This is a genomic window from Aeromonas sp. R2-2 (assembly GCF_040908355.1).
Classification (GTDB): domain Bacteria; phylum Pseudomonadota; class Gammaproteobacteria; order Enterobacterales; family Aeromonadaceae; genus Aeromonas; species Aeromonas veronii.
The window spans coordinates 1-57,671 of sequence record NZ_JBFODQ010000038.1 but is presented as its reverse complement, the minus strand read 5'-3'; the positions used below and the strand labels follow the sequence as shown (position 1 = coordinate 57,671).

Annotated in this window: 45 protein-coding genes (1 of these 45 running past the window's edge); 22 read left to right on the top strand and 23 right to left on the bottom strand. The window is 60.7% G+C overall.

Annotation, left to right across the window (positions count from 1 at the left end):
• Positions 1-536: the beginning of a RidA family protein gene (locus AB5Z09_RS07505; protein ID WP_368194964.1), read on the bottom strand. It extends 730 nt beyond the left edge of the window; 536 of the gene's 1,266 nt are visible here — the first part of the coding sequence; it begins with the start codon at positions 534-536; the stop codon falls past the left edge of the window.
• Between the two features lie 1,166 nt (positions 537-1,702).
• Between AB5Z09_RS07505 and AB5Z09_RS07500 the strand changes: the two genes are divergently transcribed.
• Positions 1,703-2,575, top strand: a complete 873-nt coding sequence (locus tag AB5Z09_RS07500; protein ID WP_368194963.1) for a hypothetical protein — start codon at positions 1,703-1,705, stop codon at positions 2,573-2,575.
• A 22-nt stretch (positions 2,576-2,597) separates the two neighbouring features.
• On the opposite strand, the gene AB5Z09_RS07495 is transcribed toward AB5Z09_RS07500, so the two are convergent.
• Both AB5Z09_RS07495 and AB5Z09_RS07490 read right to left on the bottom strand, forming a co-directional pair.
• Positions 2,598-3,719, bottom strand: coding sequence for an anhydro-N-acetylmuramic acid kinase (locus AB5Z09_RS07495; protein ID WP_368194961.1), 1,122 nt, complete (start codon positions 3,717-3,719; stop codon positions 2,598-2,600).
• Positions 3,720-4,031: 312 nt separating this feature from the next.
• Positions 4,032-5,357, bottom strand: coding sequence for a peptidoglycan DD-metalloendopeptidase family protein (locus tag AB5Z09_RS07490; RefSeq protein ID WP_139493629.1), 1,326 nt, complete (start codon positions 5,355-5,357; stop codon positions 4,032-4,034).
• A 109-nt stretch (positions 5,358-5,466) separates the two neighbouring features.
• Between AB5Z09_RS07490 and tyrS the strand changes: the two genes are divergently transcribed.
• Positions 5,467-6,666, top strand: a complete 1,200-nt coding sequence (gene tyrS, locus AB5Z09_RS07485; RefSeq protein WP_005347884.1) for a tyrosine--tRNA ligase — start codon at positions 5,467-5,469, stop codon at positions 6,664-6,666.
• Positions 6,667-6,708: 42 nt separating this feature from the next.
• Here the strand turns inward: tyrS and AB5Z09_RS07480 are convergent, their stop codons facing one another.
• Entirely contained in the window at positions 6,709-7,644 is a 936-nt protein-coding gene (locus tag AB5Z09_RS07480) for a LysR family transcriptional regulator (protein WP_043818935.1), read from the bottom strand.
• A 108-nt stretch (positions 7,645-7,752) separates the two neighbouring features.
• Between AB5Z09_RS07480 and budA the strand changes: the two genes are divergently transcribed.
• Complete coding sequence (gene budA, locus AB5Z09_RS07475) at positions 7,753-8,547, top strand: acetolactate decarboxylase (protein WP_335818605.1); 795 nt, start codon at positions 7,753-7,755, stop codon at positions 8,545-8,547.
• A gap of 18 nt (positions 8,548-8,565) precedes the next feature.
• A complete protein-coding gene (alsS, locus tag AB5Z09_RS07470) occupies positions 8,566-10,236 on the top strand; it encodes an acetolactate synthase AlsS (RefSeq protein ID WP_368194960.1) in 1,671 nt (556 codons plus the stop codon).
• 115 nt (positions 10,237-10,351) lie between these two features.
• On the opposite strand, the gene AB5Z09_RS07465 is transcribed toward alsS, so the two are convergent.
• Together AB5Z09_RS07465 and AB5Z09_RS07460 are read right to left on the bottom strand one after the other, a co-directional pair.
• Complete coding sequence (locus AB5Z09_RS07465; RefSeq protein WP_368194959.1) at positions 10,352-11,764, bottom strand: MATE family efflux transporter; 1,413 nt, start codon at positions 11,762-11,764, stop codon at positions 10,352-10,354.
• 73 nt (positions 11,765-11,837) lie between these two features.
• Positions 11,838-12,776 carry a LysR family transcriptional regulator gene (locus AB5Z09_RS07460; protein WP_088869934.1) on the bottom strand — a complete coding sequence of 313 codons (939 nt, stop codon included), beginning with the start codon at positions 12,774-12,776 and terminating at the stop codon, positions 11,838-11,840.
• Between the two features lie 498 nt (positions 12,777-13,274).
• On the opposite strand from AB5Z09_RS07460, the gene AB5Z09_RS07455 reads away from it, so the two are divergent.
• A complete protein-coding gene (locus tag AB5Z09_RS07455) occupies positions 13,275-14,567 on the top strand; it encodes an HAAAP family serine/threonine permease (protein ID WP_005338498.1) in 1,293 nt (430 codons plus the stop codon).
• Positions 14,568-14,658: 91 nt separating this feature from the next.
• Here the strand turns inward: AB5Z09_RS07455 and AB5Z09_RS07450 are convergent, their stop codons facing one another.
• Together AB5Z09_RS07450 and AB5Z09_RS07445 are read right to left on the bottom strand one after the other, a co-directional pair.
• Complete coding sequence (locus AB5Z09_RS07450) at positions 14,659-15,378, bottom strand: ABC transporter substrate-binding protein (protein ID WP_064337068.1); 720 nt, start codon at positions 15,376-15,378, stop codon at positions 14,659-14,661.
• 91 nt (positions 15,379-15,469) lie between these two features.
• On the bottom strand, positions 15,470-16,492 hold the full coding sequence (locus AB5Z09_RS07445; protein WP_120414995.1) for an MBL fold metallo-hydrolase: 1,023 nt from the start codon (positions 16,490-16,492) through the stop codon (positions 15,470-15,472).
• A gap of 152 nt (positions 16,493-16,644) precedes the next feature.
• On the opposite strand from AB5Z09_RS07445, the gene AB5Z09_RS07440 reads away from it, so the two are divergent.
• The 6 genes from AB5Z09_RS07440 to pdxY all read left to right on the top strand — a co-directional run bounded on the left by AB5Z09_RS07440 (position 16,645) and on the right by pdxY (position 26,101).
• Positions 16,645-17,544 (top strand): LysR family transcriptional regulator, encoded by a 900-nt coding sequence (locus AB5Z09_RS07440; RefSeq protein ID WP_120414996.1) that lies wholly within the window; start codon positions 16,645-16,647, stop codon positions 17,542-17,544.
• Positions 17,545-17,632: 88 nt separating this feature from the next.
• Positions 17,633-18,913 carry an L-methionine/branched-chain amino acid transporter gene (gene yjeH, locus AB5Z09_RS07435; protein ID WP_120414997.1) on the top strand — a complete coding sequence of 427 codons (1,281 nt, stop codon included), beginning with the start codon at positions 17,633-17,635 and terminating at the stop codon, positions 18,911-18,913.
• A 392-nt stretch (positions 18,914-19,305) separates the two neighbouring features.
• The gene (gene cadC, locus AB5Z09_RS07430) at positions 19,306-20,853 is read left to right on the top strand and encodes a lysine decarboxylation/transport transcriptional activator CadC (protein ID WP_120414998.1); all 1,548 of its coding nucleotides are present in this window, start codon (positions 19,306-19,308) and stop codon (positions 20,851-20,853) included.
• A gap of 749 nt (positions 20,854-21,602) precedes the next feature.
• Positions 21,603-22,937, top strand: coding sequence for a cadaverine/lysine antiporter (gene cadB, locus AB5Z09_RS07425; protein ID WP_005347861.1), 1,335 nt, complete (start codon positions 21,603-21,605; stop codon positions 22,935-22,937).
• Between the two features lie 77 nt (positions 22,938-23,014).
• Positions 23,015-25,147, top strand: a complete 2,133-nt coding sequence (locus tag AB5Z09_RS07420; RefSeq protein WP_236347354.1) for a lysine decarboxylase CadA — start codon at positions 23,015-23,017, stop codon at positions 25,145-25,147.
• Positions 25,148-25,240: 93 nt separating this feature from the next.
• Positions 25,241-26,101 (top strand): pyridoxal kinase PdxY, encoded by an 861-nt coding sequence (gene pdxY / locus AB5Z09_RS07415; protein WP_362784469.1) that lies wholly within the window; start codon positions 25,241-25,243, stop codon positions 26,099-26,101.
• Positions 26,102-26,177: 76 nt separating this feature from the next.
• Here pdxY and AB5Z09_RS07410 read toward each other — a convergent pair whose 3' ends face one another.
• On the bottom strand, positions 26,178-26,621 hold the full coding sequence (locus tag AB5Z09_RS07410; protein WP_005338483.1) for a PliI family lysozyme inhibitor of I-type lysozyme: 444 nt from the start codon (positions 26,619-26,621) through the stop codon (positions 26,178-26,180).
• A gap of 58 nt (positions 26,622-26,679) precedes the next feature.
• A complete protein-coding gene (locus AB5Z09_RS07405) occupies positions 26,680-28,713 on the bottom strand; it encodes a M13 family metallopeptidase (RefSeq protein ID WP_368194958.1) in 2,034 nt (677 codons plus the stop codon).
• Between the two features lie 220 nt (positions 28,714-28,933).
• Between AB5Z09_RS07405 and tilS the strand changes: the two genes are divergently transcribed.
• Positions 28,934-30,292 carry a tRNA lysidine(34) synthetase TilS gene (tilS, locus tag AB5Z09_RS07400; RefSeq protein ID WP_368194957.1) on the top strand — a complete coding sequence of 453 codons (1,359 nt, stop codon included), beginning with the start codon at positions 28,934-28,936 and terminating at the stop codon, positions 30,290-30,292.
• Positions 30,293-30,381: 89 nt separating this feature from the next.
• Here the strand turns inward: tilS and AB5Z09_RS07395 are convergent, their stop codons facing one another.
• Complete coding sequence (locus tag AB5Z09_RS07395; protein WP_005347848.1) at positions 30,382-31,284, bottom strand: GGDEF domain-containing protein; 903 nt, start codon at positions 31,282-31,284, stop codon at positions 30,382-30,384.
• Positions 31,285-31,402: 118 nt separating this feature from the next.
• Between AB5Z09_RS07395 and AB5Z09_RS07390 the strand changes: the two genes are divergently transcribed.
• Positions 31,403-33,355, top strand: coding sequence for a monovalent cation:proton antiporter family protein (locus AB5Z09_RS07390; protein ID WP_005358805.1), 1,953 nt, complete (start codon positions 31,403-31,405; stop codon positions 33,353-33,355).
• 28 nt (positions 33,356-33,383) lie between these two features.
• Here the strand turns inward: AB5Z09_RS07390 and AB5Z09_RS07385 are convergent, their stop codons facing one another.
• From AB5Z09_RS07385 to AB5Z09_RS07370, 4 genes are all read right to left on the bottom strand, one after another.
• The gene (locus tag AB5Z09_RS07385) at positions 33,384-34,529 is read right to left on the bottom strand and encodes a patatin-like phospholipase family protein (protein ID WP_124929983.1); all 1,146 of its coding nucleotides are present in this window, start codon (positions 34,527-34,529) and stop codon (positions 33,384-33,386) included.
• A 111-nt stretch (positions 34,530-34,640) separates the two neighbouring features.
• Positions 34,641-35,519 carry an alpha/beta hydrolase gene (locus tag AB5Z09_RS07380; protein ID WP_368194956.1) on the bottom strand — a complete coding sequence of 293 codons (879 nt, stop codon included), beginning with the start codon at positions 35,517-35,519 and terminating at the stop codon, positions 34,641-34,643.
• Between the two features lie 82 nt (positions 35,520-35,601).
• On the bottom strand, positions 35,602-36,198 hold the full coding sequence (locus AB5Z09_RS07375; RefSeq protein WP_368194955.1) for a TetR/AcrR family transcriptional regulator: 597 nt from the start codon (positions 36,196-36,198) through the stop codon (positions 35,602-35,604).
• Between the two features lie 113 nt (positions 36,199-36,311).
• Positions 36,312-36,956, bottom strand: coding sequence for a response regulator transcription factor (locus AB5Z09_RS07370; RefSeq protein ID WP_005338467.1), 645 nt, complete (start codon positions 36,954-36,956; stop codon positions 36,312-36,314).
• Between the two features lie 171 nt (positions 36,957-37,127).
• Between AB5Z09_RS07370 and AB5Z09_RS07365 the strand changes: the two genes are divergently transcribed.
• Positions 37,128-37,754, top strand: a complete 627-nt coding sequence (locus AB5Z09_RS07365; protein ID WP_368194954.1) for a glutathione S-transferase — start codon at positions 37,128-37,130, stop codon at positions 37,752-37,754.
• Positions 37,755-37,829: 75 nt separating this feature from the next.
• On the opposite strand, the gene AB5Z09_RS07360 is transcribed toward AB5Z09_RS07365, so the two are convergent.
• From AB5Z09_RS07360 to AB5Z09_RS07340, 5 genes are all read right to left on the bottom strand, one after another.
• Positions 37,830-39,941: an alpha-amylase gene (locus AB5Z09_RS07360; RefSeq protein WP_368194953.1), complete on the bottom strand. Its 2,112-nt coding sequence runs from the start codon at positions 39,939-39,941 to the stop codon at positions 37,830-37,832.
• Between the two features lie 228 nt (positions 39,942-40,169).
• Positions 40,170-41,336: a hypothetical protein gene (locus AB5Z09_RS07355; RefSeq protein ID WP_265784131.1), complete on the bottom strand. Its 1,167-nt coding sequence runs from the start codon at positions 41,334-41,336 to the stop codon at positions 40,170-40,172.
• Positions 41,336-41,707, bottom strand: a complete 372-nt coding sequence (locus tag AB5Z09_RS07350) for a GtrA family protein (protein ID WP_005338463.1) — start codon at positions 41,705-41,707, stop codon at positions 41,336-41,338. Before AB5Z09_RS07350 ends, AB5Z09_RS07355 begins: the two co-directional genes overlap by 1 nt.
• Positions 41,704-42,723: a glycosyltransferase family 2 protein gene (locus tag AB5Z09_RS07345; RefSeq protein ID WP_058056731.1), complete on the bottom strand. Its 1,020-nt coding sequence runs from the start codon at positions 42,721-42,723 to the stop codon at positions 41,704-41,706. Before AB5Z09_RS07345 ends, AB5Z09_RS07350 begins: the two co-directional genes overlap by 4 nt.
• 55 nt (positions 42,724-42,778) lie before the next feature.
• Positions 42,779-43,324 (bottom strand): hypothetical protein, encoded by a 546-nt coding sequence (locus AB5Z09_RS07340; RefSeq protein WP_041202288.1) that lies wholly within the window; start codon positions 43,322-43,324, stop codon positions 42,779-42,781.
• A gap of 316 nt (positions 43,325-43,640) precedes the next feature.
• Here AB5Z09_RS07340 and AB5Z09_RS07335 point away from each other — a divergent pair, with 316 nt between their 5' ends.
• The 4 genes from AB5Z09_RS07335 (at position 43,641) to AB5Z09_RS07320 (ending at position 46,991) form a co-directional block, all read left to right on the top strand.
• A complete protein-coding gene (locus AB5Z09_RS07335; protein WP_368194952.1) occupies positions 43,641-44,405 on the top strand; it encodes a substrate-binding periplasmic protein in 765 nt (254 codons plus the stop codon).
• A gap of 92 nt (positions 44,406-44,497) precedes the next feature.
• A complete protein-coding gene (locus tag AB5Z09_RS07330; protein WP_005358830.1) occupies positions 44,498-45,982 on the top strand; it encodes a murein L,D-transpeptidase in 1,485 nt (494 codons plus the stop codon).
• Between the two features lie 164 nt (positions 45,983-46,146).
• Entirely contained in the window at positions 46,147-46,692 is a 546-nt protein-coding gene (locus AB5Z09_RS07325; RefSeq protein WP_005338458.1) for a DUF882 domain-containing protein, read from the top strand.
• A gap of 47 nt (positions 46,693-46,739) precedes the next feature.
• Positions 46,740-46,991 (top strand): hypothetical protein, encoded by a 252-nt coding sequence (locus AB5Z09_RS07320; protein ID WP_005338457.1) that lies wholly within the window; start codon positions 46,740-46,742, stop codon positions 46,989-46,991.
• 85 nt (positions 46,992-47,076) lie between these two features.
• On the opposite strand, the gene AB5Z09_RS07315 is transcribed toward AB5Z09_RS07320, so the two are convergent.
• Both AB5Z09_RS07315 and cysZ read right to left on the bottom strand, forming a co-directional pair.
• Complete coding sequence (locus AB5Z09_RS07315; protein WP_005338456.1) at positions 47,077-47,691, bottom strand: trimeric intracellular cation channel family protein; 615 nt, start codon at positions 47,689-47,691, stop codon at positions 47,077-47,079.
• 146 nt (positions 47,692-47,837) lie between these two features.
• A complete protein-coding gene (cysZ, locus tag AB5Z09_RS07310; protein ID WP_005338455.1) occupies positions 47,838-48,602 on the bottom strand; it encodes a sulfate transporter CysZ in 765 nt (254 codons plus the stop codon).
• A 214-nt stretch (positions 48,603-48,816) separates the two neighbouring features.
• Between cysZ and AB5Z09_RS07305 the strand changes: the two genes are divergently transcribed.
• The 3 genes from AB5Z09_RS07305 to ligA all read left to right on the top strand — a co-directional run bounded on the left by AB5Z09_RS07305 (position 48,817) and on the right by ligA (position 55,482).
• The gene (locus AB5Z09_RS07305) at positions 48,817-52,191 is read left to right on the top strand and encodes an AAA family ATPase (protein WP_368194951.1); all 3,375 of its coding nucleotides are present in this window, start codon (positions 48,817-48,819) and stop codon (positions 52,189-52,191) included.
• A gap of 15 nt (positions 52,192-52,206) precedes the next feature.
• Positions 52,207-53,376, top strand: a complete 1,170-nt coding sequence (zipA, locus tag AB5Z09_RS07300; protein WP_040066671.1) for a cell division protein ZipA — start codon at positions 52,207-52,209, stop codon at positions 53,374-53,376.
• Positions 53,377-53,475: 99 nt separating this feature from the next.
• Positions 53,476-55,482, top strand: a complete 2,007-nt coding sequence (gene ligA / locus AB5Z09_RS07295) for an NAD-dependent DNA ligase LigA (RefSeq protein ID WP_368194950.1) — start codon at positions 53,476-53,478, stop codon at positions 55,480-55,482.
• Positions 55,483-55,564: 82 nt separating this feature from the next.
• On the opposite strand, the gene AB5Z09_RS07290 is transcribed toward ligA, so the two are convergent.
• Positions 55,565-56,539 carry an ABC transporter substrate-binding protein gene (locus tag AB5Z09_RS07290; protein WP_368194949.1) on the bottom strand — a complete coding sequence of 325 codons (975 nt, stop codon included), beginning with the start codon at positions 56,537-56,539 and terminating at the stop codon, positions 55,565-55,567.
• 167 nt (positions 56,540-56,706) lie between these two features.
• Between AB5Z09_RS07290 and AB5Z09_RS07285 the strand changes: the two genes are divergently transcribed.
• The gene (locus AB5Z09_RS07285) at positions 56,707-57,669 is read left to right on the top strand and encodes an IS1595 family transposase (protein ID WP_368194921.1); all 963 of its coding nucleotides are present in this window, start codon (positions 56,707-56,709) and stop codon (positions 57,667-57,669) included.
• Positions 57,670-57,671: the final 2 nt, after the last annotated feature.

The following is a 57,671-nucleotide window of genomic DNA, read 5'->3' as shown; positions in this document are numbered from 1 at the left end:
GCGGCCTCGACCGGCAGCTGGGCGCCGATATTGTTGTAGTGGGAGAAGGCCACGGTATGGGTGGAGAGCGGATTGTGCGGCGCCTTGTCACTGTTGCGGGCGAGCTTCACCAGCGGGCAAGGATCTTGCGGGAAGGTGCCTTCGCCGTTGGAGATGATGGCATCGATCTGCACCAGCGCACCCAGCGGCAGGGCGGCGACGGCGAGCGTGGTACGGGTCGGCAGATAGCCCGGGAAGAATTCGCGATAGACGGCGTTGACCGCCTCAAGATCCGCCATCTCTTTCAGGAAGATGGTCGCTTTGACCATATCGTCCATCACATGGCCGATGCTCTCGATGATCGCCTTGAGGTTGCTCAGGCACTGTCTGGCCTGCGCGGTGACATCGCCACTCACCATCTTGCCGGTGGCGGGATCGACCGGCAGCTGGGCCGAGATATTGTTGTAATGAGAAAACGCCACCGTTTGGGTGCAGGGGCCCAGATCCTGGGGTGCATGGGGGGTATTTCTTGCCGACTTGATGATGGTGCCACTCATAGATATGCCTCTTTTTAATATTTGTTGTTCATTCAGGTACAGGTTTACCCCATCTTGTTGTGCGCCATGGCCACTGCGCCAACGGCGGCATCCCTGGTTATTATTTGTGATCCACTCAATTACTGAGAGGAATAAGGGAGGAGAAGACAGGGTAGATATTTCAGACGCTGCGATTCTATGAGTGGCTATCAGGGGTTGCAAACCGCTGATTGCATTTCTATGAGATGGCTCAATGGGTGCAAATTTAATCATATTGCTATTCAATTCACACGAAATCGCAGCCAATTCGTGCGCAAATGGTGCCGAACCGGCGGACAGCCTTGCCCTGACTGGGTTTGCTCTTCCCCTCTTCGGGATATTGGCATGTGAATAAAGGGTTAATATTATGCGCCGATGTGCAAATAATCCATATTATGGTGCATGGATATCTGTTTTCAGCTCTTTGAAGGGGCTATGAAAATTCCCGTTAATATGCATATCCACCTTATTAAAGATACCTCTGGAATATAATTCACGGCTTTTGCATTCCTCTCTGCTAATGCTGATTCCGGCATATTCGATGACACCTTGCTGGCAGCCGGGATCTGTTATTAACGCCATAAAATTCTATGCCATGAATTTGCACGGCGGATCTGCCCCTGCTGCACAGGAGTGGGGAGTATGGCGTTGGCGTGACGCTGTGCGGGAGCTGTGACGTTGGATGAGAGGTGGTGCTGGATAAGGAAGGGGGAGGGGGGCAATCCGCTTCTCTTCACGCCGGTTGCATCCCCCGATGGGTGGGGTTGCCCCGCGTCATCGCTTTTTCCACCTTTTTGCGGCTTTGTCTGATCTCCCTCTTATCTGTGGCTGGTTGTGATGATTGGGGTGGTTTTCAGAGCTCGGGAACAGCTCAGGTGATTTCGCAGTAATAAATTTCAATGTATTGTTTTTAAAATGAAATGCGTCAAAAAATGGATTTATCGACCGCTTCTTATGGTTTCTTGATGAAACTGTTAATTAGTGGCGTGATTGCGAGTCAGGTCGCTTTTTTAACTCGCTATTAATCGTATGATTAATAAGGTAATCAAGGAGCCCTGACGGAGAGCATCGATGCACCGGCAGGCCATTGCCCAGGATTGGCAAGCGAGATCGCGTCGCGATCATCATTACCTGACTGTGGAGGATTTATGCTGGGTTTCGTTCTGGGCGATATGTATTGTCAAACATCTGGGCAGCGGTTACCTCCTCGCCTGGGAAAGAGCTTTCCCATTCCTGCCGATTACCGACTGCGCGGCCGGGTATCCGCCGCCATCATGACCATCGAGAGCCTGCTCGATACCCCTTATCCGCAAAAGCAGTTTCGTGATCTGGTCTTTGGCGCCTTTATCGAGCGCCAGCGTCGGCTGTTTGGCGAACATGTGATTGTGGCCCGCATGGAAGGGGAGGAGGAGCTGGAGCTGTCGATTGATCTCTCGTTTGTCAGCACCGCCGTACCTGTGGGCCTGCTGGCTATCTCTGAAGAGCTGGCCCTCGCCACGGCGCCGCGTCCCAAGAAGAGCCATCCCTACTACGAGGCGTTGTGCAAGGCGATCGACTGCATGGTGATGCTGATGTTTTATGGCAAGGTGATCCGCCAGCGTAATACGGTGTTGGAAAATATCGGCCATCAGTTTGGTTATCAGCCCGCGGCGACCCTGACGGCGCGTGTTGGCAAGGGTGGGGAGGATGATTACGACGCCTTCATGGTCAATATCATGACCTGTATTGCCCACTCCAACTCGCTCAAGGAGGCGCTGGAGAACGCCAGCCGGATGGGAATTCAGGAGCCCGCTTTCTTCTGCATCGTCGGTGCGATTGCCAGCACCCTGTGGGGCGTGCCCAGACTGTGGGCGTATCAGGCTTCACAGCTGATCCATCGTTCCCACCATCACTACATCCAGAATCTGCTTCGCTGTGAAACCCGTGCCGGGCGGCGCCATATCAATCTGGAGCCGCCAAAGCCCCCGCTGTTTGCACCGATCCGGCAACAGGTTGTGCGTCTGTTCAAGGGGGCACACTGATCCGCAGCCCCCTTGTCATCACTCAGGCGGGATAAAGCGCCCCCAGCACAGCCGGACGGCTGGCACCGGTGACGGCGGGCAGGTTGCCCGGCTTGCGGTGGACAAAGCACATGGCCAGCCAGGCAAAGGCTGCGCCTTCCACCCAGTCTGGGGCAAGGCCCAGCTCGGCGGTGCTGGCGATGCGCCATGCGGGCAGCAGGCTGGCCAGCTCCTTCAGCAAGGGGGCGTTATGGGCGCCGCCGCCGCAGACAAACAGCTCGGCTTTCGGCTGGCTGGCACCGACTGATTCGGGCCGGGCGGGCAGTTGGCGGGCGATGCTGTGGCAGGTGAGCGCCTGCAGAGTGCGCTGCACATCCACGGGGGCGTATGAAGTGTCTGCCAGCTCCCCATCGAGCCAATCGAGGGTAAACATCTCCCGTCCGGTGCTCTTGGGGGCGGGGGCGGTGAAGTAGGGGTGGGCCAGCAGTTTTTCCAGCAGGGCCGAGATGGGCTTGCCGCTGGCGGCCCATTTGCCACCGGCGTCATAGTTGCCGCCGTGGGGCTGATGGCGGCGATACCAGCCATCGAGCAGGGTGTTGGCCGGGCCGGTATCAAAACCATAGACACCGCCCGGATTGCCCGGCAGCACCGAGATATTGGCGATGCCGCCGAGGTTCAGTACCACCCGCAGGGCGCCGGGTTTGGCAAACAGCGCCTGATGGAAGGCGGGTACCAGCGGTGCCCCCTGACCGCCGAGGGCCATATCCATGGTGCGAAAATCGGCGATAACGTCGATGCCGGTCAGGGCGGCCAGCAGGGCGGCATTGCCGATCTGCAGGGTAAACCCGAGCTGGGGACGGTGGCGGATGGTTTGGCCGTGGCTGCCGATGGCGCGAATATCTTTGGGCTCAAGCTTCGCCTTGGCCAGCAACGCGTGGGTGGCGGCGGCAAACTCTTGCGCCACCAGATTATCGGCCACCCCCATGCGGTCGATTTCGTTGTCGCCCGGGGTGCAGAGGGCATGCAGCGTGCGGGCGGTCTCTTGTGGCCAGGGGTGACAAAGCGCCGCTTCGACCCGCAGTTCATCCCCGGCGATCATCACCAGCACGGCATCAATGCCGTCCATGCTGGTTCCCGACATCAGACCGATATAGCGTTCAGCCATGTGTCTCCTTACATTGCTGCTTGAAAATGCGGTGTGCAGAGAGGGTGAAGAGGGGAACGGCTTTCATCCCATGCCACATGGCGTGGTCTTTGACATCAGACCGATATAACGCTCAACCATGGAGCATCCTCAATGCGGACCGGAAAAAGAGTGAGAGAGACAGGATAGATAAGCCCTTGCTTCCGTGCCACATGCCGCTCCCGGTGTTCCATCTCATCTTATGCCTGAAAGCGGACTCATTTCAATCTGATTGCCTGGCGCGAGCTCAATAAAATGGGCTGGCAGGGCCTTCACTCTGCCAGCCCTGATGGCTTAGTTGCCGCGACTATCCCGCTTGTTCTGGGCCAGCTGCAGCTCGGGATTGTCGAGCTTGGCCAGTTGCGGCATCGCCAGCTTTTTGAAGTTGGCCAGCTCGCGTCCGCTCAGGGTCTCTGCCTGCGGCAGGGTGAGGGTGCGCGGGTTCTTGTGAATGCCGCCCACCACGAATTCGTAGTGCAGGTGCGGGCCGGTGACGCGACCTGTGCCACCCAGAGTGCCGATGGTCTGTCCCTGCTTTACCCGCTGCCCCTTGTTGACGGTGCGCTTGGAGAGGTGCAGGTACTTGGTCACATAGTTGCCGGCATGTTTGATAAAGACGTAGTTGCCGTTGAACTGGTTGTAACCGGCGGCCACCACGCTGCCGGAGCCTGCCGCCATGATGGGAGTGCCCACCGGCGCCACATAGTCGATGCCATTGTGGGGGCGGATCTTGCCGGTCACCGGATGGAGGCGGCGCGGGTTGAAGTTGGAGCTGATGTATTTGAAGTTGACCGGCGCGCGCAGGAAGCTCTTGCGCATCGCCTTCCCTTCCGGGGTGTAGTAGTTGCCATCTTCATTGAGCACGGCGCGGTAGGCGGTGCCCTGGTTGACGAACTCCGCCGCCAGAATATCGCCGGAGGCGACCCGCTCGTCGTCGCGGAACTTGTCTTCATAGACCACCCGGAAGCTGTCCCCCGGCTGCAAGTCCTGGGCAAAGTCGATGTCCCAGCCGAAGATGGCGGCCAAGTCCATGATCTGATCTTCGGTCATCCCCGCATCCACCGCGGCGCCCCAGAAGCTGGAGCGGATCTCGCCCTTGCTCACCTGTTCGCGGGTGTCGAGGGCGATTTTGACGTTGCGGGCGACAAAGGTCTCCTCCTTGCGGCTCACCTTGAGCGCCTGCTCCAGACTGTGGGGGTAATATAGGCTGTGCAGCTCGCCGTTCTCGGTGAGCTTGAAGGTGAGCTCCTGCCCAGGTTGCAGCATGCGCAGGGGATCGCTGCCCTCGAGCTGATCGATCAGGTGCAGGTCCGTGGTGCTCAGGCCAATGCGCTGGAAGATCACCCCCATGTTGTCGCCACGGCGCACCTTCACCTGCTTGGTGATGTAACGCGGCTTGGGCGGGGTAACGGGCTGGGCGGCTTCGGCCGGCAGCTCGTCGTTCAGTGTGTTGTCGTTGGCCGGTTCCCGCAGGGCAATCTCGTTGCCGTTTTCATCGACCCGTGTTGCCACCGCCTGTTCGCTTGGCCAGGCAGCCAGCATCATGATCATGATGCTCAAGATCAGCACCATCTTGCGGTGCCAGTGGGGGAGTGCGTTGAAGGCGTGCCAAATAACCATGAGAAGCAGATGAAGTCGGGCAGAATGGACGGATTTTACAGCCTTTCCAATTGGCCCGCCATTCCAGTAATATGTTTGGCCCTGTGGAATCGTGATGGAGAGTCAAAAAATGTCCCAGCTCGAGGTGGCGCTAGCCGAGATCAAGCGCGGAGCGGAAGAAATTCTGGTTGAAGAAGAACTTGTCGCCAAGTTGAAGGAAGGGCGCCCGCTGCGCATCAAGTTGGGCATGGACCCGACCGCCCCCGACATTCACCTGGGTCATACCGTGATCCTCAACAAGCTGAAGACCTTCCAGGATCTGGGCCATGAAGTGATCCTGCTGATCGGTGACTTCACTGCCATGGTGGGAGATCCCTCCGGCAAGAACGCCACCCGTCCGCCGCTCTCCGAAGAGGCCATCAAGCACAACGCCCTCACCTATGCCGAGCAGGCGTTCAAGATCCTCGACCCGGCCAAGACCCGCATCGAGTACAACTCGACCTGGCTGAGCGAGCTGGGTGCGACCGGCATGATCAAGCTGGCGGCCAAGCAGACCGTGGCCCGCATGATGGAGCGCGACGACTTTAAAAAGCGCTACACCGGCGGCCAATCCATCGCGATTCACGAATTCCTCTATCCGCTGCTGCAAGGCTATGACTCGGTCGCGCTGAAGGCGGACGTCGAGCTCGGCGGTACCGACCAGAAGTTCAACCTGCTGATGGGCCGCGAGCTGCAAAAAGATGCCGGCATGGCGACCCAGTGCGTGCTGATGATGCCGCTGCTGGTGGGTCTGGATGGCGTCAAGAAGATGTCCAAGTCCGCAGGCAACTACATCGGCGTTCACGACGCTCCGGGCGAGATGTTCGGCAAGATCATGTCCATCACCGACGATCTGATGTGGAACTACTACGAGCTGCTCTCCTTCCGTCCGCTGGCCGAAATCGAAGAGTTCAAGGCGGGCATCGCTGCCGGTACTCTCAACCCGCGCGACGTGAAGATCTGGCTGGCCAAAGAGATCATCGCCCGTTATCACGACGAAGCGGCGGCTGAAGCGGCCCACGAAGATTTCACCCAGCGCTTCTCCAAGAACGCCATCCCGGACGAAATGCCGGAAATCGAGCTGGCTCTGGAAGGCGAAGGTCTGGCCATTGCCAACCTGCTGAAAGAGGCCGATCTGGTGGCCACCACCTCCGAAGCGCTGCGGATGATCAAGCAGGGTGCGGTCAAGGTGGATGGCGAGAAGCTGGAAGATGGCAAGGCACTGATTGGTGCCGGTACCGCCGTCTATCAGGTCGGCAAGCGCAAGTTTGCCCGGGTGACTGTCAAATAAGCAGTACCGTCAAATAAGCCGTCGCATCAGGCAAGCTGGTCATCAAACCGGTTCAAGCTTGTTCAACAGGGCCTCCTTCGGGAGGCCTTGTCGTATCTGGGCGGCACGGATCTGGGCGATAAAGTGCCGCAGCACGGCACTGCTTGGGTGTGGCCGTGTCGCCAGACTGATGCTGGTCATCATGCCGTTGCCCTCAATGGGGTGATAACTGACCCCGAGCGGGCGCAGCGCCGCCACCGAGCTGGGCACCAGAGTCACGCCAAAGCCCGCCTGCACCATGCCGACGGTAGAGATCACCTGCGGGCATTCGGGCCCCAGTATCGGCTCGAAGCCCGCCTCCCGGCAGAGACCCACTATTCCGTCATAGAGCCCGGGCCCGATGGCGTGGGGAAACAGAATAAAACTCTCGTCCTTCAGGCTGGCCAGTGGCAAGGGGCCCGGCTTGGCCTTGGGATGGCTGGTCGGCAGGGCGATCAGCAGCGGCTCCTGCTCGATAAGGTGATGGGCAAAGCCCTCGCTACCCCGGCAGGGCAGCCGCAAGATGGCGGCGTCCAGCCGATCGTTGCGCAGCGCCTCCACCAGTGCCGGCATGGTGCCCTCCTGCGGGCTGAGGGCCACCTCGGGGTAGCGCTCCCGATAGTCGTGCAGCAGGGTCAGCACCGCGGGGTGGAGCACGGTGGACCCGGCAAAGCCGATCCGCAGCGCCCCCTGCTCGCCCCGGGCAATCCGTTTCACCTTAAGTTTTGCCGCATCGGCCAGCGCCAGGATCTGCGCCGCATCCCGATAGAGGCTTTCGCCCGCCTCGGTCAGCTCGACACTGCGGGTCAAACGGCGCAGCAGCGGGGTGCCCAGGGTCTCTTCCAGCTTGCGGATCTGCTGGCTCAGCGGCGGCTGGGCCATGTTGAGTGATTCGGCTGCGCGGGTGAAATTCTGCTTTTCAACAACGGCCATGAAGTAGCGGAGCGTACGAAGTTCCATATCGATTGAGTCTCAAAGTCATGGGATCAGCGTATTGGTGTTGAAATGTGAACCAAGTCACCATTGGATCCGAACGCTAACAGGATTCACGGTGGAGGTGAAACCCGAATGGAACATATTGCAACATCTGACAGTGCCGGGTGCAGCTGTGCCCTCGAAGTGAGCCAGCAGTTTTCCCGCTGGCGCAGGCAGCATGACGGTGGCGAGATCTACCAGAGTTCCCTGATGAGCGCCCTGCTGGCGGGGGTCTACGAAGGGGAGACCACCATGAGCGAGCTGCTGCGCCACGGCGACTTTGGCCTTGGCACCTTCAACCACCTCGATGGCGAGCTGATCGCCTTCGAGCGCCAGATCCACCAGTTGCGCTCCGATGGCTCGGCCCGGCCCGCCCGCGCCGATCAGAAGACCCCCTTTGCGGTGATGACCCATTTTCGCCCCTGTCTGGAGCGTCGCTTCGACCATCCCCTCAGCCGTGACGAGATCCACCAGTGGGTGGATCGGCTGGTGGGCTCCGACAACGTCTTCGTCGCCCTGCGCCTCGACGGCCAGTTTGAAACGGCCAAGGTCCGTACCGTGCCGCGCCAGGAGCCCCCCTATCGCCCCATGCTGGAAGCCATCGAACAGCAGCCGCTGTTTCGCTTTGCCGCGGTGGCGGGAACCCTGGTGGGCTTTCGCTGCCCGCCGTTCGTGCAGGGGGTCAATGTGGCGGGCTTTCACGAACACATGATCACCGCCGATCGCAAGGGGGGCGGCCATCTGCTCGACTACACCATGGCCCACGGCGCCCTGCGGCTTTCTGTGGTGCGTCACCTCAATCTGGCCCTGCCATCGGATCCCGCTTTCCGGCAGGCCGACCTCAACCCTGCCGATCTCGATCGCGCCATTCAGGCCGCCGAAGGCTGATAGACAAGGAGCAATATCATGGAAAACAGACAGTGGAAGTGCGGTGCCGAGCTGGTGGTTCGTCATCTGGAGGCGCAAGGGGTCAAGCAGGTGTTCGGAATTCCGGGGGCCAAGATTGACCGGGTGTTCGATGCGCTGGAGGACTCCCCCATCGAGACCATAGTGGTGCGCCACGAGGCGAACGCCGCCTTTATGGCTGCCGCCGTGGGGCGCCTCACCGGCAAGGCGGGGGTGGCGCTGGTCACTTCGGGCCCCGGCTGCTCCAACCTTATTACTGGGCTGGCGACGGCCACCTCGGAGGGGGACCCCATGGTGGCGCTGGGCGGTGCGGTGCGCCGTGCCGATGGCCTCAAGCTCACTCATCAGAGCATGGATACGGTCAACCTCTGCCGTCCGGTCACCAAGTTCAGCGCCCAGGTCAACAGCGGGGCGGCAATTTCGGAAGTGATGGCCAACGCCTTTCGCGCCGCCGAGTTGGGACGGCCGGGGGCGGCGTTTGTCAGCCTGCCGATGGATATCATCAACAAGCCTGTGCAGGGCAATGTGCTGGTGCCCCGCGAGGTGCCGGAGCCGGGCTGCGCCGACGAACAGAATATGGAGCAGGCATTGACCCTGCTGCGCAACGCCGAGAATCCGGTGGTGCTGCTCGGCCTGATGGCGAGCCGGCCGGAGAATGCCGAAGCGGTACGCGCCTTCCTCGACAAGGCGCGGCTGCCGGTGACCGGTACCTATCAGGCCGCCGGGGTGGTGGACAGCTGCCACTTCGATGACTTTGCCGGACGGGTGGGGCTGTTTAACAACCAGCCGGGGGATCAGCTGCTGGCTGGGGCTGATCTGGTGATCTGCATCGGCTACAGCCCCATCGAGTACGACCCCGTGTTGTGGAATGGCGACAGGGAGCGGCGCATCCTCCATATCGACGTGCTGCCTGCCGATATCGACAGCAGCTACTGCCCGACCGCCGAGCTGGTGGGGTCGATCCGCGCCAACCTGTTGCAGCTGACCCGCATCATGGGCAATCCGAAAATCCGCCCCCCCGAGGTGGATCGGCTGCTGCAAGGGGTACGCCAGCAGCGGCTGCGACTGGCGATGCGGGCCGACGATCTGCACGGCAATCCGGTTCACCCCTTGCGTATCGTGCGCGAGCTGCAGGATCTGGTGCGCGACGACATGACACTCTGTGTCGACATGGGCAGCTTCCATATCTGGATTGCCCGCTACCTCTACAGCTTCCGTGCCCGTCAGGTGTTGATCTCCAATGGTCAGCAGACCATGGGGGTGGCACTGCCGTGGGCCATCGGCGCGGCGCTGGTGCGGCCGGGTGAGAAGGTGATCTCGGTATCGGGGGATGGCAGCTTTATGCAGTCGAGCATGGAGCTGGAGACGGCGGTGCGGCTCAAGAGCAATATCGTCCACATCATCTGGGTCGATAACGGCTACAACATGGTGGCGATGCAGGAGCAGCAGAAATATTGCCGCACCTCCGGCGTCTCTTTTGGCCCCATCGACTTCAAACGCTATGCCGAATCGTTCGGGGCGGCCGGTTTCGCGGTGCGTTCGGCCGATGAGCTGCGCGTCACCCTGCGGGCCGCGCTGGCGGTGGAGGGGCCCGCTGTGGTGGCGATCCCGGTGGATTACTCCGACAACCCGGGGCTGATGGCCCAGCTCAGGCCAGAAGTATTGGCATAAGTGTGGGCAGCAGTGCTGGCCTTAATCCCTGTATAAGAGCAGGCAGACCCATCCATATAGCAAAAACCGGCATCAGGTGATGCCGGTTTTTTATTGCTACGCGGGATGGGTGGCCTTAACGGGCCAGCTGGACGGCGGCGCGTGCGCGGGCCGGTTGTGGGCGGTGTTTGGCTTTTGGTGCGCAGGCCATCTTCAGGCGCAGCCACTCGCGCCACAGCAGCCAGCAGAGCGGCAGGGTGAGCAGCAGCACGGTCGCGGGCTGGGCCATCAGCACCCCATCACGCCCCCACAGTTGCGGCAGCAGGAAGATGAGCGGCAGCAGCAACACGGTTTTGGCGATGGAGATGACCAGCGCCTGACGGGTACGCGCCATGGATTGCAGCAGCACGATGCCGAACATGATGATCCCCTCCAGCGGAATGGCGCCGAGGTTGAGGGTCAGGCTGCTGATGGCGGCGGCCAGCAGTTCGGGATCCTTGTCGCCGGTATAGAGCATGGCGACCTGTCCCGGCAGCAGCTGGATGGTGAGCCACACCAGCATGCCGTAGATAAAGGTGAACTTGAGCCCCATCTCCATCAGGTACTTGAGGTTGCGATGGCGCTTGGCCCCTGCCGCCTTGCTGATGAGCGGCTGAATGCCGAACGCCAGCCCCTGCAGAATGACGATAAAGACCGCTTCGGTGTAACCGGCCACGGTAAAACCCGCCAGATCCTTCACATTGCCATACACCATCAGCTGGCTGTTGTGCAGCATCAAGAGCAGCCCGAGGTTGAACTGGGCAATCAGGCTCGGCAGACCGGTAAAGAGCAGGTGCGGCATGGCGGGGAGGTTGGGCACCAGATCCCGCCAGCTGAGGCACAGCCGCGCCCAGGGGGTAAAGAAGTAGCCAAGGCCGATCAGGCTCACCGCACCCTCTGCCATCAGGGTGGCCTGCGCGGTACCGATCAATCCCAGCCCCAGCCGACCCACCATGATGTAGTTGAGGATGATATTGAGCACGGCGCCGCTGCTCACCAGCACCATGGCCAGTTTCGGGCGACCATCGTTGCGCAGCAGATAGGGGACCGCCAGATTGCTGGCCAGCAGCAGGGTACCGCCGCCAATCCAGGTGAGGTAGTCACTCGCCTGTTTCCAGGTCTCGGTGCCCTGTTCAATTCCCAGCCCCAGCAGGATATCGGTGTGGGTGTAATAGAGCAGCACCGGCGCAACGCCCCCGAGTCCGGCCAGCAGCCAGAGGGCGTTGACCAGCGCCTGACGGGCCAGCTTGTCGTTTTTCGCCCCTTGCTGGAAGGAGATGGCGGTGGCCGCCCCCATGCTTATCATGGCGGCCAGGCCGATCAGCACCATGATGACCGGATAGACCAGGTTGATCCCGGCGAGGCCAGCGGCGCCGACATAGTGGCCGACGAAGATGCCGTCGATGAGGTAGTAGGCCCCCGAGACCAGCATGGCAAGAATGGAGGGGAGGGCGTAAGCCCAGAAGCGACGGGTCATGGCCCGTTGCCGCAGTGTTAAATAGGCAGACATATCTGTTCTCTCGGGGAGTTCGATTATCGAACAGCTAGTCTAGATTAATACTTATTTGGTGATAATCAGGGTTTCACTTGATGAATTGCTGAGTATTACTCACCAATCCGGGGTTTTGGTAGTGGGCCTTGAGCATGTCGATCAGGATGCGCAGGCCGCTGCCCAGTTGATGCCGACTGGGATAGAAGAGATAGAAGCCGGCAAAGGTGGGGCACCAGGGCTCCAGCACGGTGAGCAGTTTCCCCTCCGCGACCTTTTGGCTTACCTCCTCTTCCAGACAGTAGGCGAGCCCCAGCCCCGCCTCGGCGGCGCCCAGATAGAGGGCCGGGGTGCTGGTGGTGAGCGGCCCGGTCACTTCGATCTCCAGCATGGTGCCGTCGGCGGCAAAGGCCCAGCGATAGTGATGGTGCGGAGTGAGGCGATAGCCGATACAGGCGTGGCGGCTCAGCTCGCTCGGGTGCTCCGGCGTACCGTGCTCCGCCAGATAGGCCGGGGAGCCCACCACCAGATAACGTTGGGGCGGGCCGAGGGGGATGCCGATCATCTCCTTGGGCAGCAGATCGCCATAAAAGAGCGCGGCATCGTAACCATCCTCAATCAGCCGGGGCATCAACTCCTGCTCCACTACCTCCACCTGCATCCGCGGATAGCGGGCCAGATAGTCGATCAGCACAGGTGCCAGCAGGCTGTCGATGGCGCCGCGGGGGGCGCAGAGCTTGAGCCTTCCCACCGGTTCATCGCTGTTGCGGGCCAGCTCGCAAAGCGCCTCTTCAAGAGTACTGAGGGTGGGGAGCAGCTGCTTGAGCAGCCGCTGGCCCGCTTCTGTCGGCACCACGGCGCGGGTGCTGCGGTTGAGCAGCCGCACCCCCAGACGGGCTTCCAGTCCCTTCAGGCTATGGCTGAGGGCGGAGGCGGAGACCCCGAGTTCGAGGGCGGCCTTGCTGAAACTGCGGTGACGGGCGACGGCGGCAAATACCGCCAGTTCGGCGAGATCGGTACGGGTAATGGTCATCATCAATCAACAAAAAGGCGTGAGTCACAAGGGTACGCCAAGGCCGTGCTGCACACAATCCGCGCTAAACGGGTGGCTTGTTGCAAATATGTAGCTGCTCGCAGGCCATTGATTCCAGTGAAACTAAGTTGAATTGTTAAAAAAAACTCACAATAAGGCGCTTTGAGTGTGATCTTGGTCGTCCGAAAGGCGACCAAAATCAAACTTTGGTTGATTAATTCAAAAAAACGCTGTGATTAATAAGGGCATTTAATTAAAGTCAGCCCATCAAGAGTGGCGCACGTTAATCGGTTGTTAAGTGAGACGGGCGCCGACCCTCAGGGTCAAAATCTCGCACTGTTGTTTGTTGCAATCCTGTTGTCACAAGGAGTGATGGCCAGGTTGCCGGGGGGCGAGAGGTTAATATCAAGGACGGACAGCAGGCGTTCCAGGGAGATGGAACCGGGCCAAGGCCCGACCAAACAAGAATCCCATTTTCCTAGATGACAGGAACAACGTATGTCTGACATGAATATTGCAGCTGATGGTCGTTTAGCCAGCAACACCTCCCGCGGCGTCAACAAGGCCGATGTGGTCTGGATGCTGGGTCTGTACGGTACCGCGATCGGTGCCGGTGTGCTCTTCCTGCCAATCAACGCCGGTGTAGGTGGCCTGTGGCCGCTGGTTGCCATGTTGATCCTGGCGCTGCCGCTGACTTTCTTTGCTCACCGTGGTCTGACCCGCTTCGTGCTGTCCGGCTCTACCCGTGATGGCGACATCACTGAAGTAGTAGAAGAGCACTTCGGCAAGACCGCAGGCAAATTCATCACCCTGCTCTACTTCTTTGCCATCTACCCGATCGTGCTGATGTATTCAGTCGCCATCACCAACACCGTCGAGAGCGTGATTGTTCACCAGCTGGGCATGTCTGCACCTCCCCGTGCCGTTCTGTCACTGGCCCTGATCCTCGGTCTGATGGCGGTTGTTCGTCTGGGCGGCCAGGTTATCGTCAAGGCGATGAGCGTGCTGGTATTCCCGTTCGTGCTCACCCTGATGGGTCTGGCGTTCTACCTGATCCCGCACTGGAACGGTGCCATCATCACTGAAGCTCCGGCCCTGTCCGACGCCTTCAACGGTGACTTCATCAAGACCCTGTGGCTGGCTATCCCGGTAATGGTGTTCTCCTTCAACCATTCCCCGATCATCTCCTCCTTCGCGGTGGACAACAAAGGTCGTTACGGTGAAGGTGCCGAGAAGAAGTGCAGCAACATCTTGTTGGGCGCCCACGTCATGATGGTGATGACCGTTATGTTCTTCGTATTCAGCTGCGTACTGAGCCTCTCCCCGGCTGACCTGGCTGCTGCCAAAGAACAGAACATCTCCATCCTGTCCTACCTGGCCAACCACTTCGATAACCCGGTTATCGGTACTGTGGCTCCGCTGATCGCCATGGTTGCCATCAGCAAATCCTTCCTGGGTCACTACCTGGGTGCGCAAGAGGGCATGAACGGCCTGATGGCCAAGGCGCTGCGCGAGAAGGGCAAGAACGTTGACACCAAGCAGCTGAACAAAGTCACTGCCGTGTTCATGATCCTGACCACCTGGGCCATCGCTACCATCAACCCGAGCATCCTCGGCATGATTGAAGACCTGGGCGGCCCGATCATCGCAATGCTGCTGTTCCTGATGCCGATGTACGCCATCACCAAGGTTCCGGCCATGCGCAAATACGCTGGCAACATCAGCAACGGCTTCGTGACCATCATCGGCCTGATCGCCATGTCCGGTATCATCTACAAGCTGATTGCCTGATAACTCCGGTTACCAAGTTGAATGAAGAAGCCGCCTCGCAAGAGGCGGCTTTTTTTATGGGTGTTTGGGGCGCTGAGCGGATGCGGTATCGCTACTTCATCAGCTTCTTCACCTCATCGCTGGCCAGCGCCTTGTTGAATTTGTCCCGCGCCTCTTTCCCCTTGGCTGAGTTGGTAAAGCAGACGTGGAGGGACTTGTCCTCGAGGATCTTGCCGTTGAAGCCGAGGTTGGCGGCGACGTCCTTGAGCTGGGGATCGCTCTCCAGCAGATAGGTCATCACATTCTGGTCGATAACCGCCAGATCGAGCCGACCGTTGCCGAGCTTGAGCAGGTTCTGGCTGTCCGAGCTGGTGGCGTCAGCCGAGAGCGCCTTGCTGGCCACTTTTTCGTCGAACTCGGTGGTATTCACATAGCCGGTGACGACACCAATTTTCTTGCCCTTGAGGTCATCAAGGCTCTGCCAGGTGACCGGCTGATCGGCTCGCTGGGCAAACCCGAGAGGGCCGTTACCTATGGGGTCAGAGAAGAGGCAGCTGCTCTTGGGGTCGAGATACTCGGGGAAATAACCCAGTACCTCTGGGTTGTTGGTTGCCTCGTCCACGGCCCGTTGCCAGGGGTAGAACTTGATAGTCAGCGGGTCGCCAGCCAGGGCAAAGGCTGCGGTCACCACCTGACTGCTCTTGCCCTGTTCAGGCAGGCTGGCGCTGGTGTAAGGGGGCCATTCAAGGCTGGTCAACACCGCCGCCTGAGCGACCGACATGCCGAACAAGGGAAGAGTGGCCAGGGCGAGGTGCTTCCATTTCAGGCTCATAGAGATAACTCCTTGTGGTCAAACACCCCTTAAAGATAGCCCCCGGTGTCGATTGCGGATGCCGGCCATGGCTGACCGGCATCCGTGCCATCTATTTATTGTCGATATTCTCCGACTGCCAGAGGGCATAGCCCTTGCCGGAGGCCGTGGTGGGCAGATCAATCTGCATCAGGTCGTTGCCGATGACGAAGGGGCCCGTGTAGCGGGCGCGCAGATCCTGCGCCAGATCTTTGACCCTGATCTTGCCGTTGAGGCCGATATGGCTGAACACGGTCAGCGCCGGTTTGGCTTCGTTCATTACCCGGGCCGCCTGCTCGGGGGAGGCGAGGTGACCGGCGATCGCCTTGTAGCCCGGGTTGGCCTTCATCTGTTCGGCAGAGGTCATTGAGACGCAGTGCACCAGCAGGTCGGCCCCTTTGGCCTGCTTCACCACTTCGGGGCTGTAGCGGGTATCGCCGGAGAGCACCACGCTGTGGCCGTGATAGTCGATGCGATAGCCGAATGATGGCTTGATGTTGACTCCGTGGTCGTTGTCAAAGGCGGTTACCTTGACCCCGTCATGGTTGTAGACCACCCCGGCGGTGACCTCGTGGCTGTTGATCTCCACCCCGTCCAGCGGCGTTCCCTCATCCTTGACCCGGGTGGCGATGTCGGTGGCGTAGGCCTGCTGCAAGCCACGGGCGAGAGCTGTGGTGCCTTTGGGGCCGTAGAGCTCCATCGGCGCGTGGCGCTGGCCATAGGCCGGTTGCAGCCAGCCGGTCAGCCAGAGATCCGCCAGCCCGTTGGTGTGGTCGGAGTGAAAGTGGGTGAGGAAGAAGGCGTTGACCCGGCCGATGGGGATATGCAGCTGCCACAGGCGAGTGGCGGAGTTGCGGCCAAAATCGAACACCAGCTTCTGGTTGCCCGCTTCGACCAGAGTGCTGTAACCGCCCCGACTGATCTGGGGTACCGGAGTGCCGGTGCCGAGCAGGCTGACCCGAAAGATATCGGGCTGGGCTTGAGTTGCTGAGGCTGGGGCATGGTCGTGGTTGCTGATAAAGCTGCTCTCGGCGGCCTTACTGGCGCCGCTGGCCAGCAGACCGACCAGCAGGGCGGCCAGATAGGTGCTTTTCATGGGAATTTATCCTGTGGGGGAGGGATGGCATCACTGTATTGGTAACTAAAAGTTGAATAAATTGGCTAAAATCCATTTCTTACTAAACTTTTGGTTGTGAATCAGGGCTCGGTAGCGGGTCGTGTTACTCAGGAACGAACAAAGGAGCGGTTGTGGACCGATTGACCAGCATGCGTATCTTCACCCGGGTGGTGGATCTCGGCTCCTACAGCGCGGTGGCGAGCGAAGAGGGGATCAGCGCCCAGATGGTGGGCAAGCATGTGCTGGGACTGGAGCAGTGGCTGGGGGGCAAGCTGTTTCACAAGACCACCCGCCAGCAGACTCTCACCGAGCTGGGCCAGCTTTTTCTCGCTCGCTGTCAGCGGGTACTGGAGGAGCTGGCATTGACCGAGTCGCTCACCCAGAACCTGCTGGCCGAGCCGGCCGGACGGCTGCGCATCGCCGCTCCCCTCAGCTTTGGCCACCATCGGCTGGTGCCGCTGCTGCCCGCTTTTATCGACCGCTACCCCAAGCTGGATCTGGATCTGCAGCTCACTCCGCGCTGGGTCGATCTGGTGGAGGAGGGGTTCGACGCCGCCATCCGCACCCTGCGCCCGCAGGATGAGGCGCTGATCGCCCGTCCGCTGCTGACCCAGCACTACCGCCTCTGCGCGGCGCCCGACTACCTCAATCGCCACGGCGTGCCCCGTCATCCGGCCGATCTCGCCCGCCACCAGTGCCTGCACGGCAACTGGGGGGAGCATGAGCGCTGGCAATTTGTCGGCGAGGATGGTCAGAGCGAGGAGGTGCGGGTTGCCTCGCGCCTGCGCATCAATCACTGGCCAGCCTTGTTGACGGCTGCGCTCTCGGGGGCTGGCATCACCTTGCAGCCAGCCGAACAGGTGCATGACCATATCGCCGCGGGGCGTCTGCTGCCGCTGCTTGGCCGCTATCAGAGCCCGGCCAAGACCCTCTACTTCATCTATCCGGCGGCGCGGCGGCAGGTGCTCAAGATCACCCTGCTGGGGGATTTTCTGGCCGAATCCCTGCAAGCTGAGCCCGAGCCTGAATAAAAGGCTGCATATTCTCGCTACCGTGCTTAACAAAGGAGCGGGGCAGGCCTAACATGGCGGGATGTTTTTTTAGTCAGGACAAAAGGATATGTCTGGGTTGAAAAAGGATCTCGGGCTCTGGCAGGGGATGGGGCTGCTCGCCACCTCGCTGCTCGGCACCGGGATCTTCGTGGTACCGGCGACCGCAGCCTCGCTGGCGGGTGGGGCCTCGCTCTGGGCCTGGTTGCTGCTGATTGCGCTGGTGCTGCCCATCGCCTTTACCTTCGCTCGCCTCGGCCGTCGCTATCCCCATGCGGGCGGCGCGCCGCACCTGATTGGCCTTGCCTTTGGCAACGGCGCCGAGCGCTTCTCCGCCTTCCTGTTTCTGGCTGTGCTGCCGGTGGGCCTGCCTGCCGCCCTGATGATTGCCGCCGGCTTCTGGCACGCCCTGTTCGAGATGGGGGAGTGGACCCTCTGGGCCATCCAGCTGCTCACCCTGCTCGGGGTCTTTCTGCTGGGGCTGCGCGGGGCGCGCTCCTCCGGCAACCTGCAGTTGCTGATCGCGCTCGCCATTTTGGGGCTCACCCTGCTTATCTGGTTCAAGGGGGAGGTGAGCTGGCGCGATGCGGCCCGGCCGCTGCCGAGCGCGGATGAGTGGCCCCCTATGGCTACCGCGCTGGCGGTGATGTTCTGGTGTTTCGTCGGGCTGGAAGCCTTCGCCCATATGGGGGAGGAGTTCAAACGGCCACAGCGGGACTACCCCATTGCCCTGCTCGGCGGGGTACTGCTGGCGGGGCTTATCTACTGGGTGCACTCGCTGGTGGTGCTCAAATATGGCCTCTACGGCGATGAGGCGAAAAACGCCACCGCCATCCCCTCCCTGCTGGCGCTGCTGTTCGGCCCCACCGCCAAGTGGCTGGTGGCGGTGCTCGGCTACCTCTCCTGCTTTGCCAGCATCAACATCTATATTCAGGGCTTTGCACGGCTGATCTGGAGCATGGCGCGGGAAGGCAAGCTGCCCCCCTCGCTGGCTGTGCTCACCGCGCGCGGCGCGCCGCTGCGGGCGCTCGGTCTGGTGCTCGCCATCTGTCTGCTCTGTATCACCCTCATCATCTGGCTGCGACTGCCGCTCGATGAGCTGATCCGCTACGCCAACGGCAATTTCGTGCTGGTCTACCTGCTCTGCATGGCGGCGGGCTGGCGCCTGCTAGGTGGGGTGGGCAAGGGGCTGGCGGGGATAAGCGTGCTGCTCTGCGCTCTGGTGCTGGTGGCGCTCGCCACTCAGGTGCTCTATGCGGTGGTGCTGAGTCTTGGCTACGGCGGCTTCTCGTTGTGGCGGCGTCATCTGCGCCGCAGTCGTCAGCAGGATGCGCTTCCGGTAGCGAAGTAACGTCTCCCCGATGGTCGAAGAAATGAGAAAGCCCTGATGTTCAGGGCTTTTTGATTACGGCATATGGGATGTTCATATGAATACTAGTTGGCACGCTATTTGCCGAAAAGTGCGGTGTCGGATCAACTCAACGGCGATTTATAGCCAAAAAAAGTGGGATCCAGCTCCCGTTTTGCTTAAAGTGATCCCTTCCGATCCCGGTGGTCGGAATGCCCGCAAGGATGCCCTTCAGACGTAAACAGGATGGCCTGGCCAGACTGACTCTCAGAGATGTGATTGCTTCGGTTCTCTTTTTATCTGTCACCTGTGGTGATAGCGCCTTGTTCCGTTCAGTCAGCCCGGGTTTTGCGTCTCTCTCATCGTGCATTGTCACCATCTGCAGCGAGTGAATCATGAGCGAATCGGTTTTTGAGATCCACGACTGGACCCTGAGCGTTGACGACAACATGTTGTGTCGCCTCGACCGCGAGGTCTACCTCGAACCCAGACTGGTCAACCTGTTGCGGTTTCTGGCCCATAATGCCGGCACGGTGTTTGGCCGCGATGCCTTGATCAACGAGGTGTGGGATGGCGCCGAGGTGACCGATCAGGTGGTGACTCAGTCCATCTTCGAACTGCGCAAGATCCTCAAAGATGGTCGCACCGATGCGACCGACTATATCGTCACCGTGCCCAAGCGCGGCTACAAGCTGGTGGCACCGGTAAGGCCGCTGCAGGTGGTTTCTGTGGTGATGGCGGACGAGCAGCCCGCGGTCAATACCGCTCTCTCAGACAACCCGACGCTCTCCGATCTGAGCCCGCCTGCGGCTGAGCAGGATGATGATGCACAGCCCAATGTCGCCCCTTTTCCCGCCGGGCCCCTGACCCGCGCCATCTCCACCCATGCCAAGGATGCCCGCAGCCGCTGGAAGATGGTGAGTTTCGATATCTTCGTTGCCATCGTGCTGATCGCCATTGTCAGCATGCTCAGCTACCAGCACACCAGCCCCCAGGTGCATGCCATGCTGGATCCCAATCTGCTGGTGTTCCGCTTCCACTCCGGTATGGATGACAACAACGAGAACGTGCGCCTCGCCGATGGCATTACCCGCGCCCTGATGGGGGAGGTGGCGGTGGCTACGCCGCTGCGGGTGCAGTATGGTGCCACCACTCTGATGGGGGGCATCATGCCCGGCAAGGAGCTGAGTGTACGGGTCACCCGCCAGCCCCGTGGCACCTATCTCGATCTGGAGTATCGCAATATCAATACCAACCGGGTGCTGTTCAGCCATCAGTACCAGCTCAGTCGCCACAGTGTGCACGGCGTGTTGCAGGCGAGCAGCCAGGATCTGCTGCGCGCCCTCGACCAACCCGATGCCGAGCCGGGGATGGGCTGGCCGACCGATGATGCCTCCCTGATGGCGATGATGGAGGCGCAGTACTACATCAACAGCCGGGATCCGGTCGCCCTCAAGCGCGGCATCGATCTGCTGGAGCAGGCGCTGATTGCCCATCCGGATCAGCCGCTGCTGCTGGCGGAGCGCTATCTGGCGGGCGAGGCGCTGGCGACCCTGGCGGGCAAATCCGAGAGCGAGCGGCTGCAGGGGATTGGCACCCATCTCGCCAGCGTGGTGCAAAACAGTGGCGCCCTGCCTGCTCGGGTGTGGGAGGCGTTGACCCTGCAGGCGATCCTCAACGGCCAGCAACAGCAGGCCAACTATCTGCTGGAGAAGGCGGCGAGTCGCGGCCGCTCGGTGCTCTACTACATACTGCAGGGCAAGCTGGCGGAGCTGGACGGTCGTCCCGAGGCGGCGGGGGATGCCTACAGTCAGGCCTTCCTGATGGAGGCGACCGAGCAGACCTATCTGCTCTGCCAGCAGCTCGGTTTCTACAGCAATATGGAGAGCCTCACCCCGGCCCTGTTCAATGCGCTGGGCCAGAGCAAGGTGAAGCTCTTCTAACTCCGCAGTGTTGGTTTTCCCCCGGTCGGCGCGGTTGCCGACCCCATCCACAGGCTGCCTTCGGGCGGCCTGTGCTGTTTCTGCTTGTCTCAATCCTGCCTGTTTCCACCGGGGATAGTCGCTCTGGTGCGGCCCGATTTATCCCCCGCTGCTCCCCACTATCTGCCTTTGTCTTGCCCGCGGCATTCGCTGCACTCGCGTTTGTTCAGCTTCACGCCGCGCACGCAGCTTGTGACATCTGCTCATTGTTGGCGGCGGGATAAGCTGTCTGTCTCGACCCATTTCTCATTGCTTACCGGTTATCGCCGTTGTGCTTTACCTCTGAGTTTGGATTGTGATGAGCCGAGCGAAGGGGAAAGCAGGAGGTGAGCGGCCACTCAGGGTGATGGTCAGCTGGGCGTTCGGATGGTTACAAGGGGAGTTGGCGCATTGGGAGCTGCTTTATCCAGGGTTTATCTGGCCAAAAATATCAAGGCGGCGAGATAAGGGGGTTATCAAGGGGCAAAAACGGGGTGGCCGGATATCAAGGTTTTATCAAGATGACGGTATGGCTTGATGTCAATTTACTGTTTTTAAATGGTTTTTAGCGAAAGCGACGAAGCGGCGAAAAAAGTTGTCTCATATTTTTATCCGTTAGCTGGTCTTTATGTTTTCCGGGGACGAGAGGCCTAGTCTGTGCCCATTCTTTGGCGGGGCGTTCCGCCAAATGTGTATGTGACGACCCGACCTTTTATAGAACCGGAGATCTTATGTCCCTAGATACGAGCAAGAAGATTGGCCTTATCGCCTGTACAGGTGTGGTGGCCGGCAACATGATGGGGAGTGGTATTGCGCTGCTGCCTTCGGCACTGGCCACCATCGGCTCCATCTCTGTCTTTAGCTGGGCAATCTGTCTGGTAGGCGCCATGGGCCTCGCCTTCGTCTTCGCCCGCCTTGCGACCAAGAACCCGCAAGAGGGTGGCCCCATTGCTTACGCTGGTGAGATCTCTCCGGTGTTCGGTTTCCAGACCGGTGTGCTTTATTACCACGCCAACTGGATCGGTAACCTGGCCATCGCCATTACCGGTGTCTCCTACCTCTCGGTCTTCTTCCCCATTCTCAACAGCCCGATCCCGGCCGCTGCAGCCACCATCGCTGCCGTCTGGATCTTCACCTTCGTCAACCTGCTTGGTGGTAGCTGGGTGAGCCGACTCTGTACTCTGGGTCTGGTGCTGATCCTGTTGCCAGTGGTCGGTACTGCGGTGATGGGCTGGGGTCATTTTGATGCCACCGTCTACAGCCAGAACTGGAACACCACCAGTGGCAGCGACCTGCATGCGGTCATCAGCGCCGTGCTGATCTGCCTCTGGTCCTTCGTCGGTGTTGAATCTGCCGCCGTCTCTTCCGGCATGGTGAAGAACCCCAAGCGTACCGTACCGCTCGCTACCATGCTGGGTACCGGTATCGCGGGTGTTATCTACATCCTCTCTACCCAGGTGATCAGCGGCATGTTCCCGGCCGGTGAAGTGGCTGCCTCCGGCGCCCCGTTTGCCATGGCCTCTTCCGCCATCTTCGGTAGCTGGTCTGCGCCGTTCGTCTCTGCCTTCACCGCCCTGGCCTGCTTCACCTCGCTGGGCTCCTGGATGATGCTGGTGGGCGAAGCGGGCAAGCGTGCCGCCAACGACGGCAACTTCCCGAAAATCTACGGTGAAGTGGACAAGAATGGCGTGGCCAAGAAGGGGCTGATCCTCGGCTCCCTGAAGATGACTGCCCTGATGGTTGGCCTGACCGCCTTCACCTCCCAGTCCGCTCACGCTGCCGATCTCTTCAACGTGCTGACTACCGATGCGGTGCTGCTGACCATGCTGCCCTACTTCTACTCCAGCATTAACCTCATTCGCTTCGAGGGCATGACCTCCCGCAGTATTGGCGCGATGATCTTCTCCGGTGTGGCCTGCGTCTTCTGTCTGGTAGCTCTGATGGGGGCCAAGGGTTCCAACCTCACCGCTACCTTCGTGGTGTCGCTCATCATCCTGATGTTCTACGCCAAAAAACAGGGTCTGCGTCAGCACGACGCCCTGCTCAACGAGCAACCCAGCAACTAATTCCCCCTTTTATCTTCCGAGCGCTCTTCACTCACCATCCCTGATGGAGAGCGCCCCTTTACGTGTGGAGCATTACGATGAATATCATTGCCATCCTCAACCACCTGGGCGTTTTCTTTAAAGAAGAACCCATTCGCCAGCTGCAAGCCTCCCTCGAGCGCAAGGGTTTCGAGGTTGTCTATCCGGTCGATGTGGCCGATCTGCTGAAACTGATCGAGAAGAACCCCCGCGTCTGCGGTGCCATCTTCGACTGGGACAAATACTCTCTGGGTCTGTGCAAGGAGATCCACGATCGCAACGAGAAGCTGCCGATCTTCGCCTTCGCCAACGACCAGTCCACTCTGGATATTCACCTGACCGACCTGCGTCTGAACGTGCACTTCTTCGAGTACCGTCTCGGCATGGCCGACGATATCGCCCTCAAGATGGGTCAGGCCACTCAGGAGTATCAGGACGCCATCCTGCCGCCCTTCACCAAGGCGCTGTTCAAGTACGTGGAAGAGGGTAAATACACCTTCTGTACTCCGGGTCACATGGGCGGTACCGCCTTCCAGATGAGCCCGGCCGGCAGCATCTTCTATGACTTCTATGGCCCGAATGCGTTCAAGGCTGACGTCTCCATCTCCATGCCGGAGCTGGGCTCCCTGCTGGATCACTCAGGTCCGCACAAGGAAGCCGAAGAGTACATCGCCCGTACCTTCAACGCCGATCGCTCCTATATCGTTACCAACGGCACCTCCACTGCCAACAAGATCGTCGGCATGTACTCCGCGCCGGCCGGCAGCACAGTGCTGGTTGACCGTAACTGCCACAAGTCGCTCACTCACCTGATGATGATGAACGACGTGACGCCGATCTACTTCCGTCCGACCCGCAACGCCTACGGCATTCTGGGTGGTATCCCGCAGAGCGAATTCAGCCGTGACACCATCGCTGCCAAGGTTGCCGCGACACCGGGTGCCCAGGCTCCCCGTTACGCCGTCGTCACCAACTCTACCTATGATGGCCTGCTCTACAACACCGGCTTCATCAAGGAAGCGCTGGACACTCCTTACATCCACTTCGACAGTGCCTGGGTGCCTTACACCAACTTCAGCCCGATCTATGAAGGCAAGTGCGGCATGAGCGGCGAAGCCATGCCGGGCAAGGTGTTCTACGAAACCCAGTCCACCCACAAGCTGCTGGCGGCCTTCTCCCAGGCGTCGATGATCCACATCAAGGGTGACGTGGAGGAAGAGACCTTCAACGAAGCCTTCATGATGCACACCTCCACCTCGCCGCAGTACGGCATCGTGGCATCGACCGAGATCTCCGCTGCCATGATGCGTGGCAACACCGGCAAGCGTCTGATCAAGGACTCCATCGATCGCGCCATCTCCTTCCGCAAAGAGATCAAGCGTCTGCGTGATCAGAGCGAAGGCTGGTTCTTCGACGTATGGCAGCCGGACAACATCGACACCGTCGAGTGCTGGAAGCTGGATCCGAAAGATGACTGGCACGGCTTCAAGGACATCGATGACAACCACATGTACCTGGATCCGATCAAGGTTACCCTGCTGACTCCGGGTATGGGCCGTGACGGCCAGCTGCTGGAGAAGGGCATCCCTGCCTCTCTGGTCTCCAAGTTCCTGGACGAGCGCGGCATCGTGGTCGAGAAGACCGGCCCTTACAACATGCTGTTCCTCTTCTCCATCGGTATCGATCAGTCCAAGGCGATGCAACTGCTGCGCGCCCTGACCGAGTTCAAGCGTGGTTATGACCTGAACCTGACCATCAAGAACATCCTGCCGAGCCTCTATCGTGAAGACCCGAGCTTCTACGAAGGGATGCGCATTCAGGAGTTGGCCCAGAGCATCCACGATCTGACCTGCAAGTACCGTCTGCCGGAGCTGATGTTCAAGGCGTTCGATGTGCTGCCGGAGATGAAGATGACCCCGCATGCTGCATGGCAGCAAGAGCTGGCGGGCAATCTGGAAGAGGTGCCGTTGCGTGACATGGTTGACCGCATCAGCGCCAACATGATCCTGCCGTACCCGCCGGGAGTTCCGTTGGTACTGCCGGGCGAGATGGTGACCCAGGATTCTCTGCCGGTGCTCGAGTTCCTCGAGATGCTGTGCGAGATCGGTGCCCACTACCCGGGTTTCGAGACCGACATCCACGGCCTCTATCGTCAGGCCGATGGCAGCTACACCGTCAAGGTGCTGCGTTAATCGACAGTGACAACAGTCGAAAGTGACAACAACGGGCCGCAAGGCCCGTTTTTCCCTCCGGAATTCCTGTTCTTATTGCGTGAGTCGCCAATCATGAAGCGAGTGCTCTCCATTCAATCCCACGTAGTCTTTGGCTGTGCCGGCAACAGCGCCGCCGTTTTTCCCATGCGTCGCCTCGGGATCGAGGTGTGGCCGATGAACACGGTGCAGTTCTCCAACCACACCCAATACCGCGAAGGCTGGCAGGGGATGGTGATGCCCGGCGGTCATATCCGTCAGCTGGTAAACGGCCTGGCGGAGATCGGCGTGCTGGCCGAGTGCGATGCGATCTTGAGCGGCTACCTCGGCTCGGCCGAACAGGGGGAGGAGATCCTGGCTGCTGTGGCCCGGCTCAAGGCGCTCAATCCGGCCGCCCTCTACTTTTGTGACCCCGTGATGGGTCATCCCGACAAGGGGTGCATAGTGGCACCCGGCGTCGCCGATTTTCTGAAAAACCGGGCACTGGCCTGTGCCGATATGCTGGCCCCCAATCTGCTGGAGCTGGAACAGCTCACCGGCCGCGATATCCGCAATGTGCCGGAGGCCATCGAGGCGTGCCAGCAGTTGCGCGCGCAAGGGGTCAAGCTGGTGATGGTCAAACATCTGGGCAAGGCCGGCTTTGCCATGGACCGCTTCGAAATGCTGCTGGTGTGCGAGGAGGGGGATTTTCATCTATCCCGCCCGCTCTACCCTTTTGCTCGCCACCCCATCGGGGTGGGGGATCTGCTGAGCGCCACCATGCTGGCCAATCTGCTGGCCGGTTGTACCCCGGTAGCGGCGTTCGAACTTACCAACGCCAGCGTGGATGCGGTGCTGGCTCGTACCTGGCTGGCGGGGGCCTACGAGCTGCAACTGGTGGCGGCCCAGCACGAGATGGCGCTGCCGCAGGTCTCCATTCGGGCGACCCGCCTCTAGGCTATTTGCGTCAACAGCAGAAACAACAAAGCCCTGATCATCAGGGCTTTTTATATTTCAGATTCGGGGAGATGGTTTAGTCTTGCGGGCTTTTGAGCGCCTTGACCACATCCTCTTTGGGCTCCAGCTCCTTGACCTGATTGAAGATCTCCAGCTCCCCTTGCGGGCTGACGGTGTAGGCATCGGCATCCTGATAGCTGCCGCTGCCAGCGCTCTCGATGATGACCACCAGCTCGGGCTGTTTGTCGCCATTCAAATCGACCAGTTTCAGCTCCCGGATAAAGCCGTTGCGGGCCATCACCTTGCCATCCTGAAACTCATCCAGTGGAAATTGGGCGTTCTGGCCCGAATAGAGCCGCACGTCATAGCTGCCGATGGAGGCGGGTTCACCGGCCCCCTGCGCCACCCGGATCACCTGCCCGGAGGGGAGGGTCAGTTGCTTGCTAAATCCCTCTTCGGCTTGTGCTTGTGCCGCCAGCGGCAGGGTCAGCAGCCCTGCCATCATCAATGCTCTGTTCATCTTGCAACCTCTTGCTGTCTCTTGAGTGCGGGCTCCCGGGGAGCCCGCCGTGATGCTGTTACCAGATCTTCACCCGCTTCTGGGGCGGCAGATAGAGCTTGTCCCCCGGCTGGATGTTGAATGCCTCGTAGAAGGCGGGAATGTTCGGTACCACGCCGTTGACCCGGTACTCGGGCGGCGAGTGGGGGTCGGAGCGCAGCAGCATCTGCATCAGCTCGGGACGATACATCCCTTTCCACACCTGCGCCCAGCCGAGGAAGAAGCGCTGCTCGCCGGTAAAGCCATCCAGCACCGGCGCCTCCTTGCCATCCTGCGACAGCTCGTAGGCCTTGTGGGCGATGGTGAGGCCGCCCAGATCGCCGATGTTTTCGCCCAGGGTGAACTGGCCGTTGACGAACTGGCCGTTGATGGGTTCGAAGCGGTTGTACTGAGCTACCAGCCGGCTGGTGCGGAAGCGGAACTCCTTGAGATCCTGCGGTGTCCACCAGTCGCGCATCATGCCGTCGCCGTCGGATTTGGCCCCCTGATCATCAAAACCGTGGCCCATCTCGTGGCCGATCACCCCGCCGATGGCGCCGTAGTTGACTGCGTCATCCGCTGTCATATCGAAGAAGGGGGGCTGCAAAATGGCCGCCGGGAAGACAATCTCGTTGTTGCTCGGGTTGTAGTAGGCGTTCACCGTCTGCGGCGACATGTGCCACTCGTCCCGATCGACCGGCTTGCCGAGGCGAGCCAGATTGTCGGCATATTCGAAGGCCTGCGAGCGCTGCAGGTTGCCCACCAGATCGTCCGGTTTGATGGCGATGGCGCTGTAATCCTTCCACTTGTCCGGATAGCCGATCTTGGGTCGGAACTTGGCCAGCTTCTCGAGTGCCTGGGTCTTGGTCTCCGGCGACATCCAGTCGAGCTCTTCAATGCTCTGGCGGTAGGCGGTGCGCAGGTTCTCCACCAGCTGCTCCATCCGCTCCTTGGCCGCAGGCGGGAAGTAGCGGGCCACATAGAGCTGGCCGACCGCTTCACCCAGATGATCGTTCAACACCCCCAGCCCACGCTCCCAGCTGGCGCGCTGTTTGGGCGTGCCGCTCAACGTGGTGCCGTAGAAGGCGAAGTTGGCCCGATCGGTCTCGCTGTCGAGATAGGGGGCGTAGTCGGTCAGCAGTTGCCACTTGAGGTAGGCCTGCCAGTCGGCAATGGGGGTCTGGGCCATCACCTGATCCAGCGCGCTCAGATAGGTCGGCTGACCGATGACGAGCTCCGGTTGGGCGGCAATGCCGGCCGCATCGAGATAGGCCTGCCAGTCGAGGTGAGGTGCGAGACGTGCCAGCTCGCTGGCGGGGCGTTTGTTGTAGTTCTTCTCCCGATCCCGCAGCGCGACGTTGTCCCACTGGATGGTGGCGAGCCGGGTTTCGAGGGCCAGAATTCGCTTGGCCTTGCCGCTCGGATCAGACTCCCCGAGGCGACTCAGCATGGCGGCGATATGTTGCTGGTACTTCTGGCGCAGCGCCTGACTGTCGGGGTCCTGCTTGAGGTAGTAGTCGCGATCCGGCAGCCCCAATCCGCCCTGATAGAGGTAGACCGCATAGCGATCCGGTGCCTTGGCGTCGGCATCGATCCAGATACCGAACGGTGCGCCGCCGCCCATGCGGCCACTTTGGGCAAAGGCGCGGGCCAGTGTCGCCTGATCACGGATTTGGTCGATATCGGCAAGGGCGGGGGCCAGCGGGGTGAGCCCCTTGGCGTCGCGGCCTGCCTGATCCAGATAACTAGCGTAGAGATCACGGATCTGCTGGGTCGGCGTGCCGGTGGCGGCCTGCTGATGGGCCAGCCCCTCGACCAGCACCCGCACATCGGCGAGGGATTTGTCTCGCAGCATGTAGAAGGCGCCGTCGGCGGGGCGATCGTCGGGGATCTTGGCGGTAGCGAGCCACTTGCCGTTGACGTAGCGGAAGAAGTCATCGCCGGGTTTGACCTGGGTGTCCATATTGGCCAGCGCCAGTCCAGAGTGCTTCGGCGCGCTCTCGGGCGCCTGGCTGCAACCAGCCAACAGGGCCAGCCCGATAAGGCCGGCCAGAATGCTTTTCTTGTTGTTCATGGGATTGATTCCACATCGGGTTGTTTGCTTCCCTGCCTGCGCCTCTTTTGAACTGGTGACTTTCGGGTCTGCACAGGCGAGCTCTACTCTAGGGTGGGTTGCCGTGCCGGCGCAAGCGGCGTCGTCAGGATGAATGCTCCCGAACGAGCCTTGAGTCGCCACAGTGCAGCTTGCCAGCCGCGACTCTGCTAAGATCGGCCGGTCCGTTTTGGGGAAGCCTATGATTTCTCATCTTTATTCTCGCTTTTGTCAGACTCTGCCAGAACCGGAAGGTTCCACTCGCCTGCTGGTGGCCTTCAGCGGTGGCCTCGACTCCACCCTGCTGCTGGTGCTGGCTGCGCAGTATGCTCGCGAGCATGGCCTGCCACTTCGCGCCCTGCACGTGCACCACGGCCTCAGTCCCCATGCCGATGAGTGGGTCGCTCATTGTGAAGCCGTGTGTCAGCAATTGGCGGTGGAGCTGCTGGTCGAGCGAGTGACTCTGGCCCGCGGCAATGGCGAGAGTCTGGAGGCGCAGGCCCGCACCGCCCGTTACCAGCGGCTGACCGCCCGGATGCGGGAGGGGGAGTGGCTGCTCACCGCCCACCATCAGGACGATCAGCTGGAGACCCTGCTGCTGGCCCTCAAGCGCGGCGCCGGTCTGCGTGGCCTGGCGGGGATCCTGCCAAGCCAGCCCTTTGCTGGCGGTCTGCTGCTGCGGCCGCTGCTCGATATGAGTCGTGCCGAGCTGGCCGAGGCGGCGGCGAGCCTCCCCTTTGGCTGGGTGGAGGATGAGAGCAATCAGGACGTGAGCTATGACCGCAACTTTTTGCGCCAGACGCTTATCCCCCAGCTCAAGGCGCGCTGGCCCGCCATGGCCCAGACCGCTGCGCGCAGCATGGCCCTGTGCGCCGAGCAGGAGGCGCTGCTGGATGAGCTGGCCGAGAGCGACTGGCAGCTGGCGGGTGAGGGGGAGGCGCTCCATATCGGCCCGCTGCACGCCCTCTCACCGACCCGGCGCAACAACCTGCTGCGCTACTGGATCCGCCGTCAGGGGGGGGAGATGCCATCCCGTGAGCAGCTTGCCAGGCTCTGGCAGGAGGTCGCGCTGGCGCGCGGCGATGCCAATCCCCAGCTCAACTGGGGGCGCCAGAGCTGCCGCCGTTTTCAGGAGCGGCTCTATCTGGTGAGCCCTGATCTGCAACCTTGCCATCAGGTATTGCCGTTGACCGTGGGTGAGCCGCTGACCCTGCCGGACGGGTTGGGCGAGCTGGTGGTGCGCATGGCGGAGCACGGCGAGGATCGGCTGCGCTCCCCCCGAACGGACGAGCCGCTCTCGGTGCGTTTTCAGGTAGCGCCCGGGATCCCCCTCAAACCGGTGGGGCGAAGCGGTAGTCGGCGGATGAAGAAGCTGCTGCAGGAGTATGGCGTGCCTTCGTGGCAGCGGGGGCGCATCCCCATCCTCTACTATGGCGAACAGGTGGCGGCGGTGGTGGGGCTCTTTGTCTGCGACGGTTTTATGGCACAGGGGGCCGGGCTGGTCTGCCACTGGCAGGGGGGCGGCGCAGCTCCGGTTTTGCCCGAGCAGGATCTTGCCTGAGGTGATCTCGGTGTGAGGGGGGATTAGCCCCAAAAAAAGAAGCTCCGGTCACATGGCGCGCATGTGCCGGAGCAAAGAAGAGTTCGCGATTATTCGTTAGGGCTGGCCTTGCCTGCTTTCTTGCGGGCGTAGAGGTGACTGTCGGCCGCCTCGTAGAGGCTCGGCACATCGACCCCGGATTGCCAGCTGGCGGCGCCAAGGCTGCATCCGACCGAGAAGGTGCTGAGCTCCTTGTTGGTCATCAACATGTGCTGCAGTCGCAGCCAGACCGGGCGCCACGCCTCGGGTTCGGCCGGTTGCAGCAGCAGGGCAAATTCATCTCCCCCGAGCCGGAAGGCTTGATCCGTACTGCGGATGCACCCCTTGAGCAGCTGGGCGAAGCGGCTCAGCACCAGATCCCCCACCGGATGACCCCAGGTGTCATTGATCTGCTTGAAGCGATCGAGATCCAGCAGCACCAGCACCAGACCGTGGGGCTCGCGGCTGTGCTGCTCGATGGCGCGACCGATAGCCTCGTCAAAGTAGGAGCGGTTGCCAAGGCCGGTCAGGTGATCGAGCCTGACCAGCTGATCCAGTTTTTCCAGCCGCAGATAGAGGGGTAGCAGCAGGCAGAGCAGCTGATGGTATTGCATCAGTACCCGTTGCTGGCTGCCGCTCAGCGGATGTTCCAGCTCGTAGTGGAGCTGGCCGAGCAGCTGGCCGTGCTGGCCGCGCAGCTCGAACGGATAGTTGTGCAGGTTGAGGGTGGCCAGCGGCGGGTGCTGGATCAGCACATGGGGCTGGCCACAATCGAGGTAGAGACCGTGGATCCTGACAATTCTTGCCGCACGATCGGCAAAAGTTGTCAGCAGACCGCCGAGATCGCTCTGCCCCAACAACTGCTCGAGCAACTGGTTGCGTTCAACGCTGGGCAACGGCGTGAGCCGTTCCATCTGGCGAACCCACTGCTCGATGCCATGGCTAAAGCCATTAAGTGACGACGTATTTTCCATGGTCTTCCACCTGTAACACCTGACTACTGTCTCCTCCCTGCAATTGGCATGCCCAATATATCTTTCCTGCCCGCCAGATCGGCTGACTAAGCTTAAGTCGATAAAAGGAGAGGAAAATTTGTACACCGACCTGTTGATCCTGCTGTTCGCCGCCGTCCTGCTGGTGGCAACTTTCCGGCGCCTCGGCTTGCCGGTGATCCTCGCCTACCTGATTGCCGGCGTCTTGCTCGGCCCCCACGGGCTGGCGGTGATCACCGGCCAGTCGATCATGCAGACCATTGCCGAGCTGGGGATCGTCTTTTTGATGTTCTCGCTGGGGCTGGAGTTCTCCCTGCCGAAACTGCTGGCGATGCGCCGGTTGGTGCTGGGGGTCGGGATGTTGCAGGTGCTGCTCACGTCACTGCTCTTTTTCGCCATCGGCTGGTGGTGGGGGCTGGGTCTGGCCCAGTCGCTGGTGGTGGCGGGAACGTTGGCACTCTCCTCAACGGCGGTGGTGATCAAGCAGCTCGGCGAGCAGAAGCAGCTCCACACCCGCCGTGCCCAGCTGGGGGTGAGCGTGCTGCTGTTTCAGGATCTGGCGGTGGTGCCCCTGCTGGTGATGATCCCCATCCTCGCCCAGCCGGAAGTGCAGGGGAGCGCCCTGGCCGCCGAGATCGCCTGGGCCACCCTCAAGGGGCTGTTTGCCCTCTTCACTCTGCTGGCGGTGGGCAAGTGGTTGCTGCCGCTGCTGTTTCACGAGGTGGCGCGGGCCCGCTCTGACGAGCTGTTCGTGCTGAGCGCCCTGCTGGTGGCGCTGCTGGCTGCCTACATGACCCATTCGCTGGGGTTGTCGATGGCGCTGGGGGCGTTTCTGGCGGGGATGATGCTGGGGGAGTCCCACTACCGTCATCAGCTTGAGGTAGACATCAAGCCCTTTCGCGATGTGCTGATGGGGCTCTTCTTTATCACCATCGGCATGGCCATGGAGTGGGAGCTGGTGGCGCGGGCATGGTGGCAGGTACTGATCTGCGTGGTGTTGCTGGTGCTGTGCAAATCCCTACTGGTGCTGCTGGCCGGGCGGCTGATGGGGGAGCGAAAGCGCGACAGCATGGCCGCCGGCATCATGCTCAGTCAGGTGGGGGAGTTCGGCTTCGTGTTGCTGGCGCTGGCACTGCACCACGGCTTGCTGGATCAGCAACTGGTCTCCCTGCTGATCGGCATCGGCATCATCTCCATCGCCATGACCCCCTGGCTGGTGACCCAGGCCCATTCGCTGGCCCGTAGCCTGACCGACCCGGCGCTGCTGACCCGCTCCGAAGTCGCCCAGTCGGGCCTGAGCAAAAACCAGCACGTCATCATTGCCGGGTTTGGCCGGGCGGGGCAGACCTGTGCCCGCTTTCTCAAGATCGAGGAGATCCCCTTCCTAGCCCTAGACCTCGACCCCGAGCGGGTGAGCGAGGCCAAGCTGGCAGGGGAGCAGGTGGCCTTCGGCGATGCCAGTCGCCGCGATATTCTGCTGGCCGCCGGTCTGTTGCGGGCACGGCTGGTGATCATCACCTTCGATGACCGCAAGCGGGTTGAGGCGATGCTGGCACTGATCCGCGAACTGGCGGGGGATCTCAAGGTGCTGGTGCGCACCCGGGATGACAGCTTTCTGGAGCAGTACAAGCAGGCGGGGGCTTTCGAGGTGATTCCCGAATCCCAAGAGGGTGCCCTGATGCTGGTCTCCCACCTGCTGCTCAACTGCGATATCCCCATCGGTCGGGTGATCCGTCGGATGGAGCTGGAGCGCAGCAGCCAGTATCGCTTCCTGCACGGCTTCTACTGGGGGGATCAGAGTGCCAGCAATCTGGAGGCAGATCAGCTGCTTGAACGCCTCCATCCCCTGTTGCTGCACGATCAGGCGTGGGCGGTGGGCCATGAAGTGCGCGAGCTGCCGCTCGATGAGGTGCGGATCAAGGAGGTGCAGCGCGGCGATCAGAGTCTGGAGCCCAGACCCGAGCTGGTGCTGGCGGCTGGGGATCGGCTGATCCTGTTTGGTACCGTGGTGGCGATGGAGCAGGCGGAGCAGCGTTTGCTGGAGGGGCGCTGAATCCCCTCGCACTCATCGGCCGCGCCCTTTATTCCCGCTCTTTTGGTAGCCCTTCGATATCGAGGAAGGCGACGACCCGCTCTCGCTCCCTCAGGGTGTCCTGATAGCCCAGCTTGATCAGCTGCTGACAATAACCCGGATAGAACATCAAAAAGCTGGCCAGACTGCTGGTCTCATCCCCCTTCACGCCCAGCACCCGCAACAGGCGGCGCAACTTTAGCGGCAGTTTGCGCAGGTAGGCTAGTGCGATGGTGTCGAGATCCTGACTCGGTTTCAGCACACAGGTCTCCACCCGTTTCAGCTTGAGGCGATTGCGTTCCCGCTCAGGGATAAGATCCAGAGTCTGGTTGATGCGCCACAGCCGCTCCAGATCGGAGTTGAGAGTGTCGGTAAAGACGGTATCGAGCAGATGGCTGGCGATATTGGAGCTGGTGAGATGGCCGTGGTGATGGGTCGGCGCCGAGTGCTCAGGCGGATCCAGGGTGATCAGCAGGATCCGCTCCGCCCCCAGATGGATGGCGGGGCTGAGCGGGCTCAGCTGGTGGATGGAACCGTCGCCGTAGAATTTCTCGCCGATCCGGGTGGCCGGAAAGACAAAGGGCAACGCCGAGGAGGCGAGCAGATGCTCAGATGTAAGCACGGTGCGCACCCCGCGCCGTCTGGCCCGCTCCCACGGATGGTGGTCGGCCCGCCCCTGAAAGAAGGTGGTGGAGAGGCCGTCATCGTAATCCGACGCCGTGATGGCCAGCGCCTCCAGACTGCCGTAGAGGATGTTGTCATCGATGCGGTGATAGTCGATGAGCTGATCCAGCAGGCGGTGCAGCGGCGCGTTGTCAAAGAGGTGAAAGGCGTGGTTGGTGTGGGGATTGATCAGCCCCGCCGACCCTTCGTACATCAACCGCCACAGCAGGCGCCCCGGGTGAAAATCGAAGATGTGGTGGGTCTCGAAGCGGCGCCAGACCCACTCCAGCTTGCGCACCCCCAGATGGAAGCAGGAGGCGTAGCAGGCGAGCGCGGTGACGTTGATGGCCCCCGCCGAGGTGCCACACAGGATGGGAAAAGGGATGCCGAGATTGCGCGGGTAGAGCTCCGCAATCGCCTTGAGAGCGCCGACCTGATAGGCGGCGCGAGCACCGCCACCGGTGAGCAACAACGCTGTATTGGGTCTGGCCATATGCTGGCGCCTTATCGTGTTCTGACAAGAATGTTCCCACTGACAAGTTAACTATAAAGCGCTGTATCAAATATAAAAACGGGCGCTCGCCCGTTTTTTCATGGCCCCATGTCAAAGGGCGCGGTGAGGATTTTCCGGCCGAGCCAGCTGATCGAAGGCGGCGAATACCGGGGCGCTGGCGAGGATGCGACCGTGGCCCAGACCCCGGGTGCTCACCAGCCGGGTATGACCATCCTGACTGGCCCGCAAGGAATCGCCGTGCGGGGCAAATCTGTCCTCCTCGTCGTGCACTATCATCGCCGCGCCGCTGCGACTGGCGAGGCGACCCAGCGGATCGACCGTGCTCAAGGGGTGCTGGTACTCTTGCTCAATCTCCTTGACCACCGCATCAAACAACCGGATGGAGTAGCCGGAGCGCGCCACCATGCCGTAGAGCTGGGGCACATAGTCGAGCACCGGTGAAATCAACAGCAGCGGCAGGGTATCGATACCCGGCTGACGGCTGGAGAGAGTGACGGCGCCTCCCATGCTATGGGCGATGACGCCGTGCAGCGGGCCTGCTTCGCTGGCCAGCTTGGTCGCCAGCTCGTCGAAGGCGCGTACGAAGCGGGGCAGGTGGCCAGTGTTGCCTGCGCTCTGGCCGTGGGCCGGATGATCGTAGGCAATGGCGGTGAAACCCTGCGCGGCGATATGGCTCATCAGTGGGTAGAACTGGCTGGCGCTGCCGGACCAGCCGTGCATCAGCAGCCACAGCGGCCCCTGACCGAGCCGATAGCTCATCAATACCCCTTCGCTGGTATGGACGGCCTGCTTCACCAGACCGGCAGGTTCGTGGCCACCCCGCTGGTTGCGCTGGGGGGTGAGCAGCAACTTGCTAGCGGTACGCTTGGCATGGGTGGGGGCGAGTCTGTGGTGCAACCGGGTGCCTATCCCCAGCAGCCATTTGCTCGGGCTGAAGCGGCTGGTGTTGAAGTAGATCTTGCTGCTCATGGTCATCCTGTGGTTTTTATGTGCGAACGGTCGTGCTTTTTTGTCGGTTTTTAAAAATTAGTGTTGAACGGATGCCAAAACATCAGCGCCAGCTGCTCAGCAGAGCGTCCACCTCGGGCCAGAAGTGGCGGGCCGGATCCTGACACAGTTCGAGATCGTTGAACACCTGATCCGCCAGATAGAGGCCATAGAGACGGTAAACGGCGCGCCAGGGATCCATCTCCCGTCGCCACTCGCCTGCGGCCTGACCTTGCATTACCTGACGGGCCAGATAGTCGAGCCAGAAGCGCACCAGTTGCCGGGCAGCTTGCTGCACCAGGCTCTTTTGCTCATGGCCATCCTGCGCCGAGGTCCAGGCGTCGAGGAACATGCAGCGTCCGGCGAAGCAGTGGTTCCACGCCTGCCAGGCACGCAGCAGGGCGATCAGCTTGTCATGCTGGCTCTGGTGCTCCTGCTGGCGTACCGGCTGGATCACCCGCAGCCGAAACACTTCGGCGGCGTACTCCAGCACGGAGATCTGCAGATTGTCGCGGGATTGAAAGTGGGCAAACAGGCCGCTTTTCGACATTTCGCAGGCGCTGGCCAGCGAGCCTATGGTCAGGCTCTCCAGCCCTTGCTGGCTCGCCTGCTCAAAGGCAGTCTGCAAAATGTTTTCCCGGGTCAGGCGCCCCTTGCTCATCACTCTCTCCTCGTTGGCGCTGGCAGCATAAAGTACGATCGTGCTAATTGTCGAGCAACAAATAGCCAGCATGGCTGGCTATGTCGTCTCGTGCGTGTCACTGCGCGCGGGTTTCAGCTCTCCTTGATATCGAGCTGTTGCAGGGCGATGACTGCCTGAGTGCGGTTCTTGACGCCCAGTTTTCTGAAGATGGCGGTGATATGGGCCTTGATGGTGGCCTCGGAGACGTTGAGCTCCCAGGCGATCTGTTTGTTGAGGCTGCCATCGCGCAGCATGATCAGCACCTTGTATTGCTGGGGGGTGAGGCTGGCCAGCTTGCTGGCGAAATCGGGGCCATCTTCCGATTCGGGATGGAGCGAGATGCCTTCCGGCACCCAGTTATCCCCCCCGATCACCGTATTGAGGGCGTTGACCAGCTCCTTCATCGGCACCGATTTGGGAATGAAGCCGAGCGCCCCGAGCCGCAGAACCTGCTGGATGATGGCCGCATCTTCCGAGGCGGAGACCACCACTATGGGCAGGTCGGGATATTGGCCGCGCAGGTGGGCCAGCCCCTCGAAGCCATTGGCCCCCGGCATCTTGAGATCGAGCAGCAACAGGTCAACTTCGGGGTGCTCGCCGAGCAGGCTGGTCAGGCTGTCGATGGAGTCCGCTTCCAGCAATTGAGCGTCGTTGATGGCCATGTGCACCGCTTGGTAAAGGGCGCCCCGAAACAGGGGGTGGTCATCTGCGATGACGATGGTAAATTGGCTGTCCATATTTCGGTTAATGGCTCACATTGTTGCTAACTGATTGTTTTGAAAAATCAAACTAGCATCGCTCACCAAGAGGGTCAAACCCGCCGGTGCGCAAATGTGAAGCGACCATCGGATGTTTTGCCATCAAGGGCAGGCAGGCCGGTCGCAGGCAACTCATGCAGGAGGCAACAGATGGGATCCTTGGTATTGGCGGTGGGCACCGGCTCCACCTGGGCTATGCGGGCGGCACTGGTGCTCGCCATGAGCGGGTTGATGTGGCAGGAGCAGGTGTTCGATCTGGAAGATGCCAAGTCGCTGGCGCGGCTCAAGCGGCTGGCACCGGCCGGTCTGGTGCCTTGGCTCGAACACGATGGCGTGCGGGTTCACGACTCGCTGGCCATCGCCGAATATGTTCACGAGCTCTGTCCCGACCGTCAGCTCTATCCCGTTTCGCTGGCCGAGCGGGCACTGGCTCGCAGCCTCTGCGCCGAGCTGCACGCCGGATTTCGGCAGATCCGTTCTCTGCTCCCCTTCTTTCTTGGGGCGCCAACCCGTATCGATCCCCCGGTGGAGGCGGTCGGTGAGCTGGCCCGTTTGCAGGAGATCTGGTCGCAGGCGCGGGGCCCCTTCTACTTTGGCGAGGCGGGCATTGTCGATGCCTTCTATGCGGTGATGGCCTATCGGCTGGCCAGCTACGGCATCCTGTTGCCCGGTCAGGCCGGAGCCTATCAGCAGGCGCTGCTCTCTTGGCCTCTGTGGCAGGAGACCCTGCTCAAGGCGCGGTTGCAGTGGCCGGTGGCGGCGCGCCAGTCACAGTGAGCCTTGGCAGATAGATAAACGAGAGAGGGGAGCCAGTGGCTCCCCTCTCTGTTGCTGGTGAATGTGGCTCAAGAGTTACTTCTGCCGACCGGCAAAGACCACCACCACCTTGTCATCCCCCTTCTCCCGCACGAAGGCGTAGGGTGCATCCGAGAGTTTCTGGTGACTGCCTGCCGCAATAGCCGGATGGGCGGCGCGGAACTGGCCCAGTTGCTGCCAGTGCTTGACTAGCTCAGCCTTGTCTCCGCTGGCCAGCTCCTGCCAGTTCATGTCCGAGCGCAGCGCCTGATCGAACACCCCGCCATCCTTGGCGAGCCCCCGGCCGGACTCGTCGCCGTAGTAGAGCTGGATACCGCCCGGCAGCAGCATAAAGCTGTTGGCGACCCGGCGCTGTAGCGGCACATCCTGATAGTCGCCAAAGAACAGCTTGGTGTCGTGGGAGCTGATGTAGCTCAACACGTTGAACTCGGGATCCTGATTGATGCGGCTGGCGTAGCTGGCATGGGTGGGCTCGGCGCTGGCCATGCACTGGGCCTGTGACAGTGCGAACTCGCGCTGATAGTCGAAGTTGATCAGGGAATCGAAACCGTTCTGATACCAGAAATCCTTGGCCACCCCGTGATCCCACACCTCGCCCACCATGTAGAAGGGCAGATCGTCGAGGGCCTTGCTCGGGTTCGCAGTCTTCCACTCCTTGAGCGCAGCGGTGCCCGCCTGCTTGAGCTTGGCCCACACTTCGGGCTCCAGATGCTTGACTGTGTCGGCGCGGAAGCCGTCGATACCAAAGCGGCGCACCCAGTCGGTGTGCCAGGCGATGAGATAGTCACTCACGGTAGCGTCGGGCTGCGCCTTGGCGAGGGTATCTTTTTTCGCCGCCAGCAACGGCGGCAGCCCTACCGGTTTGGCCGATTCGGTCAGAAAGTCCGGCAGGCCCGCCACCGAGCCGGTGACATCGTCGGTGCCGGGCTGCGGGTAGCCGGGCAGACCGGCGCGCACCCAGTCACCACTCCACCACTTGTTCCACGCGGGTGATTGATAGTCGATGAACTGGTTGTAGCCATGCCAGTTAAGGCCGCCGCTCGGGCGCCACTGGTTCCAGACGGTCGGCAGTTTGCCGCTGTTCTGGGTCAGTTCGGTGAGCCCCAAATCCTGCAAGTCGGCGAGGGTGGCGTAACCGGCGTGGTTCATCACCACGTCGAGGATGATCCGCATGCCGCGCTTGTGGGCCTCGTCCACCAGGGTTTTCAGGCTCTCTTCATCGCCGTAGTTGGGGTCAATCTTGGTGAAGTCGAGCGCCCAGTAGCCGTGGTAGGCGTAGAAGGGGAAGTTGCCCTGCTCACCACCGCCGATAAAGCCGTGAACCTGCTCCACCATGGGGGTGATCCAGATGGCGTTCATGCCGAGGCTCTTGATGTAGTCGAGCTTCTCGGTCAGCCCCTTGAAGTCGCCGCCGTGCCAGGTGGCCACCTCATCCTGTCCATCCTTCTGGCGGCCGAAGCTGTGGTCGTTGGCGGGGTCACCATTGTGGAAGCGATCGGTCAGCAGAAAATAGACGCTCGCCTGATCCCAGCTGAATGGTGCTGGCTTGGCTGCCTTGACCGGCTCGAGCAGCAGCAGGCCGCCGCTCTCTTTGCTCGGGGTCAGGGTCAGTTTGCCCTGTTTGACCACCGCCTCCTGTTTCGAGTAGGCATCCCTCAGTCGGGTACCCTCGGGCCAAACCCCTTTCAGGGATACCGTGACCGGGCCGCCATCCCAGCTGATGCAGGGCTCTTGTGGTGGCTGGCGTTTGAATTCGCTTTTCTTGGTCGCCCGCAGCACCTTGAGGCTGGGGGTATCCGGGTTGAAGGTGAACTGATACTCCCCGGCCAGCATCACCCGAAGGGTAAAGCTCTGATCCTTGCTGCATTTGTCCATGGGCTGGGCGGTGCCGAAGGGGAGCGGCTTGCTCTCGCTCGGGCCAAAGCTGGTACCGCAACTATTGTCTGCGTCGCTGATGCGGATCTGGTGGCTCCCCTTGGCAAGGGTGTGGGTCAGCTCCACAGTGCCCTTGTCCAGCGAGATCGGGGTCGCCACCGGCTGACCATCCACATAGAGGTGAACCTCGGAAGCGGCCATCGCCTGTTGGGTGAACAGAGGGGCGGCCAGCAGGGCGAGCCAGAGAGGGGATAAGTGATGAGCACGACGCATAAGCCATTCCTTGAGCAGGGCAGTTCGGACAAGGGCCCATTCTAGGAGCAGCAAAGCGCGCCTTGGATCGGCAAAATGCCGATTTGTGACATCAGTTCAAATGGTTACGTTTTCAAGCCGAGGAAAGTGTGACGGAGAGGTGGTGGGATGCTTTGTCGATAAAAATAGCGGCCATAAAAAATGCCGGTCAGGTGACCGGCATTTGGGGTGTCAGGCATCGTCGTCACATCAGACGGTGAAGAACTTGAAGTTGACGAAGGCCACCGCGATGAAAGAGGCCACCATGCCGCTGATACAGAGCACTGCTGGGCGGATGGCGGGCCAGCGATGGGTCAGCAGAATGATGGCCAGCAGGGTCGGGTAGAGCCCGAACATATAGCGCGGCATGGCGTTGAGGCCGGTCATCAGCGGAATGGTGCAGCAGATGAACATCAGGGTCGCTTCCGCCCAGCGCTTCTGGCTGAACAGGTAGCCGTTCAGACACCAGCCGAAGATCACCATGATGGAGAGGTAAGCCTTGCGGCCGCCCAGCTCGAAACCGCTCAGCCACCAGTCCAGCGGGCTGTCCATATAGCGACCCCACGCCACCTGAATGTGCTTGAAGGCAAAGGCATCGCCGGTCAGATGATAGAGGTAGACCATGTAGGCGAACAGGCCAAACGGGATCATCCAGAGGGTGAACACCACCTTGAAAGCACGCTCGGTAAAGCGGAAAAATTCCCGCCAGCCGTAAGCTTGCAGCGCCAGGATCAGCACCGGGAAGACCATCATCACCCCCAGGTTGCGAGTGGCGGAGATACCGACCCCCAGCACGGCCACCATCAGCCACTGCTCCCGATAGGCGAACAGGAACATCCCCAGCATCAGCGCCATAAAGGTCGACTCGGTATAACCGGAGACGAAGTAGGCGGAGAAGGGGGAGAAGGCGAGCAGCCAGACGCCGAAGCGGGCGGTATCGTCACCCAGCTTGAGCTGACGCAACACCAGCAGCATCAGCGGTAAACTGGCGAAGAAGGAGAGGTTGGTAACAATGATGAGGCCGATCAGGCTCTCGACATTGAACAGGTTGGAGATGGCACCGGAGACCATCGGATAGAGCGGCATAAAGGCCCAGTTGGCCGCATTGCCCTTGCTCAGCCAGCGCGGGTAGAGATCGTAGCCGTTCTCGATGATGCGCTGGAACCAGACGCAGTCGAACTGACAATAGGCCTGCAGCGGGCCGATGTCGGGGGAGCCATAGAGCTGGACACCGAAGTAACCCATGCCATACAGCGCCACCCGGCTCAGCATGAAGGCGGCGATGATCATCAGCCAGTCACGACCGCTGATGCGCAGTGACGGGCGATAGGGGAGTGCAGCCCCGGTTAGCGGGGCAGTATTGGTCATATCATTCATCAGGCAAAAACCCAGACGCGAGAGAGAACGTAAGTGAGGACGGTAACGGTCAGGGTGGCGATGACCACCGGCAGCAGACCGGAGAGCCCCGCAAACAGCAGGCCGCTCAGGATCAGGTTACGCACCGCCAGCGAGAAGAGGGCGACCAGCAGAAACTTGCTGGCGGCTCCCTGCTTCTGGAAGGTGATGTAGCGGTGACCAAAGAAGGAGAACCAGAACGCGATGGCAAAAGCCAGCGTGGTAACCAGGTGCTCCGAGATGGTGGGCCAGGTATGAAACAGTGCGATGGAGGTGCCAAGGTCGACGAGGGTAGCCCCCCCGCCGACAAAACCGAAACGTACCAGCCGCCAGAATTCCTCGCGGGAGATCATTGAGGCGCTTGCTCCTGCTGCTCTTGCGGGTTGCTGTCAGCGCTCTGCGGTTTGGCCGCATCCTGCTTGGCATACTGGCCATAGACCCCTTCAATGAGGTAGACCGGGCGCTGTTTCACTTCCACGAACATGCGGCCGATGTACTCGCCGATGATGCCGAGCGACAACAGCTGGATACCGCCGAGGAACAGCACTACAGACATCAGGGAGGCGTAACCGGGCACGTCGATGCCGAAGAAGATCACCTGGGTGATGATTTTCAGGATATAGAGGAAGGCAACCAGCGAGACGCTGACCCCCACATAGCTCCAGACCCGCAGCGGCCAGCTGGAGAAGCTGAGCAGACCGTCGAGGGCGAAGTTCCACAGTTTCCAGTAGTTGAATTTGGTTTCACCGGCGTGACGGGCCGGGCGCTCGTAGGGGACGCCAACGGCACGGAAACCGGCCCAGGCAAACAGACCCTTCATGAAGCGGTTGCGTTCCGGCAGCAGCTTGATCGCCTCGACCACGCGACGGTCGATCAGGCGGAAGTCACCGGCGTTTTCCGGCAGCTTGGTGCTGGTGGAGAGGGCGTTGAAGAAGCGGTAGAAGCCGCCGGCAGTCAGGCGCTTCATCGGGGTATCGGCGCTGCGATCGACGCGGATGCCGTAGACGGTGTCATAGTCACCGGTCTGCCACAGTTTGACGAACTCCAGGATCAGGGCGGGCGGGTCTTGCAGATCCACGTCCATCGGCACGATAGCATCCCCTTTGGCCTGATGCAGACCGGCGGTCAGGGCCGCTTCTTTACCGAAGTTGCGTGCCAGGTTGACCAGGGTCACGCGCGGGTCACGGGCGATGGCCTGTTCGACCACTTCACGGGTGCGGTCACGGCTGCCATCGTTGACGAATACAATTTCAAGCTGGTCTTTCAGCGGGGCCAGTTCGTTGTCTATCGCGTTGATGAAGGCATCGATGCTCTCTTCCTCGTTGTAAACGGGAACGACCAGAGAGAGTCGAAAATCTGGATGCGACATAAGAACGTCCTTATTTGGGATAGTTGTTTTTATAAAATGGTATTCGGGGCAAGGATCACTGGGCTACGGTCAAACGTACCGACTGCACATTGATAGGAGTAGGTGCCGAGAGCGCCAGAAAATTGGGGCGCTTGGGATCTGCCGTGAGCGAGTCACCGGGCAGACTGAGGCGGATTTCGTTGATGCCCGCTTTGGCCAGTTTCACCGTAGTGGTGAAGTCGTGACCCAGCGCCACTTTCAACAGAGCGCCGGCTTCCGGGCTGTTGATGCGGGCCTGTACGGTAAGCTGATCCGGATTGGCCGCCTGCTTGGGCAGCACAAAGTAGAGACCGCCCTGACCGCTAAGCAGGGTACCTTCGTCGCTCGGCTTCTTGGCCCAGCCTTCGCTGGAGAGGAAGCGGCTCGGCTTGGTCAGATTGAGTTCGTTACCAGGCTGATAGGTCATGCTGGAGTTGTGTTCCCAGAAGCGGGTCTTGCCTTCCAGATAATAGAGTTTGTAGGCCAGGCTCACGTTGGGGTGAGCAGCCAGATAGAGGGTGTAAAGATAAAAACCGCTTAACGCCAGAATGGCAGTCAAAAAACCGAACTTTTTGTACGTCATATCACTCTCTATGCCTGACAGAATGGGTAGGCCGATGTCGCGCATATGCTAATCCAATTGCAAAAAAAGCATAGTGGATCACAAAAAAATATTTGGTCACATATTAACCCCTTTTTACCCCTGTTCCAAACGTTGCTGTTTCCCGGTTAAACAGGTCTGGCGGGGCGCAGGTTGCCAGTAGTGCTCCGGCAGGGCAATTGGCAAATAGAAGCGCTTTGCTGCGTCATTTTCTAGCGGATGCGATAGTCATCTGGCTTCTATCGCCATTTTGCAGGGGGCGATTTATGATGACTCACTTATTCGTCAAGGATGACATATGAAGTGGCTCTCTTGCTGTCTGTTGCTTGGATTATGGGCGCCAATGGCATTGGCCAGGGCCCTGTGTCCCGAGCCCATTCAGGTCGGTTACGATAACTGGCCCCCCTACCATTATTACGAAGCCGACTCACCGCAAGAGGTGCGCGGTTATGCCGCCGAGGTGCTGACGGCTGTGCTCACTTCCATGCACTGCAAGGTCAACTATGTGGAGCTGCCCTGGAAGCGGGTACTTCACGAAATGGAGTATGGCGAAATAGATATGGCGATGGAGGCGAATATCAATGATGAGCGCGCCCGTTATGCCTGGTTTTCCGACTCCTACAACCCGGGACGCACCTTGCTGTGGATCCGCAAGGGCAGCCACTATCCCGAACAGGATCTGACGAGCTGGCTGGCCAGTGGTTACTCCCTCGGCGTTACCAAAGAGTACTTCTATGGTGAGGAAGTGATGTCGCTGCTCGCTCGCTATGCCAAACAGGTGAGTGCGGTGAGCGACCAGCAAAATTATGAGAAGCTGGCCCGCGGGCGGATCGACGGTTTTCTCGGTGACATGCTGGCTACCCCCAGCGCCCTTAACAAGGAGGGGATGAGCGGTCTGTTCACCAGTCACCCCATGGTGGTATCTGAATCGCCGAGCTTCTTTATGTTGGGCAAGCGCAGCTTTTCGCCGCAGTTCTTGCAACAATTTAATCAGGCGTTGGCGCGGTTCAAGGAGACAGATGCGTATGACATTATCTGGCAGCGTTATGCCCCCGGGCGCTAGCAAAGTATTGGCCGTTCACGCATCATGAGCGGCCTGAGCATCGGGTCTGCTTGTCAGGCCCGACAGAGTGAACAAACCGTTTTGAGGTACCCATGGGGATGAAGTATTGGCTGGCCCTTGCCAATCTGGTGTGGCTGGGATGTTTGCCCGCTGGCGCGGTACATGCGACCGAAGCACAAGTTGTGGTGGCGGCCAGTGAAACCGGACACGACTGGTATCAGGGCAGTCAGGCCGAACAGGCCCGTGTCGAGCTGGAGCAGCAGTTGCAAGAGGCTGTGCTTGCTCAGCTGCATCCCGATTTTTTCACGCTGTGGAAGCGCCTGCAGGCCACCCCTGCAGACAAGCGTGGCGCCATCTATGACGATATTTTTACCAAGCTGAGCCGTTTCCAGCACGCCTGGCGGGGGATGGATCTGGTCTCGCGCGAGCAGATGAAGACTCTCAAGCTCGATTTGAACCGCCCTGTGGTGACCCAGCCCAGCGATGATGACCTGCTCACCCAGGTGAAATCCCTGCGCCCCCAGGTGGCAGAATACGAGGCGGTGCGGGCCAAAGTGCACAAGCTGCTGGCGATGCCGATGGCCAGCAAGTGGCCGACCCTCGATATGCCAACCCTGCGTGCCGGAGAGAGCTCCGCCGAGCTTGGCCAGATCCGCGCCATGCTCAACGAGCTGGGCGACAGCGCCCCGAGCCATGGTGATCAGATTTACGATGGTGATACCGAGCAAGCCATCAAGCAGTTCCAGCGTCGTCACGGTCTCACCGCGGACGGCATCATCGGCCGTCAGACCCGCTCCTGGCTCAATACCGGCCCGCAAGTGCGCGCCAGCCTGCTGCTGCGTAACCTGTGGCGTCGCGATCTGGTGGATCAGCTCGCCGGTGGCCGCTACGTGCTGGTCAATATTCCCGACTACCGTCTGAGCGTGGTGGAGTCCGGCAACGAGGTGTTTACCAGCCGGGTCATCGTCGGCAAGGAGCAGCGCGCCACTCCCATTCTGGCCAGCGAAATTCGCTCCATCGTGCTCAATCCCTCCTGGCATGTGCCGCGCTCCATCCTGAGCAAGGACATCCTGCCCAAGCTGGGTCGCGATCCCGCCTATCTGAGTCGTGAGCAGTTCGAGGTGATCGACAGCGAGGGCAATCCGGTCCAGTTCACCGAAGAGGGGTGGCATCAGGCGCTGGCCGCCGGTTTCCCCTATCGCCTGCGGCAAAAGCCGGGGGATCACAATGCCCTGGGGCGCTACAAGTTCTACCTGCCCAACAATGACGCCATCTATCTGCACTCCACTCCGCGCAAGGCGCTGTTCGAGCAGGGGGCGCGCGCCTTCAGTTCGGGCTGCATCCGGGTGGAGCATGCCGACGATCTGGCCGAACTGTTGCTGGCGGACTCCCGCTATCAGCCGGACAAGGTGGCCAATATCCTCAAGGAGAGCCAGACCAAATGGTTGCCGCTCACCACGCCTATTCCGGTCTTTACCGTCTACTGGAGCAGCTGGATCGACGAAAATGGTCGCCAGCAACTGCGTAACGACATCTACGGATTTGATCGGGTCAGCTTCCAGAGCCGCCTGCTGTGATCCCTGCCACAGAGTGAAAAGCCCGGCCTGTGCCGGGCTTTTCTATGGGTGATTGAGGTTTGACAGGGCCCCCCGCCGGAGGGTAGTTTCAAGCGCCTGTATCACATTCAGTCAGTGATCTTATTCAACTATTTTCGCTTGAATCTGCGATGGACGAACCCCTTATGCTGGAACAAGAGATAAGTCGACGTCGCCTGTTGCTGGGAGCCGGTTGCCTGCTGGGCAGCTCGCTGATCTCCTTCCCTGCACTGGCCAGCCGCAGTACCACCGGGCGTGAACTCAGTTTCTTCAATCTCAATACCGGCGAGCGGGTGCGCGCCAGCTATTGGGAAAATGGCCACTATCTGAGCGACGGGTTGGCCGAGCTCAACCACATCTTCCGTGATTACCGGCGCAACGAAGTGTTCAACATCGACAAGAAGCTGTTTGATCAGCTGTTCCTGTTGCAGCACAAGCTGGGTCGGCGCAGCGAAATTCAGCTGATCTCCGGCTATCGCGCACCGGCCACCAATCGCCAGAAGCGTCACAAGAGCCGCGGCGTGGCCAAACACAGCTACCACACCCTGGGGCAGGCGGTGGATGTGCGGATCCCCGGCGTACAGCTGGCCCATCTGCGCAAGGCGGCGCTCCAGCTCAAGGTGGGTGGGGTCGGTTACTATCCCCGTGATAACTTCGTTCACCTCGATACCGGCCCGGTGCGCAGCTGGTAAAGGGGTTGGCAAGCTGCCAAGCTCTTCCCACCAGAGAGGAGATAGCGATGAAAAAGATAGTGATTGGCGGCCTGATCGCCCTGTTGTTGACCGGTTGTAGCAAGCTCAACCGTGAAAATTACGACCAGTTGAAGATGGGGATGAGTTACGCCGAGGCCAGTACCATTCTGGGCAAGGCGGAGCGCTGTGATGATGCGCTGGGCACCACCAGCTGCCTCTGGGGCGGGGAAGGGAAGAACATCAAGATCCGCTTTATCGCTGACAAGGCGACATTCTTCAGCTCGGAAGGGATTAACTGAGTCGCAGAACGTCCATGAAAAAAGCGCCACTCGGGCGCTTTTTTGTTGCTCGCAATCCAACCCGCTTAGCCAGAAGCTGGCGTACTCAATGGGTCGCGTACTGGTAGTTGAAAGTGGGCAGACCCCACTTGAAGCGTACCGCCAGCAGCCGCAGCACAAAGCCGATTCCGATGGAACCGAACGCGGCCCAGTTGGTCGGCAAGCCCTGATCCAGCGCCAGACAGTAGAGGGCTGCGGTGATCAGCGAAATGGCTGCATAGAGCTCGCGACGAAATACCAGTGGAATCCGTTGGCAGAGCAGATCCCGCAGCACCCCGCCAAAGACTCCGGTCACCACCGCCATGATGCAGGCAATACCGGCGCCGTGGCCCATATCCAGCGCCCGGGCCGCACCGAAGATGGAGAAGACCACCAGTCCCAGGGCATCAAGGGCCATGAACAGCTTGCCGAGGTAGCGCATCAGGGGGGCGGAGACCACACCCGCCATCGCGGCTGCGGCAACCAGCAGCACATATTCCGGATGTTCAATCCAGAGCAGCGGATAGTGGCCGAGCAGCACATCGCGGATGGTGCCACCACCGATGGCCGTCGCCGAGGCGATGATCACCACACCAAACAGATCCATCCGTCGCCGACCCGCGGCCAGCGCGCCGGTCATCCCTTCGGCCACCAGGCCCACCAAGAAGAGTGCATGTAACATGAGATATCCCAGGGAACGAGAAAGGCCAGAATCCTACCAACTCGTGTCATATGGGACAAGCTATCGAATGCATGCATTAATTTAATTCATGCTAAATGCGAAAAAGGCACCGTTTCGGGTGCCTTTTTCTAATCAATGTTCAAGGATTAGCGCCCCAACTGCTCTTGCCGGTAGTGATCGACCCACATGGCGGTGGCACCACAGATGGCGACCGGCATCACGAAGAGGTTTACCACCGGAATGGCGGAGAAGAGGGTCACCAAAGCGCCGAAGCTGAGGCACTTGCCACGGCGTTGCTTCAAGGCGTCACGCATGGTGATGAAGTCGATCTTGTGGTTGTCGAACGGATAATCCACATACTGGATCGCCATCATCCAGGCGCTGAACAGGAACCAGAGCACCGGCGCCAGGGTCTGGCCCACCACCGGGATCAGAAACAGGATCAGGCAGCCAATGGCCTTGGGCAGGTAATACTTCAGCTTGGTCCATTCGCGGCCGAAGGTGCGTGGCACATCCTTGACGATATCCAGCATGCCGCTGTCATTGGCGGGCTGACCGGTGAGGATCTGCTCCACCTTCTCCGCCAGCAGGCCGTTGAAGGGGGCGGCTACCCAGTTGGCAACCGAGCTGAAGATAAAGGAGAAGACCACAAGTATGGTGATGAGGGCGATGGGCCACAGCAGGTAGTCCAGCCAGTCGAGCCAGGCGGGGATCTGCTGATGGAGCCAGGCGAACAGGCCGTCCAGTTGCAGCAGCAGGGCATAGAAGGCCCCGGCAAACAGCACGAAGTTGACCAGCAGGGGGATCAGCACAAAGGTGCGGATGCCCGGTTGGCGAATGAGGGAAAAACCGCGCAGAAAGTAGTCTGCACCGCTGATTGAATCTTTGACCATATGGGGTGATTGGCTCATGTGAGCTCCATCTATGCATGGGAGAACTGCCAGCATATTACAAACAAGCCTTTGATTTGGTAAAGTCGCCGACTATTCCTTATTTCGTGCCGTGGCGACTGAAAATCGGGCATTGAATGGGGATGATGCCTGCATATTACAAACAAAGCCGGGTCTGGATTTGGTAAAATCGCCTGCCCGCCTCCTCTTTATTTAGCCACTGATACAGGTCGCCATGCGTCTGAAACTGATCAAACTCGCCGGCTTCAAGTCGTTCGTCGAGCCGACCCGCATCGAACTGTCGGCAGATATGACTGCTGTGGTTGGCCCCAACGGCTGTGGCAAATCCAACGTGATCGACGCGGTGCGCTGGGTGCTGGGGGAGAGCTCGGCCCGCCATCTTCGCGGCGAGAACATGACCGATGTCATCTTCAACGGCTCTATCAATCGCAGTGCGCACGGGCGCGCCTCGGTCGAGCTGGTGTTCGACAATCCCCATAACCGGGTGCCCGGCGAGTTCGGCCGCTTTACCGAGATTTCGGTGCGCCGCGAAGTGCTGCGCGACGGCTCCAACCACTATCAGATCAACGGCCAGAAGTGCCGCCGCAAAGATGTGACCGACCTCTTCCTCGGCACCGGTCTTGGCCCCCGCAGTTACGCCATCATCGAGCAGGGCACTGTCAGCCGACTGGTGGAGTCACGTCCGGCCGATCTCAAGCTCTTTATGGAAGAGGCCGCCGGGGTTTCCCGTTACAAGGAGCGGCGTCGCGAGACCGAGCAGCGCATTCGTCACACTCAGGAGAACCTGGAGCGCCTCGGCGATATTCGCGGCGAGCTGGGTTCGCGCCTTGACCACCTCAAAGCCCAGGCCGAAACGGCCGAGCGTTACAAACAGCTCAAGAGTCGTTCGCGCGCTGCTCGCGCCGAGCTGATTGGCTCCGAGTTGTGGGCGCTGGAGACGCGTCTTGGCGAGGCTAAAACCGAGCTGGCGCAGGCCGAGCAGGCGCTGGCGGCGCTCGATGCCAAGCGCACCGCCGATGAGGGGCGCCACGTCACCCTGTCGGTCGCCAGACAAGAGGCGCAAGCCGAGCAGGCGAGCCGTCAGCAACAGATTTTTCTCGGCGGGCAGGCCATCGCCCGCCTCGAACAACAGCAACTGCACCAGAGTGAACTGGGGCGCGACTGGCAGGCCCGTGCAGAGGCGCTGGGCGAGCGGATCGCCACTCGCAAGGCGCAGCTGGCCAGCCAGCAGGATCAACTGACCGAAGGGGTATTGCGCGCCGAGCAGGAGAGCGCGCGGCTGGAGCAGTGTGAGCAGTTGCTTACCGAGCAGCAGGAGGGTCGCCAGCAGGCCAGCGAGCAGCTGGAACAGGCTCGCTTGCGCCAGCAGCAGTGGCAGCAACAGTTGGCCGGGTTGCAGGGGCAGCTCAACCAGACCCGCACCCGGTTGGGTGGCCTGCAGGAGCTGCAAGCCAAGACCCGGCTGGCCCGCCTCAAGCTGGAAGATGAACGCGCTGGCCCCCTCGGCGCTGAGGCCGATGACCTACAACCGGCCCTCGATGCCCTGAGTGGTGAGCTGGAGCTGACGCGGGCGGCCAATGGCGAGCTGACCGAGCAGCTGGCGCAGGCGGTCGACGCCCATGAACAACTCAAGCAGCAGCATGGTCAGCAGTTGAGCCTGCAACGGGAGCTGGAGGCGCGGCTGACGACGCTGGATCAGATCCTCGGCGAGCAGATGGAAGGGGCGACCCTGGCGGATCGACTGCAGGTTGCTCCCGAATGGGCACAGGCACTCGACAAGGTGCTGGGTCGCTGGCTCACCGCAACGCCGGCGGACGAGTGCAATCTTGCGCAAGAGGGGCTCTGGATTGGCCCGGCGCAACCGGCGGTTGCCGGTACGCTGGCTGCGCAACTGGGCGGCGAGCACATTCCTGCCTTCCTCAATGCCATCTGGCTGGTGGAGAGCCGGGAGGCCGCATTGGCCCGCCAGCCAAGCCTTGCGGCCGGTGAGTCGGTACTGACTCCTGCTGGCGACTGGCTGGGGCCAAACTGGGCAGATTTGGGACAGGGCGCGGCGCTTGGCACCATGGCGCTGCTGGGTGAGCGTGAGCGGTTGCATACCGAGCAGGAGAAGGTTGTCGCGGGGCTGGCACAGCTGAGCGAGCAACTTGTGGCAGCCGATGCCCGGCGTGCCCAGCTTGCCAGTGCGCAGGAGTTGTCGCAGCGAACCTTGCGCGAGCAAGAGCAGAAATGGCAACAACTGCGCGAAGCCTGGAGCCTGCAACAGGGTCAGCGGCAGGAGCGGTTGCAGCGGCTCGGTCAGCTCGGCGAAGAGCTGATCCGGCTCGATCAGGAGCAGGCCGAAGAGGCAGAGCGACTGGCCAGCGCCCGTGAACAACTGGAACTCGATGAGGCACGCCTTGCCGAGTTGCAAGAGCTGGGGGAGCCGCTGACGCAAGGGTTGCTGGTTGCTCAGGAGCTGTTGACCCGCTGCGAGCGGGCGGTCGACGAGGCCCGTGTGCGCCGCGAGCAGCAACAAGCGACCTGCCAGCGTTTGCAACTGGAGTTGGGCAATCTGCGCCAACTCATTACCCTGGGCGAAGAGGAGTTGGCGAGGCTCGGGCTGGAGCTGGCCGGGCTGAAAGGGCCGGATAGCGAGGCAGTGCCGGATCTGGCGCCCCTGCTGGCCGAGCAGCGCAATCTGGAGGCGCAGCAGCTCGCCTGCCATCAACGGCTGGCGGAGCTGGAGCGCCAGTTGGGTGAGCTGGAACAGGCCAGAAGTGCCGATCACAAGCAGCTGGTGACGTTGCAGGAGAAGCTGGCAACCCTGCGTCTTGAGCGCGAACGCAACCTCACCCGTCGACAGGGGCTGCACGAGCAGTTCGAAGAGCTGGGGATTCGACTGGTAGATCTCGATCAGGCGGTGCTGATCGCCGCTGATCGCAGCAAGCTGCGGCAGGAGATCCAGACTCTGGAGGGGCAAGTGGAGGCGCTCGGCGCCATCAACCTGGCGGCGCTGGAGGAGTACGAAGAGGCGAAAACCCGGGCAACCTATCTTGAAAATCAGTGTCAGGATCTCGAGCAAGCGCTGGAAACCTTGAGCCAAGCCATTAAAAGAATTGATAAAGAGACACAAATACGGTTCCGGGACACTTTCGATAAGGTCAACGAAGATTTAAAATCCCTGTTTCCAAAAGTGTTCGGTGGGGGCAGTGCCTGGCTTGAGCTCACCTCCGATGATCTTTTGGAGGCCGGAGTGAGCATCATGGCGAGACCTCCGGGTAAGAAGAATGCTACCATTGCCCTGCTTTCCGGGGGGGAGAAGGCGTTAACCGCGCTTGCGCTGGTTTTTGCCATCTTCAGACTCAACCCAGCACCTTTTTGTCTGCTGGATGAGGTGGATGCACCGCTCGATGAAGTGAACGTCGGTCGCTTCTGTTCTCTTGTCAAAGAGATGTCGAGCACAGTACAGTTCGTTTACATCAGTCATAATAAGGTCTCCATGGAGATGGCTGAGCAGCTGGTTGGCGTCACGATGCAAGAGCCCGGGGTTTCTCGCATTGTGTCGGTCGATATCGGTGAAGCCGTCGCTTTGGCTGAGCAAAACTAGAAAGAGAAGCAGCTAATGCAGGAATTGCGTTACATCTTGGTTGCCCTGGGCGGTATTGCTATTGCGGCATTGCTCATTCACGGGTTGTGGAGCAACAAAAAGAATCGTCAGGCACCGATCAAAGAGAAACCGATTGGACGGATGGACTCCAAGTCGCGGGATCGTGATAACGACGCCTTCGACAGCGATGGCATCGGCCAGGTACGCGTGGTCAGTGGTGGCCGTCGTGCCGAGCCCAAGCTGCGCAGTGAAGAGAGCCGCCAGCCGGAACTCGGTCGTCGCCCTGCCGTCCCCGCCTTTGATGATGAAGATGACGAGGACGATCTGCCGCCGCCCGTAGTGCGCAAGCCTGCTGCCCGCCCGGTTCCGCCGCCTCCTGTCTATGAAGAGGAGGAAGCGTTCGACGAACCGCTGCCCGAGGAGATCGACGAGGCGCCCGCCGCGCCGGTGCGCAAACCTGCTCAGGTCAATCGTCGTACCCCGGTCTACCGTTCCCGTCCCCAGCGCGAGCCCATGATGCAGTCGCTTGACGACGAGCCGCTGGTCGAGCCCGCTTACGCGACCGCCCCGACTTTTGGTGCCCGTGCAGAGACAGTCCGTACCGCCGACACCGTTCGTGCTGAACCGGTGCGTGCTCCCGAGCCGGAATATCAGCCGCAGCCCCGTCATGTGGCTCCCGAGCCTGTGTATGAAGAGCCTGCCTATGTGGCACCTGCTCCTGTGGTGGAAGAGCCGCGCATGGCGCCCCAGCCGGTCGAGAAGATCTGGCAGGATGTCTATGTCATCAACCTGATGGGCCGTCCGGGTCACGACTTGCAAGGTGCAACCCTGCTCTCATCCCTGATGGCGCTGGGCTTCAAGTTTGGCGAGATGGATATTTTCCACCGTCACGAAGATCCCAACGGCAAGGGTGAAGTGCTCTTCTCCATGATCAACATGGTCAAGCCTGGCACCTTCAATCCGTACCGGATGGAACAGTTCACCACGCCGGGCGTGTCGCTCTTCATGCAGCTGCCGCTGCGCAGCAATGCCGCGTTTGCCTTCGAGGACATGCTGCAGGCTGCCGATCAGCTGGCCAGCGATCTCGATGCCATGCTGACAGATATGGATCGCAGCCCGCTGAGCGACGAGACCATTGCCCGTTACCGTCACGAGCTGGCTGCCTACGAGGCCAGTCGCGACTAATACGCCATGCGGGTCGAGTGAAGAAAAAGTGCGGTACCCTGGTACCGCATTTTTGTTTCTACCCCGGCCGTATGTTCAATCACACTTCGAGACTTTTTCATGAGCGACACCCTCTCCCGCCACCGTCAATTGTGTGAACTGCTTACCGAATATGGTCACCAGTACTATGTGCTGGATAACCCCACAGTGCCGGATGCTGAATACGATCGCCTGATGCGCGAACTGATCGCGCTGGAGGCTGACCACCCCGAGCTGAAAACCCCGGCTTCCCCGAGCGTGCGGGTCGGCGGTCAGCCGTTGACCGCCTTCAAACAGGTGCGCCACGAAATCCCTATGCTGAGTCTGGACAACGTCTTTAGCAGCGAAGAGTTGCAGGCGTTCGAACAACGGATGAGCGATCGCCTCAAGCGTGACGTGCGTTTCACCTTCTGCTGCGAGCCCAAGCTCGATGGTCTGGCGGTGAGCTTGCTCTATGTAAATGGTCAGCTGGTGCAGGCGGCCACCCGGGGCGATGGCGCCACCGGTGAGGAGATCACCGAGAACGTGCGTACCATCAAGGCCATTCCGCTCGCCCTGCGTGGCACTGGCTGGCCAGAGCGGCTGGAGGTGCGTGGCGAAGTCTTTATGCCCAAGGCAGGTTTTGAGGCGATGAACGCCAAGGCACTGGCCGCGGGCGAGAAGGTGTTCGTCAACCCGCGCAACGCCGCCGCCGGCAGCCTGCGTCAACTCGACTCACGCATCACCGCCAGCCGTCCCCTGAGCTTTTACGCTTACGGTATCGGTGTTGGCGGCGAGCAACTGGGCGACTCCCACTTTGGCCGTCTCACCCAGCTCAAGGAGTGGGGGCTGCCGCTCAGTCCAGAGGTGAAGCTCAAAGAGGGGGCCGCCGGTTGTCAGGCGTTCCACGACGACATTCTGGCCCGCCGTGGCGAGCTCCCTTACGAGATCGACGGCGTGGTCTACAAGGTGGATGCCATCGCTCTGCAAGAGGAGCTCGGCTTTGTGGCCCGCGCCCCGCGCTGGGCGACCGCCCACAAGTTCCCGGCGCAGGAGGAGATGACTCTGCTTGAGAACGTCGAGTTTCAGGTTGGCCGTACCGGCGCCGTGACCCCGGTCGCCAAGCTAAAACCGGTGTTTGTCGGCGGCGTGACTGTCTCCAACGCGACTCTGCACAATGCCGACGAGATCGAGCGCCTTGGCGTCATGGTCGGCGATACCGTGATCGTGCGCCGGGCAGGGGACGTGATCCCGCAGATCGTCGCCGTAGTGGAGGCGCTGCGCCCTGTTGATGCGCGCGAAATTCTCTTCCCGACCGAGTGTCCGGTCTGTGGCTCTGCGGTCGAGCGGCTGGAAGGGGAAGCGGTTGCCCGCTGCTCCGGTGGCCTGTTCTGCGAGGCGCAGCGCAAGGAGGCGATCAAGCACTTCGCCGCCCGTCGCGCCATGGATGTGGACGGCCTTGGCGACAAGATTGTCGAGCAGCTGGTAGACAAGGGGCTGGTGAAGACTCCCGCCGATCTGTTTAGCCTCAACGCCATCCAGCTGGCCGGTCTTGAGCGGATGGGGCAAAAATCGGCCCTCAATCTGGTAGCCGCCATCGATGCGGCGCGCAGTACCACCTTGCCGCGCTTCCTGTTTGCTCTGGGGATCCGCGAAGTGGGGGAGGCGACTGCGCTCAACCTTGCCAACCACTTCCTCACCCTGGATGCACTGCGCGCAGCATCGGTGGAGCAACTGCTCGACGTGGCCGATGTGGGTGATGTGGTGGCCAAGCATGTCTACTATTTCCTGCGTCAGCCCCACAACGTGGAGGTGCTGGAAGCCTTGCTGGCTGCCGGCATCCACTGGCCAGCCATCGAGAAGAAAGAGGCCGCGGAGCAACCCTTTGCCGGCAAGACCTTCGTGCTGACCGGCACCCTGACCACCTTGTCGCGCAACGACGCCAAGGCGGCATTGCAGGCGCTGGGGGCCAAGGTGGCGGGTTCGGTATCTGCCAAGACCGATGTGCTGGTCGCGGGGGAAGCGGCCGGTTCCAAGCTGACCAAAGCACAAGAGCTCGGCATTACCATCTGGACCGAAGAGGAGCTGCAACAGGCGTTGCAGGGCTGATTGCCCTCACCTAGCCTGCTAACCGCAGCACCCGATAAAAGCGAACCCGGCATGGCCGGGTTCTCTTTTTTTGTTTCGGCGGTCACTCACGCCAGAGGATCTTGTGGCGCCATTTGTCGGGTACTGTGAGCTGCCAGCGGGCCAGCTCGCTCTTGCTGAAGACATATTCGCCGCGCAGGGCTGCGCGGGGGGAGATGGTACGGGGCAGGGTGCCCGCCAGTATGGTGTTGATGAGGCTGGCTGCCTGTATCCCCTGATCGTGGCCGTCCAGCACCAGCCCACCGATGGCCATCCCCTTGCCGACGGTAAATTCCCAGAAACAGAAGAGCGGCACCGGCGTGTTGGCGCTGGTCCACTCCAGCACCGTCTTTTCGCTCACATGCTTGCCATTGTCATCGACCAGCGTGTGGTAGAGGCCGAGGAAGATTGCCTGATAGCCGTTCTTCTTGGCGTTGAGCACTGCCTCCTGCCAGAGGCTGTAATCCCCCATCAGCTGGCTGTTGATCCGGGTCTGACCGACCCGCAGCTCGGTCTGGGTCTTGAATTCATCCTCGATGGCAGTGAGGGCCACATTGCTGGAATCAAACAGCACCAGTGCCTTGTCGAGCCCCCCCATCATCTGGCTTATTTCGCTGATGTTGCGCTTGAGCAGGGGGCGCTCCAGCACGCCGGTGATCTTGGGGTGGCCGACAAAGCCCTTGAGGCGGGGGTTCTCGTTCATGCCGAGAAAGACCACTGGAGTGCCCAGCGAGGCGATCTCGTTGGCCAGATAGTTGATGGCGTTGTCATCCCCCAGTACTACCAGACCCGGTTTGCTCTTCAGATAAAAGGCGATGGCTTGCTGGGCTATTTCGTCGAACTTCTCCCGTGGATGGCGTTTGGTGTCCATATAGAAGTGAGTGATCTTGTGCTCCCCCTGCAAGCCATCGAGCAGCCCTTTGTTGTAGCTTTGGTCCCACAGGTATTCGGGATGGTAGCTGCTGATCACCAGAATGTTGGCAGCCCAGAGCGGCAGTGAGAGGGTGGATAGCAGTAGCAACAGCAGAGAGGTGCGCATGGGTTGTCCCTTGTCGAGGGGGAAAGAGTTCTTGTTCAGTATGGGCGGTTTTGGTTGACGCTGTCATCTCGAAACCGGTGCGGCGGGGGGCGATTTTTTTGGCTATGTCCCAATTACGTGTTGAAAGGCTAATCTTGAAGTAGGCCATCACCTTGAGGTCTGCCATCATGGATACCCCAGCCTTTCAACACCTGTTGTCTCTCTTTCCACTGCTTACCCTGCGCCAGCGCCGCGTTGCCCGGCAGGAGCTCATGGCGCCACATGCCATTACCTCGCTCAATACCCAGTTTCCTGCATGCAGTGGCTGCCCACATTGTCAGGCCGATGTCGCCGAGCTGGCGCCTTGGGGGTGGAGTCGGGGGCTGCGCCGCTACCGTTGCAAACAGTGTCTGCGCACAAGCTCCATCCTCACCAAGACGCCCCTGGCCAGATTGCGTAAAGCACAGTGCTGGGAAGACTACGCGCAAGCCCTCATCGAAGGACTGACCGTCCGCCAGGCCGCGCGGCGCTGTGGGGTCAGCAAAAACACCGCGTTCCTCTGGCGTCACCGCTTCTTGCGTGCCATGGCAGGCCATCAAGCCACACGGGAAGAGGGCATTGTTGAGGTTGATGAGACCTTCTTCCTTGAATCGTTCAAGGGGCAACGGGGACTGCCGCGTCCGCCAAGGCATCGTGGTGGTAAAGGTCGAACCCGTGGAACCGGGTCGGATTACATCCCTGTGATGGTGGTGCAGGACCGTGCTGGCCACCATGCGGATTTTCAGCTGGAGCAGATAAATGCCGAGACGGTCATCGCGGTGTTGAAGCCGTTGGTGTCAGCGGATGCGGTGTTGTGTAGCGATGGTGCGGGTGTGTATGCGAGTTTTAGCAAAGTGCATGGAGTGACTCATCAAGTAGTGCGCAATCGCCAGGGCGAACGGGTGGTCGGTGCGTATCACATCCAGCACGTGAACGGGTATCACCATCGGTTGAAAGAGTGGATGGAGCGGTTCCATGGAGTGGCAACGCACTACCTGAAGAACTACCTGGGTTGGCGCAGGATGCTGGAGCGTTACGGGAGGGGCGTGAATATCAAAGCGTGTTTGCATGAGGCGCTGGGGCACCCCATGCAACACGTAATTGGGACATAGCC

Bases quoted from the DNA above. Each gene is read 5' to 3' on its own strand.
- AB5Z09_RS07500 (WP_368194963.1), top strand. From the start codon at position 1,703: ATGCTGGGTTTCGTTCTGGGCGATATGTATTGTCAAACATCTGGGCAG.
- AB5Z09_RS07495 (WP_368194961.1), bottom strand. From the start codon at position 3,719: ATGGCTGAACGCTATATCGGTCTGATGTCGGGAACCAGCATGGACGGC.
- AB5Z09_RS07490 (WP_139493629.1), bottom strand. From the start codon at position 5,357: ATGGTTATTTGGCACGCCTTCAACGCACTCCCCCACTGGCACCGCAAG.
- tyrS (WP_005347884.1), top strand. From the start codon at position 5,467: ATGTCCCAGCTCGAGGTGGCGCTAGCCGAGATCAAGCGCGGAGCGGAA.
- AB5Z09_RS07480 (WP_043818935.1), bottom strand. From the start codon at position 7,644: ATGGAACTTCGTACGCTCCGCTACTTCATGGCCGTTGTTGAAAAGCAG.
- budA (WP_335818605.1), top strand. From the start codon at position 7,753: ATGGAACATATTGCAACATCTGACAGTGCCGGGTGCAGCTGTGCCCTC.
- alsS (WP_368194960.1), top strand. From the start codon at position 8,566: ATGGAAAACAGACAGTGGAAGTGCGGTGCCGAGCTGGTGGTTCGTCAT.
- AB5Z09_RS07465 (WP_368194959.1), bottom strand. From the start codon at position 11,764: ATGTCTGCCTATTTAACACTGCGGCAACGGGCCATGACCCGTCGCTTC.
- AB5Z09_RS07460 (WP_088869934.1), bottom strand. From the start codon at position 12,776: ATGACCATTACCCGTACCGATCTCGCCGAACTGGCGGTATTTGCCGCC.
- AB5Z09_RS07455 (WP_005338498.1), top strand. From the start codon at position 13,275: ATGTCTGACATGAATATTGCAGCTGATGGTCGTTTAGCCAGCAACACC.
- AB5Z09_RS07450 (WP_064337068.1), bottom strand. From the start codon at position 15,378: ATGAGCCTGAAATGGAAGCACCTCGCCCTGGCCACTCTTCCCTTGTTC.
- AB5Z09_RS07445 (WP_120414995.1), bottom strand. From the start codon at position 16,492: ATGAAAAGCACCTATCTGGCCGCCCTGCTGGTCGGTCTGCTGGCCAGC.
- yjeH (WP_120414997.1), top strand. From the start codon at position 17,633: ATGTCTGGGTTGAAAAAGGATCTCGGGCTCTGGCAGGGGATGGGGCTG.
- cadC (WP_120414998.1), top strand. From the start codon at position 19,306: ATGAGCGAATCGGTTTTTGAGATCCACGACTGGACCCTGAGCGTTGAC.
- cadB (WP_005347861.1), top strand. From the start codon at position 21,603: ATGTCCCTAGATACGAGCAAGAAGATTGGCCTTATCGCCTGTACAGGT.
- AB5Z09_RS07420 (WP_236347354.1), top strand. From the start codon at position 23,015: ATGAATATCATTGCCATCCTCAACCACCTGGGCGTTTTCTTTAAAGAA.
- pdxY (WP_362784469.1), top strand. From the start codon at position 25,241: ATGAAGCGAGTGCTCTCCATTCAATCCCACGTAGTCTTTGGCTGTGCC.
- AB5Z09_RS07410 (WP_005338483.1), bottom strand. From the start codon at position 26,621: ATGAACAGAGCATTGATGATGGCAGGGCTGCTGACCCTGCCGCTGGCG.
- AB5Z09_RS07405 (WP_368194958.1), bottom strand. From the start codon at position 28,713: ATGAACAACAAGAAAAGCATTCTGGCCGGCCTTATCGGGCTGGCCCTG.
- tilS (WP_368194957.1), top strand. From the start codon at position 28,934: ATGATTTCTCATCTTTATTCTCGCTTTTGTCAGACTCTGCCAGAACCG.
- AB5Z09_RS07395 (WP_005347848.1), bottom strand. From the start codon at position 31,284: ATGGAAAATACGTCGTCACTTAATGGCTTTAGCCATGGCATCGAGCAG.
- AB5Z09_RS07385 (WP_124929983.1), bottom strand. From the start codon at position 34,529: ATGGCCAGACCCAATACAGCGTTGTTGCTCACCGGTGGCGGTGCTCGC.
- AB5Z09_RS07380 (WP_368194956.1), bottom strand. From the start codon at position 35,519: ATGAGCAGCAAGATCTACTTCAACACCAGCCGCTTCAGCCCGAGCAAA.
- AB5Z09_RS07375 (WP_368194955.1), bottom strand. From the start codon at position 36,198: ATGAGCAAGGGGCGCCTGACCCGGGAAAACATTTTGCAGACTGCCTTT.
- AB5Z09_RS07370 (WP_005338467.1), bottom strand. From the start codon at position 36,956: ATGGACAGCCAATTTACCATCGTCATCGCAGATGACCACCCCCTGTTT.
- AB5Z09_RS07365 (WP_368194954.1), top strand. From the start codon at position 37,128: ATGGGATCCTTGGTATTGGCGGTGGGCACCGGCTCCACCTGGGCTATG.
- AB5Z09_RS07360 (WP_368194953.1), bottom strand. From the start codon at position 39,941: ATGCGTCGTGCTCATCACTTATCCCCTCTCTGGCTCGCCCTGCTGGCC.
- AB5Z09_RS07355 (WP_265784131.1), bottom strand. From the start codon at position 41,336: ATGAATGATATGACCAATACTGCCCCGCTAACCGGGGCTGCACTCCCC.
- AB5Z09_RS07350 (WP_005338463.1), bottom strand. From the start codon at position 41,707: ATGATCTCCCGCGAGGAATTCTGGCGGCTGGTACGTTTCGGTTTTGTC.
- AB5Z09_RS07345 (WP_058056731.1), bottom strand. From the start codon at position 42,723: ATGTCGCATCCAGATTTTCGACTCTCTCTGGTCGTTCCCGTTTACAAC.
- AB5Z09_RS07340 (WP_041202288.1), bottom strand. From the start codon at position 43,324: ATGACGTACAAAAAGTTCGGTTTTTTGACTGCCATTCTGGCGTTAAGC.
- AB5Z09_RS07335 (WP_368194952.1), top strand. From the start codon at position 43,641: ATGAAGTGGCTCTCTTGCTGTCTGTTGCTTGGATTATGGGCGCCAATG.
- AB5Z09_RS07330 (WP_005358830.1), top strand. From the start codon at position 44,498: ATGGGGATGAAGTATTGGCTGGCCCTTGCCAATCTGGTGTGGCTGGGA.
- AB5Z09_RS07325 (WP_005338458.1), top strand. From the start codon at position 46,147: ATGCTGGAACAAGAGATAAGTCGACGTCGCCTGTTGCTGGGAGCCGGT.
- AB5Z09_RS07320 (WP_005338457.1), top strand. From the start codon at position 46,740: ATGAAAAAGATAGTGATTGGCGGCCTGATCGCCCTGTTGTTGACCGGT.
- AB5Z09_RS07315 (WP_005338456.1), bottom strand. From the start codon at position 47,691: ATGTTACATGCACTCTTCTTGGTGGGCCTGGTGGCCGAAGGGATGACC.
- cysZ (WP_005338455.1), bottom strand. From the start codon at position 48,602: ATGAGCCAATCACCCCATATGGTCAAAGATTCAATCAGCGGTGCAGAC.
- AB5Z09_RS07305 (WP_368194951.1), top strand. From the start codon at position 48,817: ATGCGTCTGAAACTGATCAAACTCGCCGGCTTCAAGTCGTTCGTCGAG.
- zipA (WP_040066671.1), top strand. From the start codon at position 52,207: ATGCAGGAATTGCGTTACATCTTGGTTGCCCTGGGCGGTATTGCTATT.
- ligA (WP_368194950.1), top strand. From the start codon at position 53,476: ATGAGCGACACCCTCTCCCGCCACCGTCAATTGTGTGAACTGCTTACC.
- AB5Z09_RS07290 (WP_368194949.1), bottom strand. From the start codon at position 56,539: ATGCGCACCTCTCTGCTGTTGCTACTGCTATCCACCCTCTCACTGCCG.
- AB5Z09_RS07285 (WP_368194921.1), top strand. From the start codon at position 56,707: ATGGATACCCCAGCCTTTCAACACCTGTTGTCTCTCTTTCCACTGCTT.